This is a genomic window from Rhabdochromatium marinum (genome assembly GCF_016583795.1).
Lineage (GTDB): Bacteria > Pseudomonadota > Gammaproteobacteria > Chromatiales > Chromatiaceae > Rhabdochromatium > Rhabdochromatium marinum.
On record NZ_NRRS01000001.1, the window covers coordinates 1 to 56518 of the forward strand.

Consider the following 56518-nt stretch of genomic DNA (forward strand, 5'->3'; position numbering starts at 1 on the left):
GGTGCTCACGGCGCTGCATAATTTCGCCACCGACCAATCTGATGGCTCCACCCCGGCGGAACGCTTCTTTGGACAACCTCATCCGCCTTTGTTTGAGCAAGTGCTTGAACGCATGCCTTGGCCGGCTTGGCCGGCTCGACGACGACCTCGACCGGCAAAGCGCCCCTACCTGATGCCTGTGGCGGCTTAGCAACAATGGACCAAGGCATGATCAAGGCCTCACTGAAGACAGAATTAATTCAGATGAGTTTATCGGCTTCCTTGATCAGATTATTGAGCAGCATGATCGACCCATTTTCTTGATTGTTGATAGAGCGTCATTTCATCTATCAAGAAAAGTTCGAATCTTCGTTTGGCATCATCGTGAGCAAATTCGACTCTTTTATCTGCCTGCTTACAGCCCAGAATTAAACCCAGATGAGCATGTTTGGGAAGAGATTAAAGACAAACAGCTTGGCCGAAAGTCAATCAAAAATAAAAGTAATTTGAAAGAGCGTTTACATGCTGCTCTAGAAAATCTGAAGGCTAATGCAAATCGGATAATATCGTTTTTTCACCTACCTGAGACGCAATATGCTGCTGAATAATAATGTCTGGATATCATATTTAGTGGCTATATCATCTTCAGGCAAAGATGCTAATCCATGGTCTGGGTAAATTAGTTCAGCCCTTGAATCATGCCTCCCAAATTGACCTACGGCGTACTCAGTGACGCGCCACAAACTTGGTTCTTTGCAGCATGAACAGAACGATTCATAAAAAAAGCTACTGCGTTCTCGTGAATACAGCTCATCCCACTGCATGTGTGCATAAGTTCCACATAAAGGGCAGTAAAATGCCTCAAGTTTAAATTCTGGCGTGGTGAATTTCATAATTTCCCTTGATGCTTCGTGATGCTTAACGCCGTGCTCTTGGGCAAGCCTAAGCGTAGCGTAGGCTTGTCCCTAGCAGCACTTTGTTAGCTTACTTTGATGGCACTGGACCCTTCTTCTTGTTGATCCCCTTTGTCAATTTTCTGATCTTTTTTAGCTTTTCCACAAACATATTCTCAATTACGTGATCAAGTAGCTCAAAGGCATCTAGAACATTGTGTGCGTTGAGGGAGGACGTGTGACTCCCTGCGTTACCGAGCCATTTAACAGCTAGCATAGTTTCTGCCAATTGAGCATCTTTGGCTTTGAACAACTCGATTCTCCGGTGAAGAGAAAGAGCCTTTCGCTTCCCAGACGTGGTTATTTGAGTTTTTTTGACTTTTTTGTGAGTTAGAATTAACTCCAATGCGGTCCTAATTCGGTTTGCGCTAGCTGATAAATCCGTCCAAAACAATGAACTTGCTGATTTCAATTCTACTTTGACGTCATCAGGACACTCGTCCGCGATTGGTATGATCTGGATAGCAGGCTGGAAGTAGGTTGGTTGTAATGCACTCTCTAAGCACCAACCGTATTCATCATCATAAACTTCCACTACTTCTGTTTTTCCCACAGAGAAAACGTGCTCTCCACAGTGAATACACTGAAAAAGTGCCGAATAGTTCTCTTCTGTCCAATCCGGCTCCCAATCTTCATGCCCGTGATACGACAACGAACGTACTGTTTCTTTTATAAGAAGCGATTTCGGAACAAGCTTTAGCGACCCTTCGATGCAGCTTGGACACCGCCACGCGGGCAAAGAAGTTCTGCTAAAAGGGCCTGTATAACGATCTCTTTTCAATCTATATGCCTCGTTTGATGTTGAGCTAACCAGTAATTGTGTGGTTTCCGGATAACTTACCACGGGATATACGGGTTGACAAACCGGGCTTGAAAGGAGTCCTGCTGCGGTATATCCTGCAGATTTGCATGTTATCCCGCATTACGCCAGGACAATGCTTCAAACGCCCCCCCACATCGCAAGTCGTTTCGACGCTGCCCTGTCGGCGGCGGGCGTCGATCAGCACCACCAGCCACATTTCCGGCGGTGGCTCCGGTTCTACTTGGATTTTTGCCACAAGTACGGCAAGGATCCGGCGAATGCCGTCAGTCTCGACGCGTTTGAGGAGAAGCTGAAGTGTAAAGGGCAGGCGCCATGGATGAGGCGGCAGGCCGGCGAAGCGGTCGCCCTGTTCTGGTCGTTGCGCGAGGAGGGTGCGGCACGCGACCCCGCAGTCGCGACACCGGTTCCCAGCGGGTTCGTCAATGGCTCCGGTCCTGCGCCGGTCGGCCCAGGCCCGAATTCTGGCGTTCGGAGTAGCGCTCAGGCGCGTGCGGCAGCGCCCTCGATTGCGCCAAGCGTGCCATCAGCCGCCGGCCAAGCAAGCCTGCGGCGACAGGTTGCGGATCAGGATGCGCCGCCGCCGACGAGCCCGAAGCGCGGAGAACGCCCATCGGGGGCTGCCATATTGAATTGGCCGAACGTGTACAACGGCCTGGAAGAGGCGATCAAGGTCAGGCACTACTCTGCGAAGACCCTGAAGTCTTACCGAGCTTGGACGCGGAAGCTGCATGCGTACGTCCAGAACCGCGCGCCGGATACTCTGTCGACAGAAGACGTCAAGGCATTCCTGACCTTCCTTGCCGTGGAGAAGCAGGTCTCGCCATCGAGCCAGAACCAGGCGTTCAATGCGCTGTTGTTCCTGTTCCGCCATGTCTTGGGGAAGGATTTCGGCCAGGTCGAGGGCGTGGTTCGGGCCAAGCGCAAGCCGTACATCCCGGTGGTGTTGTCGCGGCAGGAAGTGGACCGGCTTATCGGTGCCTTGGGCTATCCCTATGATCTGGTAGCGAAGTTGCTCTACGGGTGTGGGTTGCGTCTGTTCGAGTGCCTGAAGCTGCGTGTGCAGGACGTTAATATGGACATGATGGTGCTGACCGTTTCATGACGGCAAAGGAAAAAAGGATCGCACGGTGCCGTTGCCACGGGTGCTGCGCACGGAGATTGAGCTGCAGTTCGAGCAGGTGGCGTGCGTCCACCGAGAGGACTTGGCTGCCGGGCAAGCGTCGGCAAGCTCGCTCGCAGCCCATTACCTGCTCCACCCTTGCAGCGGCCATCTGAGCTAGACTAGCGCGCTTATCCTTAGCCTGCCCGATTTTGCCTCTTGGAGAACCTCTGATGTCCGATAAAGCGCCCTGGATCACCTATCGCCCAGAGCTTAAAGTGCTCGACTGTACTGTGCGCGATGGGGGCCTGATCAACGCGCACCAGTTCAGTGATCAATTTGTCACCGCCGTTTATCAAGCCTGTCTCGCCGCTGGCGTGGACTACATGGAAATCGGCTACAAGAATTCCAAAAAGATCTTCCCCAAGGCGCAGTTTGGTGCCTGGCGCCATTGCGACGAGGAAGACATGCGCCGCGTGGTGGGCGACCATGACAGCGCGACCACTGGCATGAAGCTCGCCGCCATGGCCGATGCCGGCAAGAGCGACTGGAAAACCGAGCTGCTGCCCGCCCAGGACAGCGTGCTGGATGTGATTCGCATCGCCTTTTATGCCCATCAGGTCTCGGAAGCCACCGAGATGATCGCCCACGCGCATGAACTCGGCTATGAGACCACCGCCAACCTGATGGCGGTGTCGAATATCACTGAGTCGGAAATCGATACCGTGCTCGAAGCCATTGCCCCCACCCCGGCCTCGACCATGGTGATTGTTGACAGCTTTGGCTATCTGTATCGCGAGCAGATCGATCGGCTGTATCACAAATACGCAGCGGCCATGGCTGACAGCCACAAGGAGATCGGGATTCACGCCCACAATAACCTGCAACTGGCCTTCGCCAACACCATTGAGGCGATCATTCTCGGCTGCAATCGCGTTGATGCCACCATTTTCGGCATGGGGCGTGGTGCTGGCAATTGCCATACTGAGTTATTGCTGGGCTTTTTGCGCAACCCGAAGTTCAATGTGCGCCCGATCATTGAGGTGATCCAGCATCAGATTATCCCACTGCGCGAGACCATCGAGTGGGGGCCGCTGCTGCCGTACAACATTACCGGGCAGCTCAACCAGCATCCGCGCTCAGCCATTGAGTGGCGTGCCGGCCCCAGCGCGGATGATTTCCTGGCGTTTTATGACAAGGTGGTGGCCGATATCTGATCCATCAGCGATTGCTGATCGGGGTCATTGGTAGAACTGAATTGCGGGTCAAGCGTCAGTTTCGCAATACTGCAATGATGCCTACCAACATCATAAACTCAGCCATGGCTCTGGGATGAGGACTTCGTGATGCGCGTGTTCAACAGCATTCACTTCAATCATGTGCGCGGCGATCTGTTCGGCGGCGTCACCGCCGCCGTGGTCGCGCTGCCGATGGCGCTCGCCTTTGGCGTCGCCTCCGGCGCAGGCGCCGAGGCCGGCCTTTACGGGGCCGTGCTGGTTGGCCTCTTTGCCGCCCTGTTCGGCGGTACTCCAACGCTGATCTCGGAACCGACCGGCCCCATGACGGTGGTCATGACGGCTGTCATCACCAGCACTCTGGCCGCCAACCCGGACGGCGGCCTGGCGTTGGCCTTTACCACTGTCATGCTGGCCGGCCTGTTTCAAATTCTGTTCGGACTGCTCAAGCTCGGGCGCTATGTCACCATGATGCCCTATACGGTCATCTCGGGCTTCATGTCGGGCATCGGCTTTATTCTGATTATCCTGCAACTGCCGGTGCTGCTGGGTCATGCAACACCGAGCGGCGGAGTGCTCAGCTCTCTGCAAGCTCTGCCCGAACTGGCCGCCACCTTTAAGCCCGATGAAGTGCTGCTCGGCGGCGTTGCCCTGGCCATTTTGCTGCTGATGCCCAAGCGCTGGCGCCGCCTGCTGCCGCCGCAGTTACTCGCCCTGGTGGTTGGCACTCTGGTGGCGGTCTTTCTGATCGGCACCGGCGATTACCGGGAAATCGGCGCCATTCCCGCCGGTCTGCCATCACTGCATCTGCCAACCCTGACCCCCGAGCTATGGCAGCACATCTTCGTCGATGCGCTGGTACTGGCGATGCTCGGCTCCATCGACGCCCTGCTGACCTCGGTGATCGCTGACAGTCTGACCCGCACCCAGCATGACTCGGACAAAGAACTCATCGGCCAGGGCCTGGGCAATCTGGCCTCAGGACTGTTTGGCGGCCTGCCCGGCGCGGGTGCGACCATGGGAACCGTAGTCAACATCCAGACCGGTGCGCACTCCGCCCTGTCCGGACTGACCCGGGCAGTCATTCTGGCAGTCGTGGTGCTCTGGGCCAGCGGTCTGGTGTCAATCATTCCGCTGGCCGTGCTGGCTGGCATCGCCATCAAGGTGGGTCTGGATATCGTCGATTGGGGCTTTCTGCGCCGCGCACATCAAGTGTCACTGCGCGGGGCTCTGATTATGTATGGCGTCATCGCCCTGACCGTCTTTGTGGATCTGATCACCGCTGTTGGCATCGGACTCTTCGTTGCCAATATCCTCACCATTCGCCGCCTGGCGGATTTGCAATCCGAAGGCGTGCGACTGTTTGGCGGTGGGGCCAATGCGGCTGAAATGGATTGCCCCAAGGCGACGGCGGAAGAGAAAAAGATCATCGGCGATCCGGACAATGGCATCGCGTTGTTGTGCCTAAGCGGTCCACTGATCTTTGGTGCCGCCAAGGCCATCACTCGCCAGCAAACCGAGCTCGCCAATGCGCGCAGCCTGATTTTGGATCTGACCGATGTGCCACACATCGGCGTGACCAGCTCACTAGCCATTGAAGCCACAGTGAGTGATGCCGCCGCACATGGCTGCCGGGTGTATTTTGCCGGTGTTCAGCCCGCCACGCGCAAGCGGTTTGAGAATCTGGGCCTGCTGAAATTGGTGCCGGAGCAGAACTGGATCGCCGCACGTTCCGATGCACTCAAGACTGCGATTGCTGACCGCGCCGGGCAGCGCGCTCCGGAGGCCAACACCACCACCTGAGAGCGATCACAGATATCCGCTCGCAGGTATCCAATCAAAGCTATATGGGCACAAAAAAGCCGATGCGAACAATGGCTCGCATCGGCTTTTTTTAACCTCCCGATCAGCGTTCCGACTTGGGGTCTGACTCGGGAAGTGCTCGCTGTCTTTAAGCGGTCATGGCGCGCAAACGGGCATTAAGCCGGCTTTTGTGCCGGGCGGCCTTGTTGCCGTGAATCAGCCCCTTGTTGGCCGCGCGATCAATCACGGGCACAGCGGATTGATAGGCAGCGGTGGCCGCGTCCTTGTCGCCAGCTCCGATGGCTTTCAGAACCTTTTTTAATGCGGTGCGAAACTGGCTGCGCTGCGCGGCATTGCGCTGGCGATGCGTCTCGGCCTGACGGGCGCGTTTGCGGGCTTGAGCGGAATTAGCCAAAGGAGTCCTCTCTGCGATGGTTGCTAGGTTTTGCAATCAGGTTAGCCTAGCAATGCTAAGCTAAAGAGGTTTTTCTGTCAAATACTGCCGATGCCTCAGCCCGAACCATCCGCCTCTCTTGCCAAGCCAGTAGCCCGGATTGGCGGCGCCACCCTGGTGTCGCGCCTGCTGGGCTTTGCGCGTGATTTATTGATCGCGCGCATCTTTGGCGCCACTCAGGCCACCGATGCCTTTTTCGTCGCCTTCCGGATCCCCAATCTGATGCGGCGACTCTTTGCCGAGGGCGCCTTTGCCGCCACCCTGGTGCCGATACTGACGCATGTCAGCCACGAGGATCCACACCAGGCGCGCACCCGCGCCCTGATCGGAGACTTTGCCGGCTCACTGAGCGCCCTGTTGTTGCTGCTCAGCGCCCTGGGTCTGGTTGCCGCTCCCGTGCTGGTGCTACTGCTGGCGCCAGGTTTCAGCGCCGATGCGTCACAACAACAACTCAGCATCGCGCTGGTGCGCCTGACGCTGCCCTACCTGTGGTTTGTCGGACTCACAGCCCTGGCTGGAGCCGTGCTCAATACCTTCGAGCACTTTGCCATCCCCGCCATCACCCCAGCGCTGCTCAATCTATCCCTGATTGGCTGCATGCTGCTGCTTGCGCCGCACCTCGAACAGCCCATTTTTGCGCTCGCCTGGGGGGTTCTGCTCGGTGGTATCGCGCAGCTGGCGTTGCAGCTGATGGCGCTAGCGCGCATGCAGTTGCTGGTCATCCCGCGTGTCAACTGGCAGCATCCGGCCTGGCAGGGGTTTCTGCGCGCCCTGGGTCCGACCCTGATTGGCATGTCGGTGACTCAGATCAATCTGCTACTGGATACCCTGCTGGCCTCTCTGCTGATCACCGGCAGCATTTCCTGGCTCTACTATGCCGAGCGCCTGATGGATTTTCCGCTCGGCATTCTGGGTGCCGCACTGGGCACCGCCATTCTGCCGCGCCTGTCGCGCACCCATCGTTGCGGAGACACGCAGGATTTCACCACCACGCTTGACTGGGCGTTGCGCTGGGTACTGGTGCTGGGTCTGCCGGCGGCGGCCGGGCTGCTGGTGCTGGCCGAGCCGGTCATCACCACGCTGTTTTACTCGGATCAGTTTAATGCAGCCGATGTGCGCGCCGCGCGCAGTGCCCTGATGGCGTATGCACTGGGCCTGCCGGGGTTTCTGGCGTTCAAGATCATCGTACCCAGCTTTTTCAGCCGCGCCGACCGGCGCACACCGCTGCGCATTGGTTTGCTCACCATCGCACTCAATCTGCTGCTGGGCCTACTGCTGATGGGACCACTCGGCCAAGCCGGTCTGGCACTGGCCACCTCACTCGCCGCCAGCGGCGGGGCCATTCTGCTGCTGCGCGCTCTGCGACCTGCGCCTGGTGCCCACCAGCTCAAACCCGGCTGGCCTGCACTGCTGGCGCGCGTGCTGCTCAGCACCCTAATGATGGGCGCTGTGCTCGGCTGGCTGGGCGCGCATCCCTTCTTTGAGCCACTCTCAGCCTCGGGGGCCATTGCGCCTGATGCTGAGAATCGCGCATTCGCCGCACAAATCGCCCTGCTCAGCACGCTCATTCTCACTGGAGCCCTGAGCTACGGTGCCTTTTTTCTGACACTCGGCGGGCGCCTGAGGCAGTTATTCCCCTAACCCGGCCCCCTGATCAGTCAGCCGGAGGCAGACCTGCCTTGCCTTTGCCCACGACCCCGACTAAGCTTCAACAATAGTATTGAAGCACTTGGATTTTATGGTATTGCCATTTCAGCAACCTTGATATCCATTGTCCATCATCATGCGAAAACCACCTTCCAGCAACCAGTTAGGAACCACTGCCATGTTGTCGCATCAGCCAATACACCGTTTCCGTTTCTCACTTTTGATTCCACTGCTGATGCTGGTAGTCGGTCCTGCGCTGGCAGCCGACGGACTGAACAATGTCTTCTGGTTTCGCAGTGACAACACAAAGGGGAATTTCTATACCATCAGCCCGGAGGAAAGAAACCAGGTCTTTGAGTTTTATCGCGATAGCTGGAACTACCAGGGCGCAGTTTGGGCGGCTTATTCGGTGCCGCCGGATACCGATGCCAAGCCAGTCTATCGCTTCTATAGCGAGAACCCAACAGAGTATTTATTCACGATTAGCGAAAACCAGAAAAATCGCCTCATCGCCAATGGGCGCGGCTGGATCTACGATGGCATTGCCTGGTATGCCTATGATTACCCGCGCGCCGATACAGTGCCAATCTATCTGGTAAACCTGGGCCTCCGGAACGAGCGCATCTATACACTCGACAGCCCTGAATTGCGCGATGTGCTGGCACGTTCTCTGGCGAATACCGTGACAGGGATCGCTTGGTACGCCTATGTCCCGAATCCCTACATCGACCCCGTCCCCATGGCGCCGGTCACCGGGGGCTGCTTCGATCTGGGCTACCAGGGCAATGGCACGCCCTGGGTCTGTGTTGATGATTTTCAAATGGGTCGCTATGAAGTCACCCAGGCACTTTGGGAAGCCATCATGGGTGAAGATCCGGCACGTTGGTTCTACGCCTGCGACGACTGCCCAGTTGAGAATGTCACTTGGCACGAAGCCCAGGACTTTGTTGAACGACTCAACCAAGTCACCCACCGCGCTTACCGACTGCCGACCGAGGCCGAGTGGGAATACGCCTGCCGCAGCGGCGGACTTGCTCAGACCTACTGCGGCGGCGAGGATATCGACGCCCTGGCTTGGTATGCGGTCAATGCTGGCGGCTATCCGCACGAGGTCGGACGCAAGGCGCCGAATGGCCTGGGGCTTTACGACATGAGCGGAAATGTGGTGGAGTGGACCTGTTCGAACTTCCAGGCCGGTTACCTGGATGCAGCGGTGGAATGCGGCCTGTCGGTGAGTCAGGGCTATCGGGTGGTGCGCGGCGGCTCCTGGGATCAGGAAGCAGCCGCGAGCAGCTCGACCGCGCGACTCGGCCTGACACCGGCCACTCAGTCACCCAGCATCGGCTTGCGACTTGCCCACGACTAATTCTCCATGCGCCTGATCCGCGGTCTTCACAACTTGCGTGCCGGCGACCGCGGCTGTGTCGCGACCATTGGCAATTTTGACGGCGTGCATGCGGGGCATCGCGCGGTCTTCCGGCATCTGATCGAACAGGGGCGCCGACATCGGCTGCCGGCCACTGTGATTACCTTTGAGCCGCAGCCGCTGGAGTTTTTTTCCCCCCGGCAGGCGCCGGCGCGACTGACGCGGCTGCGCGAGAAGGCACGGATCATGGCCGAAGATGGCATTGAACAGCTGCTGGTGCTGCGCTTCGATCAGGCGCTCGCCGCGCTTGACCCCGAGGCCTTCGTCACTCGCCTACTGGTCGAGGGACTGGAGGTGCGCTATCTGCTGGTGGGCGATGATTTTCGTTTTGGCCGCCAGCGTGCCGGCGACTTCGAGCAACTGCGCCAACTTGGCGCGCGCTTCGCCTTTGACGTTGACAGTCTGGCAACCGTGCGCACTGACAATGAGCGCATCAGCAGCACCCGGGTGCGCGCGGCCCTGGCCGCCGGTGATCTGGACCAGGCGCGACAGCTGCTTGGGCGCCCCTATTGCCTGCACGGCCGGGTTGCGCATGGAGATCAGCGTGGCCGCACGCTCGGCTTCCCGACTGCGAATCTGCGCCTGCACCGCCATGCCACACCTATTAGCGGTGTCTATGCCGTACTGGTGCACGGTTTAACGCCGCAGCCGCTAACAGGCGTCGCCAACGTCGGCAACCGCCCGACGGTGGATGGCCTTGACAGCCGCCTGGAAGTGCATCTGTTCGATTTCGATCAGGACATCTATGGCGCACACATCCGGGTGGAATTTTGCGCCCGGTTGCGCGATGAACAAAAGTTTCCCTCGCTCGCCGCACTGTGCGAACAAATCAGCCGCGACAGCGTGGCGGCCCGAGCGGTGTTTGAGCCTCTTCACTCTTAAGGATAGCGACCCAGTGACTCAGTCTGATACCGACTATAAAAAAACCCTGAATCTTCCCAGCACCGGCTTTCCCATGAAGGCCAACCTGGCCCAGCGCGAGCCGGAGATACTCAAACGCTGGGAGCAGACTGATCTCTATGGACAGATCCGTGCCGCACGCGCCGGAGCCACGCCTTTCATTCTGCACGATGGCCCACCCTATGCCAACGGTACCATCCATATCGGCCATGCGGTGAACAAAATCCTCAAGGACATCATCGTCAAGTCGCGCACCCTGGATGGTTTTGATGCGCCCTATGTGCCAGGCTGGGACTGCCATGGCCTGCCGATTGAGTTACAGGTCGAGAAGAAAAAGGGCAAGCCAGGTCAGCGCATCAGTGCCGCGCAGTTTCGTGATGCCTGTCGGGACTATGCCACCAAACAGGTCGAGGGCCAACGCGAAGACTTCAAGCGCCTGGGCGTGCTCGGTGACTGGGCACATCCTTATCGCACCATGGACTATGCCTTCGAGGCCAACATCGTGCGCGCGCTCGGGCGCATCATCGACGCCGGCCATCTGCACAAGGGCGCCAAGCCGGTGCATTGGTGCATTGATTGCGGCTCGGCTTTGGCTGAGGCTGAGGTGGAATACGCCGAGAAGGAATCTATCGCCATCGACGTGCGCTTTCGGGTGCAGGAAGAAGACGCCCTGTTCGCGCGCTGCCACTCGGTGCCGGGCGGACATGGCGAGGGGCCGATGTCGGTGGTAATCTGGACCACCACCCCCTGGACACTACCAGCCAATCAGGCCGTGGCGCTGAACCCGGAACTCGAGTATGCGCTGGTGCAGGTCGAGGATGGCCCTGGCGGCACCCCTGGTGGGCATGAGCGACTGCTGATCGCCGATGGGCTGATCAAGGACACCATGGATCGCTGGGATATCCCGCATTATCGCGTCATCGCCTATGCGCGCGGCGACGCCTTCGAGGGACTCAAGCTCGCGCATCCTTTCTATGAACGCGAAGTGCCCATTATCCTTGGTGAGCATGTGACCCTTGATGCCGGCACCGGTGCTGTGCACACCGCACCCGGGCATGGCCTGGAGGACTATCTGGTCGGCAATCGCTACAAATTGCGCGTGGATAATCCGGTTGGCGGCGATGGTCGCTTCATTCCCGGCACGCCATTGCTGGCCGGCGAAAATGTCTTCGACGCCAATGCGCAAGTGGTCGAAATCCTCAAGGCGCGGGGCGCTCTGATGCGCGCGGCGCGTTTCAGTCACAGCTATCCGCATTGCTGGCGGCATAAGACGCCGGTGATCTTTCGCGCCACGCCGCAATGGTTCATCGGTATGGAGCAGCACGAGCTGCGCACAGCAGCGCTCCAGGCTATCGACGCGGTTAACTGGCTGCCGGACTGGGGCCAGTCGCGCATTGCCGGCATGGTCGCCAACCGACCGGACTGGTGCATCTCGCGTCAGCGCACCTGGGGTGTGCCGATTACGCTGCTCGTTCACAAGGAGACCAATGCCCTGCATCCGCGCACTCAGGCATTGATCGAGACGGTCGCCGCGCGCATTGAACAGAGCGGTATCAATGCCTGGTTTGAGCTACAACCGGCCGACCTACTGCCCGCTGAAGAGGCGGCAGACTATGTCAAGGTCACCGACACCCTGGATGTCTGGTTCGACTCCGGCGTTACCCATGCCTGCGTGCTCGAACCCCGCGCGGACTTGAGCGCCCCGGCCGATCTCTATCTGGAAGGCTCCGACCAGCATCGCGGCTGGTTTCAGTCCTCGCTGCTGACCTCTATCGCTATGAACGGTCGTGCGCCTTATAAGACAGTGCTGACGCACGGCTTTACGGTCGATCAGCAGGGGCGCAAGATGTCGAAGTCGCTCGGCAATGTGGTCAGCCCGCAGCAGGTGGTCAAGACCCTGGGCGCCGACATCATTCGCCTGTGGGTGGCGGCCACTGACTATCGCGGCGAAATAAGCGTCTCGGATGAAATCCTCAAGCGCACCGCCGATGCCTATCGGCGCATCCGCAACACCGCGCGCTTTCTGCTGGCCAATCTCAACGGCTTCGACCCAGCCACTGATCTGGTGGCGCCTGAGCGGATGATCGCGCTCGACCGCTGGGCGGTGTCACGTGCACTGGACTTGCAGCACGACATTGTCGCCGCTTATCAGGACTATCAGTTCCACCTGATCTACCACCGCATCCATAACTTCTGTGTGGTGGACATGGGCAGCTTTTATCTGGATGTCATCAAGGACCGCCAGTACACCACCCCGGCGGACAGCTTGGCGCGACGCTCCTGCCAGAGCGCCATGTATCACATCATCGAAGCCATGAGCCGCTGGCTGGCGCCCATTCTCAGCTTCACCGCCGATGAGATCTGGCAGCATCTGCCAGGCCAGCACGAGGCGAGTCTGTTCACCGCGCATTGGTACGAAGGGCTCTTTGCGCTCGATGCCAGTGATCCATTGGATGCGGCGGCCTGGAATCGGCTGCTTGAGTGCCGCGCAGCGGTCGGCAAGGCGCTGGAGGCCGCGCGCAACCAGGGGCAGATCGGCGCCGCGCTGGATGCCCAGGTCGAGCTGTATTGCGAACCCGAGCTGCTGGAGATTCTGAGCCGCTTGGGCGCTGAGCTGCGCTTTTTGTTCATTACCTCGGAGGCCCGCGCATTGCCGCTGACCGAGGCCCCGGAGGACAGCCACGCGCCCATGGACGGCCTGCGACTGCTGGTGCAGCCGAGTACGGATCCCAAATGCGTGCGTTGCTGGCATCATCGCCCCGATGTCGGCCAGCATGCCGAGCATCCACAGCTGTGCGGGCGCTGCGTTGAGAATCTGTCCGGAGCCGGCGAGACCCGGCACTTCGCCTGATGCGCTTCGGCTCCATGTTCAAACGCCTGCCCCCGCATGCCGCCTGGTTGTGGCTGTCGGCCCTGGTGATTCTGCTCGATCAGCTCAGCAAGTGGTTCGCCGGGCAGAATCTGCCTCTGCATGAACCAGTGGCACTCCTGCCGCTGCTGAACCTCACCCTGATGCACAACGAGGGCGCTGCCTTCAGCCTGCTCGCTGACGCCGGCGGCTGGCAGCGCTGGCTGTTCGCCAGCTTCGCGATCCTGGTCACCCTGGTGCTGAGCCTGTGGTTGCTGCGTCTTGAGTCAGGCGAGCACTTCACGGCGGCTGGCTTGGCGTTGTTAATCGGCGGAGCCATCGGCAATCTGATTGACCGACTCAGTACCGGGCGGGTGGTCGATTTTATTGATGTCTACTATGGTCAGTGGCATTGGCCCGCCTTCAACATCGCCGACAGCGCCATTACCCTGGGCGTTGCACTACTGCTGATTGAAACACTCAGGGCTGGGCGCCACGCCGCCTGACACCGGATGTCTTAACGCACCTGCCCGACCCAGGCCGATCACAGCCCACTCCCGATCAACCACCGAGTGCTTGCCATGAAAATAGCCATCCTGTCCCGCAATGCCAACCTCTACTCCACCCGCCGCATCCTTGAGGCTGCGCGCACTCGCGGCCACGAAGCACGGGTGATCGATGTATTGCGCTGTTATATGAATATCACCTCGCACGCACCTTCCATCCACTACAAGGGCGAATCTCTATCCGGCTTCGATGCCGTGATCCCCCGCATTGGTGCCTCGGTTACCTTCTACGGCACCGCCGTGCTGCGCCAGTTCGAGATGATGAACGTCTATCCGCTCAATGAATCCGTCGCCATCACCCGCGCACGCGATAAGCTGCGTTCCCTGCAGCTGCTGTCGCGCAAGGGCATTGGCCTGCCGGTGACCGGCTTCGCGCATGCCCCGGATGATGTGCAGGATTTGATCAAAATGGTTGGTGGCGCCCCCCTGGTCATCAAACTGCTGGAAGGCACCCAGGGCATCGGCGTGGTGCTGGCCGAAACTCAGCAGGCCGCCGAGAGTGTAATCGAGGCCTTCATGGGGCTGCGGGTCAATATTCTGGTACAGGAATACATTAAAGAATCACGCGGCACCGATATTCGCTGCTTCGTCATCGGCGACAAGGTAGTCGCCGCCATGAAGCGTCAGGCCAAGGAGGGCGAATTTCGCTCCAACCTGCATCGCGGTGGCAGCGCCAATTTGATTCGCATCACCCCCGAGGAACGCTCCACTGCCGTGCGCGCCGCACGCATCATCGGGTTGAACGTGGCCGGTGTGGATATTTTGCGCTCCAACCATGGCCCGCTGGTGATGGAGGTTAACTCATCTCCCGGCCTGGAAGGCATTGAGGCGGCAACTAACAAGGACATCGCCGGTATGATTATTGATTTTCTGGTCAAGGATGCCCTGGCTGGCACAACGCGCACCCGCGGCAAGGGCTGAATCCAAAGCGAACGTCAGCCGACCCCGGAGGGGTGCTCAGCCAGGTGCAAGCTCACGCAACTGATCAAGCAACACTTCGCTGACCTCGAAGGTGCTAATCGCCGCCTCGGCACCAGCCTCCAGCATGTCGTCAATCCAGGGCGGCTGGGGATGATCCAACAGCCCAATGACCCGAACCTGGCTCCAGCGGGCGCGAATCATGCGCGTGGCGGTGGGGCCATCGAGATCGGGCAGGCTGTAATCCATGACCACCACATCGGGTTGTACGCGCTGCACCAGTTCAATAACTTCAAATCCATCCCCAGCTTCCCCAATGACTTGCAGGTCGGGCTCATCGTTGAGCAGGGTTGCCAGCGCCTGGCGCATCAGGACATGAGCATCCGCGAGTAGAATGCGCCGCTTGGATGAAGCGGCAGCGAAAGCCGGGCGTTGTCCAGGCATGCCATGCGCCACCGCTGAGGCTGCATTTGGGCTTGGGCTGAGACTGGCACCTGGAGTCGCAACCGGAAACGGACTGGACGTATCATCGCCCTCAGCCAAGGGCACCCGTAACGCGATGCAAGTGCCTCGGCGGCCAGTGCCACTGGCCATGATCAGAGTGCCACCGAGCCAACTGAGGCGCTCGCAAATCGCCAGCAGGCCCAGACCCGCTTCAGTATCAAGAGGACCGAATCCACAGCCATCGTCGGTGAGCCGCAGCACGACCTGAGCCCCCTGGGCGTGGTGTTCAATCCCCAAGGTCAGAGTCACCCGCTGCGCCGATGCGTGCTTAACCACATTCACTAACAGCTCCCGGACCGACTCAAACAGCAGGATTCGGGTGTTCTCGCACGCGAAGCGCAGCTCCTGCTCAAGCTGCAAATCAATCGTCACGTCCTCGCGCGACTGTATGGACTGCACTAACCAGGCCAAGGCTGCACCAAAGCGCCCCTGATGCAGCAGCGGCGGCGTCAGCTCGGCGGTGAGTGTACGACCGGTAGTGATCGCCTGATCGATCAGGCTCCTGGCGCGCGCCACTGTCTCCCGCGCCAGACCTTCGAGCTCGGTGAGTGTCTCCAGTTGGAACTTGACCGCCACCATGTCCTGCTGCAAGTGATCATGCAGCTGCCGGCTAATGCGCAGGCGTGCCCGCTGCTCGGTCAGCGTCTGTTGCACGCTCAGGCGCGCGAGTTGCTCAGCGCGGGTGCGCAACGAATCGGCGCCCTGATGTCAGCGCCGCCAGTCGATCTCGAACTGGCAGGCCTCAGCCCCCTGGGCCTGACACTCAGTCTCGCGCACATGCGCGGCTGGACTCACTAGGGTTTGACACAGACGCTCAAAGGCGCCGGTATAGAAATCACACAGCGGCCGATCCGCCTGAGCATCGCGACACATGGGACAGTTCGCAATGGAGACCCGCACCGGGCGCCCCATGGTAAATCCATAGTGACCACTGCCCACGAAGGTCCAGGCATTTTTGGCCACTGCGCTCAGTAACATGCGGCATGCCGGACCCGGCGGCAGCCATTTCAGCAGGCGCTGCGCGGGTTTGGGAATCCGATGGGCGAGCAAATAATCTCCGGTCCGCTGCCCGGCATCGTGCGACACGGCGGCAGCGGCATCGGGCGCGAGTTCGGCACGCAACGCCTGCTGCAGAGCGATGACCTCAAGCTCCGGCACCATCTGCGAAGGCGCCGTTTGCAGATAATGCGACAACCCGGCCGTGGCAAAAACCCGCCCTGCAGTCTCAGCGCTCTGCAACGCTGCCAAAGCCTCGCCAACGCGTATGATGGCGTTGGGTCCGATGCGTGGGACATCCGCTTCAGATGTCTCCTGACCCGATGATGATGTAAAACTCACAATGACCTCGAAAAATGCCAGCGCGCCCGATCCCAGGCGAAGTAGGCCTCGTGCTCCGTGCACAGATGCCGCAGCAAGTAACGACCGGTCGGGGTAATGCGCAACCGACTGGCATCGACATCAACCAACCCATCACTGGCATAAGCGGCCAGACGCCGGTATTCCTCGTCGAAGCACCCTTCAGCCAGTTCCAGCGGCAACTCAAGATTGCAGATTAGATGACCGATAGCCTCACGGCGGCGCCGGTCAGTGGTGTTAAGCTGATAACCGCGGGCCACCGGGAGCTGCCCCTGTTCGATTTTAGCCTTCCAAGTGGCCAGATTCTGTTCGTTCTGCACGCAGCGCCCCTGCACCTCGCCAGCCGCACCAGTGCCAAGACCAATGATATTGTTGGTGCTCATAACAGTATAGCCTAGGCAGTTGCGTGTCAGGCGGCCCTCATCCTGCGCCATGGCCAGCTCATCGGTATCCAGCACGAAGGTATCCAGCCCGACCCACACATAGCCGGAAGCCATAAAGGTTTTCACCGCCTGCTCGAACAACCGCTGCCGCTGCATGTCATCGGGCAGCTGATGAATATCGATGGCATGCTGATGCGCCGCAAGACTGTTGCCGCGCGAATAGCCGAAACAGGCCACCCGATCCGGCGCCATCTCCACGACGGCATCCAGGGTGGCCTTAAAACTCTCGGCGGTTTGCTCTGGCAGTCCGTAGATGAGATCAAAGCCGATGGAATCGAAACCCACTTCACGCGCCATCCAGTAGACATCGCGCACCAGGTCGATGGACTGAATGCGTCCGATCGAACGCTGCACCCGAGGTTCCAGATCCTGCACGCCGAAGGTGATGCGTGTAAATCCCAGTGCACGCAGCAGCTCCAACTGCCCGGCGGAGGCGCGACGCGGGTCACATTCGATGGAGGCTTCGGTTTCCGGCAGAATGCGGAAACGGCTGTCAACCAGCTCGACCAGGCGGGTGAGCTGTGCGTCATTGAGGTAGTTGGGCGTGCCGCCAGCGACGTGCAATTGCAGCACATCCCGTCCCGTCGCCACGGCCGCAGCGACCATGTTGATTTCGCGCTCAAGCGCATCAAGGTAGCTGTCGATACGCTGACTATTGTGCGTCACCGTTGTATTGCAGCCGCAATACAGGCAACGTCCAGGGCAGAAGGGAATATGCAGATACAGGGCGAGGGTTGCGTCTGGATGCTGACCAATGCCGTTTAAGGCTTGGCGGTAATCCTCTTCGGTAAAGTTTTCCGACCAGACATCGGGCGCAGGAACCGGCATACCGGGGCGATCAAAACGGCTAAATCGCGTCAGCAAATCCGGCGAGATATCAACTGACATGATGCTTGTCATAGGCCTGCCACCCCGCCGTGATGCTGTGGCCGCCCCACAAAGGCTGGCGACCGCAGAAGACTCGGTGCCCGAGCATGAATGAAAAGCGATGCACCGGTCGGTCGTGCACTTTTCATGTCGCGCTGATTGGCTGCCAACGGGTTCTGAGCCTGAACCGGCAAGATATGCATACGGCGCCTCCCAAGCTTCTTCGCAAGTGAAAGGGTAAAATCCACCGCAGAATGAATTTGTTGGCAACATTCCAACGGCGATGCTATAGATATTAGCTTAAACCTGTCGCCACTGCTTTGCCAAATTGGAACCCGAGAATTTTACCGCCGAACACAAAACACCAGCTAACCGCCAGTTATCAATAATTGATCTCAACAATCCCGTCTAAGCACAGGTTCATGAACAGATGCCACTGAGGGTGGAGGCTTGGAATCTTTATTCACATCAGCGGTGCCATTGGGCTCAAAGACCCAATCCCACAAGGCCGCATCCGCCACCGGCAGCACTAGAAACCAATGTTCGAGAATCGCCAGCGCCAATAGACTGGCCGCCAGCACAGCAGCCTGCGCAGTAAAACTCTCGGGCGGAAAATCCAGTGCATGTTCGATCAGCAGTGCCATAACCACGGTTGCCGCAGTCACCGACACCGGAAACAGCAAATTCATCGGCCGTTTGGCCAGATAACTGGTCAAAAAGCGCAAATGCGCTGGCAGCCAGTCCTCGTTTAGATTCGGCACGCCAAAAAACAAATTAAGCTTGGCACTCCAGCGCATCCACCAGAGCACCGCAAAGGTCCAGGCTGCAGCCTGATTCTCTTGGCCCCAAGTCAGGGCAAATAACAGCAAGCCGATGGCAACAACCGCCAGCTCATGATAGAGACTGGTCTGAATCGCCAGCCAGAAGCGCCGTCGGCCACGGCTGCCGGGAGGACAGGGCGCCTTGCGCGGTCCGGTGATAGCACCCATGAAATAGGTCATTTCCAGCCAGCCCCAGATCAGCACACCGCTGGTAAAGCCAAGATAGGCACCCAGCATATCCACCCGCTCGGCGATCCCAACAACCGTGGTTACAGAGGCAAGCCCCACCAGGGAAGCACCAAACAGGCTCCAGCGATAAGTAGACGGCGGCAGGCGATCCAGGAACAGGATGACTCCCGTACTGAACCACCATAAAAAGAGTGCATAGAGAATTGCGAGCGCGAGGCTCAGCATCTGAGAAACGGCACTGAATTAATGTGTCGTGCCCGGCTGCGCTGGTACACTGGGTGCACTGGCGACCGGAACTGCGGCATCTTCCTGGGTCGCGTCCAGCAGCTCACGAAAGGCCGCTTGATTATCGACCCCGTAGGCGCGCAAGTCGTAGTGTTCGCCGGTAACCGGATCCTCCAGCAGTAGACGACCATCGACACGCAAAGACACGATATAGGGACGGTCAATGTCAGCTTCGCTGACCTTGCGATGATGCCCCAGACCACGCAGCACGCCAAAGATAAAGCCGTCATCGTTCGCATCCAGCGTGGCGATGCGCCCTCCATCGGCAATCACTTCAATGGTCTTAGGGTCGATTTCCCGAAAATAGAGTTCGCGATCAACCGCCACAGCAGCAAATTCAGTCTCGCTCTTGCCAATGCCCGTCAGACGCACGAAGGCGGCCAGAGCAATAGTGAAGCTGATCAGAATCGCCGCACCAATGAGCACGGGACGCGGAAAGGGGCGTCCCTCGAATGGGTCGCTCAAGCGTTATACCTCATGTTGCGCCGCCTGCTCAGGAGGCGGATGTCGTCGCCAGAGACTCGCCTGCGGGTGCGGCGGTACTGGAATCCTGATGACCCGACGCTTGATCAGCTGCCTGCTCCTTTTGGAGACTTGACTCCTCATCGGCAGCTGCTTTCAGCGCTTCGGCCAGCAACTCGGCAACCTGTTCAACCTCAGGCAGCGCACGCAGCATCGGCTGTACTTTGGAGAAGTGCCATGGCCTGACATTGGGCCACATAATCAGGTAACTGACCTTTTGCTTGGAGATCAGCGCCAGAGGAATATCGCCTGAACCGTCATCATAGACGCGCAGGCCGGCGCTTTCGATGCTTTTAAATGGCAGATTCACTGCCACCGGCACCACCATGCCAAAGCGAATCACCACCCGCCGGCTCGTGATGCTGTAAATCGTTGAACGTGCATAAAGCCAAGCGAGCAACGACAGAATCGAACCTGCCGCCAGCGCCAGAATTCCAAGCCAGAGGGCGGAGCCCACAGCCATTGCCAGACCTTCGCCTTCGGCCAGGATAAATCCCGCCCGCAGCAGAATCACCAAACCAAAATACAGCAAAACCAAGCGAACATGAAAAGCTCGCTTGGCCAGGGGCACCCACAGTGGGGCACCCTGCCAAAGCAGCTCCTCCCCCTCGGGGAGGAGCCCAGGCAAGCCGGGAATCGGCTCGACTTCGAACTCACTCACAGAAAGGGCTCCGCCCGATCCGGAGTGGCGTACAGGGTGCCGCCGCCATAGTAAGCGGTGACCTTGTCTTCTTCGGCCAGGCTGATCTGGTCATAGTTGGACAGGGTCGGGGCATCGTTGAAATGTCCGCCATTGATGGAGCGAACTTTCACTTCCTTCTTTTTGCCTTTCACCACACACATGTTAATCGGCACCAGCACTTTCTTCTTGTTGCTGGTTTCCAATTGCAGGTAGCGCACCTGAGGCTCAGCCCGATCAACCCAGATCTCGGTTACCTTGCCACCAACCGCGCCATCGGCACCGATCACGGTCATACCACGCGGATCAGGATCACGCTCCACGACATGGAAGTGCTTGGCGACACGCAGCGGAACGATGCGCGGCTCACCGGCATGGGTCAGATCCGGTTTGTTGGAACGCACGGCATAGGAGCCCGGGCCAACACCAGCCGTCATTGGGTTGCCAACCGGTTGGAAGGGAGCACCAGGGAAGTTCTCAACTGGTTCCAGCTTGTAGTCGTACTGCGGACGATCCGGGCTGGGCTTCACCACTTCACCACCATTGTGCGGCAGCGTGAAGGTCTTGGGCTTGGGCAGCGGCGGGAAACCCTCCATCATTTTGATTTTGCCGAACATGCGCTGGGATTCAACAGGATAGCCCTCACGCTTGTCCTCGCGACGGATGTAGTAAACAACACCAAAGAAAAAGAACCAGAACACCCACAGCGTCAGCTGCGCGACGTCTATATATTGTGTAATGTAACCAGATGGCATGCAGAGATCCTCCGTTAACAGAGTTGACTTAAGATAGCGACAGGATCACGCTCGTGTGCCGCACAAGCGAGCCAACCGCAATCAGGGTTGCGAACAGTAAAACGATGTCGAGATGAGAGACCAACGCCTCGCCCTCTCAGGGGCAGTCCGCTTTGACCGTTGCACGCCCTGCAGATGGCAGCGGTCAAAGTTCCGACGGCAAAGAGCCCACCGCCGAATTCGAGCAGCGCCGTTGCGGCGCGAAAAACCAAAGCCGGGCCGCACCGCACTAATCGGGCACCTTGGCAAACGGCCAGTCTCATGAGCGCGGCACCAGCTCCAAAGCTTGCGAGGTATAAAACCCGCGAATAATACGTTCCGAGCGGCCAATCCGCCAGCCGGCCAGACCCGCATCGGCCTCGATCAGGGTGCGCAGCTTCTGTTCAGCAATGGGCACGATCGCCGGGGACCGATCCCCGCGCGGGAAAAACTGTCCCACCGCATGCATCAAGGCCAGCGCCGGCGTACGGGGCGCAAAGGTAAAGAGCACCCCGGCGCGCGCCTGAGCGGCAAAGCCGCGAATCAACGCCAGCGCATCTTCGGGCTCGTAATGGATGATGGAGTCCATCGCCACAATGTAGTCAAATTCCCCACGCGCGGGGTCGAGCATGTCCCCCACCAGAAACTCAATGGCACTGGGATCAATGTCCGCTGGCAAACGCTCATGTGCCAGTTCAGTTAAGGTGGGCGACAGATCTACGGCCACCACCTGCGCGCCCCGGCGCGCGGCGGCGATGCTCAGCAGCCCGGTGCCACAACCGGCATCAAGCAACCGCCGGCCGCTGAGATCGCCCGGCATCCAGTCGAGCAGCGTCTGGCGCATAAGTTCACGCCCCTGGCGCACGGTCTCGCGCACGCGCCCCAGCGGGGCGTCAGAGGTCAGACGCTTCCAGGCCTCGGCAGCGGTGCGATCAAAATAGGTTTCGATCTGGCCTCGGCGTTGCTGATAAGTCGGGTTAGCCATTCAATCGAATCCTAAAAAGTCAAACAGATCGCGGTCTTTCATGGGGTTGACCTGGAGCGGTTCAACGCCATCCCAGAGTGCCTGCGCCAATCCCATGTACTGTGCCTTGGCCTGCTCCAGTTCGGGGGTTGAGTCCAGTTCAAACAGAGTGGATTTTTTCAGCCGGCTGCGGCGAATAATATCGAGGTTGCGCAAATGCGCCAGGGTCTTGAGTCCCACCGCCTGATTAAAGCGATCAATTTCGTCGGTCTGGTCACTGCGATTGGCAATCACCCCGGCAATGCGCACCTTGTAGTTCTTGGCTTTTGCCAGAATGGCCGAGGCAATGCGGTTCATGGCAAAAATTGAGTCGAAATCATTGGCGGTCACAATCACCGAACGATCCGCATGCTGCAAGGGCGCGGCGAAACCGCCACAGACCACGTCACCGAGCACATCGAACACCACTACATCGGTATCGTCGAACAGATGATGCTGCTTAAGCAACTTCACTGTCTGCCCCACCACATAGCCGCCACAGCCAGTGCCTGCCGGCGGACCACCGGCCTCAACACACATAACTCCATTATAGCCCTCAAAAACGAAGTCATCGAGGCGCAATTCTTCTGGATGAAAATTGACCGTCTCCAGCACATCGATCACGGTCGGCACCAAGGACTTGGTCAGGGTGAAGGTCGAGTCATGCTTGGGATCGCACCCGATTTGCACCACGCGTTTGCCCAGCTTGGAAAAGGCCACCGATAGGTTCGAGCTGGTCGTGCTCTTACCAATGCCGCCCTTGCCATAGACCGCGAATACCTTGGCCTTGCCAATCTTGAGGTCTGGATCCAGCTGCACCTGCACGCTGCCCTGACCATCGGGCGGACGCTGTGCCTGAGCGCCGGTTCCACTTCCGAAAATCCCTGCGGGAAGGCGATCAAGACTCACGCGGCCGCTACTCCTTCGGTAATGCCCTCCAGGCGATCCTCGAGTTCCTCGCCAGCACGACGCAGGGCTTCGAGAGTGCTGGCGTCGGGCGTCCAGTAGTTGCGCTCATGGGCTTCGAGCAGACGATTCGCCACTTTGGCCGAAGCCGTGGGATTCAGCGCCGCCAAACGCTCGCGCATTTCCTCATCAAGCACAAAGGTCTCGGTCATGCGCTGATAGACCCAGGGAGCCACCTGGCCGGTGGTGGCCGACCAGCCCATGGTGTTGGTGACATGGACTTCGATTTGGCGCACGCCCTCGTAGCCGTGCTTGAGCATGCCCTCGTACCATTTGGGATTGAGCATCCGAGTGCGGGTCTCCAGCGCCACCTGTTCGGCCAAGGTGCGCACCTGACCATCACCGCGGGTCTGATCGCCGATGTAAACCGGCACTTCCTCGCCCTTGGAACGCCCCACCGCGCGGCTGATGCCGCCGAGGGTGTCGAAATAATGATCCACTGTGGTCACGCCCAGCTCGACCGAGTCGAGGTTCTGATAGGCTAAATCCACTTTGCCCAGCACATTTTTCAGCAACTCGGCCTGGCGCACCGGTTTGCCGGCACGGCCATAAGCGAAGCATTTGCGCTGGGTATAGGTCTCAGCCAGCTCGTCTTCCTCATCCCAGCGACTGTTGTCGATCAGATGATTGACATTGGAACCATAGGCGCCATCGGCATTACTGAACACCCGCAGCGCGGCGGTTTCGATGTCGCAATCATGCTCCTGCTGATAGGCCAGCGCATGCTTGCGCACGAAGTTCTGCTCAATGGGCTCCTCGGCGGTGGCGGCCAGGAAGCTCGCCTCAGCCAGCAACTTGGTTTGCAGCGGCAGCAGATCGCGGAAGATACCCGACAGAGTCATCACCACGTCGATACGCGGGCGTCCAAGTTCTTCCAGCGGGGTCAGCTCAGCACCACACACCCGACCATAGCTGTCCAGCCGCGGCTTAGCACCGATCAGATGCAGCGCCTGGGCGATGGGGCCGCCCTCGGTTTTCAGGTTGTCAGTGCCCCAAAGCACCAGGGCGATGGACTCGGGCAGCGGATGCTCATCCTCGGTGTAGCGATCGAGTAGCTGCTGGGCGTGGCGTTGCCCTTCCTTGAACGCAAAGGTACTGGGAATCCGGAAGGGATCGAAGCCGTGCAAATTGCGCCCGGTGGGCAGAATCTCCGGCGTGCGCAGCAGATCTCCGCCCGGAGCCGGATTGACGAAACGCCCCGAAAGCGCGCGCAGGATGGCGGGAGTTTCATAGTCCTCGCTGAGCAACTTGTTGTAATTGGCCAGCTCCCCATAGCGCGCCAGTTGCTCCTCGTTGACTTCCAGCCCAGCTTTTTTCAGCGCCTGTTCAGGGCTGGCGCCCTCGGTGAGTGCCTCGACCACCTGACGATCCACCTCGCCTGCGATGGTCGATTCGGACACCGCCATCAGCAGATCAAGACGCTCCTGCCCATTGGGTGGCTCGCCAACCACATGCAGGCCATAAGGAATCAGGGTGTATTCCAGTTCCAGAATTTCATCGTGCAAGTGCTGGACTTTGCTTTCAGCCTCAGCCAGCGCCCATTGTGGCTCGGCATCGCACAGATCCAACTCCGCGCCCTGAGCCTGAATCAACTGCGCCAGATCGCGGCGTTCTTCCTCCGGAGCTTCCGGGGTCAGACCACGCCAATGCTCAATGGAGCCTTTCAGATCCACCAAACCGCGATAGAGACCGGCATTGGCAATCGGCGGGGTCAGGTAACTGATCAGAGTCGCGGCGGCCCGGCGCTTGGCGATGGTGCCTTCCGAGGGATTGTTGGAGGCATAGAGATAGAGATTGGGCAGATCGCCGATCAGACGATCCGGCCAGCAGGCGGCGCTTAAGCCAGCTTGTTTGCCGGGCATGAACTCCAGCGCGCCATGGGTACCAAAATGCAGCACCGCATGGGCGGCAAAGTCTTCTTTCAGATAGCGATAGAAGGCTGAGAAGGCATGCGTGGGCGCGAACCCCTTGTCGAACAGCAACCGCATCGGGTCGCCTTCGTAGCCGAAGCTCGGCTGAATGCCGACGAAGACATTACCGAAGTGCTCGCCCAACACAAAGATTGAAGCGCCATCGCTTTGCTGCTTACCAGGCGCCGGGCCCCACTGGCTTTCAATTTCAGCCAGATAGCGCTCGCGGCGCACATGATCATCGCTGGCAATGCGCGCCGCGACATTGGCATGGGCGCCATGCACGGCGGCATTGCCATAAATGACCCGCTCGCGCAGGTCATCGGCATCCTTGGGCAGCTCAACCGTGTAACCGTCAGCCTTGAGCGCTTGCAGCGTGCGGAACAGCGACTCGAACACCGCCAGATAGGCGGCAGTACCGGTGTTGCCGGCATTGGGCGGGAAATTAAACAGCACGGCGGCGATCTTGCGATCCTTGGCCGGTGTCTGGCGCAGTTTAATCAGCCGTGCCACACGGGCGGCCAGGGTATCGGCGCGTTCGGGCTGGGGCTGCATATCACGCGCGCGATCCTCCGAGGCTTCCGCCGAACGACCACCGAAGACCATGGGGCCCGTGGAGCCATCCAGCTCAGGAATGGCAACCATCATGGTGGCCTCGACCGGCATCAGGCCGCGATCGGAAGCCTGCCATTGTTCGAGCGTCTGGAACTCGACCGGATGCGCGGCCAGATAGGGCACATCCAGACGCGCCAGCAGCTCCTGAGCAGCGGCGGAATCGTTATAGGCCGGGCCGCCGACCAGGGAGAAGCCGGTCAGTGACACCACAGCATCAACGCAGGGCTTGCCCTTGGCAAAAAAGAATTGCTCGATGGCCGCGCGGGCATCCAGGCCGCTGGCAAAGGCCGGTATGACGCGCAGGCCGCGTGCTTCCAGCGCCTTGATCACGCCATCATAGTGGCCAGTATTGCCGGCCAGCACATAGGAGCGCATCACCAACAGGCCCACCTGGCCTTTGATTTCAGCACTCTTGGGGAGTTTGGCCGGCAGTTTGGAGATCTTGTCACTCACGCGCCCACGAATGCGTGGATGATAGAGGCCGACTTCTGGATACTCGGTGGGCGCCGATGTTTTGAGTTTGCCACGCAGGGCCGCGCGCGGGCCGGCGGCATAACGATCCACCAGTTGTCGCACCATGTTGGCGACATTCTCATCCGATCCCGCCAGCCAGTATTGCAGCACCAGAAAATAGGCGCGTACATCCTGGGCGGTGCCGGGGATGAAACGCAGAATTTTGGGAATCCGGCGCAACATGGCCATCTGTTTGGCGCCGTCGCTGGCATTGCTGGACGACTGGCCTTCTTCCTGCTCCGCCTGCCGTGAGCTGCCGCGCAAGCGCTTCAGCAATGACATCACGCCACCCTGATTGGCGCTCATATCGAACTTGCCCATGCGGGTCAGCTTGGTGACCTCACCGGCCGACATGCAACCAACCAGGGCATCGCAATGCTCGCGCCGCGCTTCCAGGGCTGGCAATACGGCCTTAATATGCTCGTCCATGAATAGCATGGTTCCCAGCACAATATCGCCCCGAGCAATGTCCTGGTGGCAACGCTCCAGCGCCTCTGGATCGTCATTCCACTCCGCCGCCGCGTGCAGCGTCAGGCGCAAGCCTGGGATCTCATCCTTTAGCATCGCCTGGGCTCGCTCGGCAGCACCGGCGAGGTGGCTATCCAGGGTAACGATTACAACATTGACTGGCGTCGGCGCTGACCGACCCGCTGTCTCTGAACTCGAAGCCAAAGTCTTTTTTGCCATTTCGATTGATTCGATCTCGCTTGTCCGCCGCGCAACGGCGAATGTGTCACTGTCGCAACCAACCGGGGCATGCGCCTGGCAGGTCCGACCGCCCCGACTGAAGCTAATACCAACGGAAACCGACATCTTAAGCCCGCGCGTCCATCCGCACAAATGCCAAAGACTGGCCGGGCGTGGGTCCCAGGCGCCCCAAGCGACTGCGGTTGCACTGATGCGGGGCTTCTACGGCTGATTGTATAAAATTTAGTCGCGAGTGACCGATATGTCAATATTTCTTTACGTTAAGCTAGGTTGACACCCGACGGAAGCAGATTTCTGCACATGGCCGCCGCGCACCAGTCTTCAGCCTCACAAACCGACAGGTTGCAGACTTCACCCTATACGTATTAAGTATAAGTACGCATGAGCCGGTTAGACTGAAGCACTCGCACGCTGCCCTCACGCGAAGCCTGAGCCACGCCTCACCCGCAGGCGGGGCTTGACCGACGGGCGGAGCCGGCCATCACTCCCATCACGGCTGCGGGAACAAAAAAGATCACGCTACCAACAAGCCAGCAGCAGCAAAAAATTTAATATCTACATCAACAACTTGACCGAGTATTTTCGTCTTCTCCGCCGCCAGCACACAGGTCCCAGGTCAAGCAGACGAAAAAAAACTGTACATCGGTGTTGACATTTAATCCTGTCAGGCTAAACTGACACCCATGGATCGAGCAGGGTTAACGGATTAATCGGATTTTTGAAGCCCAGCACTGCTATTAGGCCTTCGCCTCTTACCGGCTCTCGCCTTCAGCACCACTGGGCAAAGCGCTCATCGCAGCAATGAATGCTGTGGTGAATACCGCCGCCCCACGAAAGCGGCAAGTCTTTAACCCCTAAAGGGAGAGTCTACTAATGGCAGAATCCAAGAGTTTGTCCGGCCTCACGCCAGATCAAGCAAAAGAATTCCACGAGCAGTTCAAAATCACCTACACCGCATTCGTCGGTCTGGCTGCAGTTGCTCACATTCTGGTTATCGGCGGTCAGCCCTGGTTCTAAAAACCGCTTGACTTTGCAGCGCATTCGCTCACAAGGTTCGCGCTAAAGTTTCGGTTTTAACGGAGATCAAACATGTTCCAAGACGTTCTGAACTACAAGCCTTACGAGCAAGACTATCGCACTTGGCTGGTCATCAATCCTTCAACTTGGTTGATGCCGATGCTGCTGGCTCTGCTGGTTCTTGCTATCGCTGTTCACGCAGCCGTCTTCAGCATCGTGCCAGAAGGCATGCTGTTCGTAAATGACGCTGCTCCAGCTGTTGCCGCTCCAGCTCCTGCTGAAGCTCCAGCTCCTGCTGCTGAATAATCAGACAGTTATATTGGCTGAATGCGATCAGCTAAGCTGGTCGCCTTCGGCTCCCAATCAAAAACCTCATCTGGAGGCTTAGAGAATGTCAGGTCTTACCCCCGATCAAGCAAAAGAATTCCACGAGCAATTCAAAGTCACCTACACCGCGTTTGTCGGTCTGGCTGCTGTTGCTCACATCCTGGTCATCGCTGGCAAGCCTTGGTTCTAATTGAACCTGAATTTGCTTCAAAAGCCGATCCACTAGGCTGTCGAATCACCTAATTTAAAAAGAGGACCATATCATGGCCGAAATCGCAAGACCACAAAACCCGCAAGACGACTGGAAAGTATGGATGGTTGTTAATCCTTCCACTTGGCTGATGCCCATGTTCCTGTCTCTGCTGGTTCTCGCCATTGCTGTTCACGCTGCAGTGTTCGCAATTGCTCCGGCTGGCATGCTGTTCGTCAACTAAGACGCAACAGAGATGCAGCGCTAAACCATCGCCCTACGGGTCGCTGGTTTAGCGCCAAGCAAAAGGCTCCGCAAGGAGCTTTTTTTATGCCTGATATTATGTCTCCGCCCCTGGTACTCGGCTGGCGCGAATGGGCCGGATTGCCCGCACTGGGTCTGCCGCTGCTTAAGGCCAAACTGGATACCGGTGCACGCACCTCAGCGCTGCACGCCTTCGACCTGGATACCGAGACGGATGCCAACGACCAGCTGTGGGTGCGTTTTGCGGTGCATCCCATACAACAACAGCCAGAGATTGTGGTGCAATGCCGGGCACCAGTCATTGATCAGCGCCAGGTTTCGGATTCCGGCGGCCACCGTGAACAGCGCTATGTCATCACCACGCCCCTGCATCTTGGCACTTCTTCCTGGCCCATCGAGCTGACCCTGACTAACCGCGACAGTATGCGCTTTCGCATGCTGATCGGGCGCACGGCCCTGGCCGGGCGCGCACTAGTCGATTCCGGCCTGTCCTATGCCCTGGGTCAACCCAGCCATGCCAGTGCAAGCTATCCGTCCCCAACACCCTCATGGAGTTCCTGAGCACAATGCTGTTGATCCCTGCCATTGACCTGAAAGACGGTCGCTGCGTGCGACTGCGTCAGGGCCGCATGGACGATGAAACCCGTTTCTCCGACGACCCGGTCGCCATGGCCAGCCGCTGGCTGAAAGCCGGGGCGCGACGCCTGCACCTGGTCGATCTCAACGGCGCCTTTGCCGGCACTCCGATCAATGGTGAAGCCATCCGCGCCATTGCCACCGCTTATCCTGAGTTACCCATTCAGGTCGGCGGCGGCATTCGCGATCTCGACACCATCGACGCCTACCTGAAGGTCGGCGTGCAATGGTGCATCATTGGCACCCAGGCAGTGATTGAGCCGGAATTCGTCGCTCGCGCCTGCGCAGCCTTCCCGGGACATATTTTAGTCGGGTTGGACGCCAAGGACGGTCAGGTGGCCATTCGCGGCTGGGCTGAAACCACCGAGCATCGCGTGGCCGACCTGGCCCAGCGCTTTGCCACCGCTGGCATCGAGGGCGTCATCTATACCGACATTGGTCGCGACGGCATGCTCACCGGCCCCAACATCGCCGCCACCCGACAGCTGGCCGAGGCCATTGCGGTGCCCGTCATCGCCTCTGGTGGTATCACCAGCCTGGAAGACGTGCGCGCCCTGGCCGAGATTGCGCCGTGCGGTATCAGCGGCGCCATCACCGGTCGCGCCATCTATGAGGGCACCCTGGATTTCGCCGAGGGCCAGCGCCTGGCCGACACCCTGACCGCCGCCTGAACCTCGCTCCATCAGCCAAAACAGCTAACAAATCAACAAGCCAACAGCAGTCCATCATGAGCGATATTCTCGACCGCCTGGCCGCCGTGCTGGAAGCCCGCAAGCAGGCCGAGCCGCAATCCTCCTATGTGGCCGGACTCTATGCCAAAGGCCTGGACGCCATCCTGAAAAAAATCGGCGAGGAAGCCACCGAAACCGTCATGGCCGCCAAAGATGGCGATCCGCAGCATCTGGTCGCCGAGGTTGCCGACCTCTGGTTTCATTCCCTGATCCTGTTAGCCGACCAGGGCTTGCACCCGCAAGCCGTGCTGGCTGAACTCGACCGGCGTTTCGGCCTCTCGGGCCTTGAGGAAAAAGCCGCGCGCCAACCGCCCGGCTAACCCGCGCCAGCCAGCGAATCCAGCATCACCGGGCGCGATTGCGGTATCATCCGCAGTCGCATCAACCAAGTTAGCAACGCTCGCCCCGAATCGGGCGCATGGGAGGTTTTCAATGGGAATGGGTGGCATCAGTATTTGGCAACTCCTGATTATTTTGGTCATCGTGCTGTTAATTTTCGGCACCAAGCGGCTTAAACATATCGGCGCAGATCTCGGCGGCGCCATCAAAGGCTTCCGCTCCGCCATGGGTGATTCCAACCGCTCACAAGGCGACGAGGAGCAGGCCACCGAACAGCTCTCGGCCCGCAGCGAGCCTTCAAGCGCATCATCCAGCGCCAACAAAGCGGCCATGAAAGAACCAGCTCAGGAGTCGGCCAAGACGACTGATCCTGCCGGCTGACACAAACTCCGAAGCATATCGCTACGGTCCGTCGGAGCCGCAAACACAACCTTATTTTCTCTTTCCCCGGGACTTGCCTCATGTTCGATGTCGGCGCGCTTGAGCTGGTGGTCATTGCTGTCGTGGCCCTGCTGGTGGTGGGGCCAGAACGCCTGCCGCGCCTGGCGCGCACGGCTGGACGCTGGGTTGGCCGCGCACGTCGCGCCCTGCTGTCGGTAAAAGACGAAATCGACCGCGAAATCAAGGCCGAAGAATTGCGCGAAATTCTGCGCCGTCAGAACGAGCGCAAACCGCTGGATCAGATTATCGAAGAGCAGGCCGGTGCCAATCCGCCACCAAAAACCACCACTGACTCCAAATGAGGAAGCCCCACGGATGAGCGCACCCCAGCCGAGTCCACCGCTCGGAGCCGAGGACGGCGGAATCGAACAGCCCTTTATTGACCATCTGATCGAACTGCGCGACCGCCTGTTGCGCATGATCGTGGCCATTGCCATCGCCTTCCTTGGGCTCTTTCCCTTCGCCAACTCACTCTACACCTGGGTCGCCAATCCCATTCGCGCCCAGTTGCCGGAAGGCGCAACCATGATCGCGACCCAGGTCGCCTCGCCCTTCCTGACGCCGTTTAAGCTCGCGCTGGTGGCGGCGGTCTTTATCGCCATGCCCTACATCCTGTATCAGCTGTGGGCCTTCATTGCGCCGGGGCTCTATCGGCACGAAAAGCGCCTGGCGCTACCGCTGCTGGCTTCCAGCATCGTGCTGTTTTATCTCGGCATGACCTTCGCTTACTTCGTGGTGTTTCCGCTAGTCTTCGGCTTCTTCACCTCGGTCACGCCCGAGGGCGTGCAGCAGATGCCGGATATTGCTTTCTATCTGGAATTTATTCTCAAGCTGTTCTTTGCCTTCGGCTTGGCGTTTGAAATCCCTATTGCCACCATCCTGCTGGTAGCGGCTGGCATCACCACACCAGCCAATCTGGCGAACAAGCGGCCCTATGTGATTGTCGGCGTTTTTATCGCCGGCATGCTGCTGACGCCGCCCGATGTCATCTCCCAAACGCTGCTGGCCATTCCGATGTGGCTGCTCTATGAACTCGGCATTCTGTTCTCACGCTTCTTCCAGAAGGGTGCCGCACAGTCCCAACCAACCGACGATCCGCCACCGCCAGATCAGCCCAAGCCGTCAAATCCTCCCCAGCCCCCAGCCCCCGGCTCCGACCCGGCGCTGATAGGCCAGGACATTGACACCAGCGACTTCAATGACCCCGAGCGCTTCCGTCCGCTCACCGATGAGGAAATGGAAGCCGAACTCGATGCCATCGAAGCCGAGGAATTGCTTGAGCAGTCAAGCGACCGCGCCAGCGCCGCCGAGCCTCCGGCACCGGCTCACTCCAGTGCTGCCGCCTGGCTGCAACAAGCCAACCTGCGCCGCGCCGAAGGCAATCTGACCGCCGCTCGCCATCTGCTCTATCGCGTCCTGGAGGAAGGCAACGCCGATCAGCGCCGCGTGGCACGCAATATCCTCAGCGATCTCGATACCTGAGATCTCTCCCGCTTTGATCATTCCCCTGTTTTGATCTAACCGATCAAAGCAATCACCCCCTGTCATGCAGAGCCGTTCCGGCCGGGCCGCCTCAAGGCGGTCAGGCGGCGGCGTGCGCGCGCTCGTTGTTCAGTGCCAACGCGGCCCACGCGCGCCAATTCTGCCGCGAATCCGCCACTCGATCCCACAGCGACACGCGCACTGCACAGTTTTTGCTGTCTGTGACGCCGCCGTTTATCTGCCTTTATGTGATCGCTATCTGAATCAGTTGACTGCGGATATTGTGACTAACCCGCAGCTGGCATCCGCTCAAGGACTCCAGCGTCCCAATTGTGCGCCCAACCCCGGTCGGAAAAGGCCGTAAAACCTTGCTTTTACGCCATTCATACCGGCTGATGGCTGATAGCAACCGCGCTCTGAACACCGTTGCCGCGCGTGCCAGCAGCGGATTAAACGCCCAGCGCCAGCATTCAAATCGTTAGCGATGCAAAAAAACCTTGACCTGACAGATTGGCAGTGTACGATAGCGCCCATGGACCTTTGTAGGGAAAATCCCTACAAACGTCCACTAAAACAATTGTTCTACCTCAACTGGGAGCTATCCATGAACGAAGAAAGCATCAACCTGACCAAAAAAATCGGACAACGCCTGCGCGCCGCCCGCAACGCCCATGGCTACAGCTTGGCTGAACTGGCCGCTCGCACCAACTCGCTGTCCAAGTCACGCATCAGCAACTACGAGCAAGGCATCCGCCGTATGGGTCTCGAAGAAGCCGCCGAGCTGTCCAACGCGCTCGATGGCCTGACGCCGACCTACCTGATGTGCCTTGATGACAAGTCCCCGCTGACCAAAACCGAGTGGAAGATGATCGACGCCTTCCGCGCCAGCGACGAGCGTGGCAAAGACACCATCCTGCGCGTCTGTGAAGTGCAGCGCGACTACTCGGTTCCCGCGATGCGCAGTCGCCTGGAAATGTCGGACTAAGCGCAGCACCTGCCCGACGCCCACCGTCACCGGCGAGCGCCCGCCCGCCGGTCTCGCGTTCCGGCCTTAAGTTGTCACCATGCGCCAAATGCCCCATCCGCAGCGCCCCAAGCTCAGCCTGCTCCTGCTGCTCGCCGCCTTCATGCTTCCCGGCTGCACGACGCTGGAAATCTCCCCGCATTTCGCCTCCAGCCAGGAGTTTCCCGTCCCGACCGACCTGACGCCGAATGTCGACTTCTGGCACAAGGTCTATGCCCGCTGGAGCCGCAGCCAGGTGGCCGTGCATGATGACCGTTATCTAGGTGTGATCTACCAGGTGGCCGAACTGCCTGGCCCGATCAAGGCCTCCTATACAGCACAACAACGTGATTTTCTCGCCACCCTGCAGCACAGTTGGCGCACCCGCCTCACGCGCCTGTCGCGCAAACTGGCCGCCGACTCCCCACTGACCGGCGAGGAACGCGCGCTGAAAAACAAGCTCTATGCCGCTGGCGGCGCTAATGCCTTGATCGATCCAGCCGAGCGGGTGCGCACCCAGCGCGGCCTGCGCGAACGTTTCCGCCGCGGACTCGAAATCAGCGGCCAATACGATCAGCGCTTTCGGGACATCTTTCGCCGCCACGGCGTCCCCGAGGATCTGGCCTACCTGCCGCATGTGGAATCGTCCTTTCAGGGCCATGCCCGCTCCAGCGTTGGCGCGGCCGGCATGTGGCAGTTCATGCCCGCCACCGGACGGCACTACATGGTGGTCAACGCGCGCATCGACGAACGGCTCGATCCCATCATTGCCGCCGACGCCGCCGCACGTTACCTGGCCGATGCTCACCGCCAGCTCTCCAGTTGGCCCCTGGCGATTACCTCCTACAATCATGGCGTGGCGGGCATGAACAAAGCCCGGGCGCTGCATGGCGATGACATCGCCAGCATCGTGATGCGCTACGACGGACGCGCTTTTGGTTTTGCGTCGCGGAATTTTTATGCGGAATTTATCGCTGCCCGGCATGTGGCACGGCATGCGCACCAATATTTTCCCGAGGGCATCAGCTACGAATCCCCCAAAGCGCAGCGACAGGTGCATCTCAAGCAGCGCCGCAGCATCCGGGACATCGCGATGCAATATCAGGTGCCCGAGCATGAGCTGATCCGCCTGAATCCCGCCTGGCGCAACCCCATTCGCGAGGGCCGCACCCCGGTCCCGGCCGGCAGCCCGATCTGGCTGCCCGGCCCCCAGGTGCCCGCGCCGCGCGATCACCAGCCCGATCTCAATTTTCCCCTGTTTGGAGCGCGCCTTGAGCGCATGACTGCGGAGACCTGATGACAATCAAATCTGACCGCTGGATTCGCCGCATGGCGCGCGAGACCGGCATGATTGAGCCCTTTGAACCTGACCAGGTGCGCGAGTCGCCGCAGGGCGCGCGCGCCATCTCCTACGGAACCTCAAGCTACGGCTACGATATTCGCTGCGCTGATGAGTTTAAGATCTTCACCAACATCAATTCAGCCATCGTCGATCCCAAAAACTTCGACGCTTCCAGCTTCGTCGATCTACGCTCCGATGTTTGCATGATTCCGCCCAACTCCTTTGCCCTGGCGCGCACCGTCGAATACTTTCGCATCCCGCGCAATGTCCTCACGCTCTGCCTGGGCAAAAGCACCTATGCGCGCTGCGGCATCATCGTGAATGTGACCCCGCTGGAGCCGGAGTGGGAGGGCCATGTCACCCTTGAGTTCTCCAACACCACCCCGCTGCCGGCTAAAATCTACGCTAACGAGGGCGTGGCGCAGATTTTGTTTTTTGAGTCCGACGAAGGCTGCGAACGCTCCTACCGCGACCGCAACGGCAAATATCAGGGGCAGCGCGGCGTGACGCTACCCCGCCCCTGAGATCACCGTCATGAGCACAGGACAGGCGCCGGCGCTCGACACAGAACCTCCATCAGCGCCCGCGTCCCTCTCTTCTCAGGCAACCGGACCACAAGCCGCACGATCCCCTTACAATTACCGTCCGCAGCACCAACGGATCGCCTTCTGGCTGCTGACAACGCTCATCGCACTTTTGTCGCTGTGGCGACTCTACGACCTGCCGCATTTGCTCATTTGGCATGATGAGGTCTTCACCCTAGTGCGGGTGCTTGGCTTCAGCCAGCCGGACATCCAGCAGATGCTGTTCAGCGCCCAGTTGCTCTCGCCCGAGCAACTCCTCGCCTTGCAGCACGGCCCCGCCGCCCCTCTCGGCGCGACCTGGGTCGCTTTGATCCGGCATCCAGAGCACGCGCCACTCTATTACCTGATCGCACGCCTAGCGCTAGCGCTGCCGCTCGACCCGGTTACCGCAGTGCGCGGCGTAGCAGCGCTCTTTGCCCTGTTCCTGCCGGCAGCAGCCTTTTGGCTGATGCAGGAACTCTTCGGCCAGGCGACCCACAGCCGCCCCGCCCAACCCTGGAAGCAGCCGCTGACCTGGCCCGTCCCCTGGATGGCGGCTCTGTTGATTGCCGCCTCCCCTCTGCACCTCCTGTACGCCCAGGAAGCGCGTCAATACGGACTTTGGACGCTGCTCAGTATCGCCTCAAGCGCCGCCTTTCTGCGCGCCTGGCGCACAGATCAGTTGCGCGTTTGGATCGGCTATGGCGTCCTAATAACACTCGGGCTCTACGCGCATCTGCTGTTTCTGCTAATGTTGCCCGTTCATGCGCTCTACGCCTTGATTACGAGCGGCCCCCCCTGGCGCTGGCGCCTTGTCTTCGACCAACGCATGCGGCGCCTGACCGCGACCCTGGGCTTGGCCCTTCTGTTGTTCTCTCCCTGGCTGCTGGTCATCGCCTTGCAAACCGAGCAGCTTGAGCAATACACTCAATGGATGGAACGCCCGCTCTCGACGGCGGCGCTGGGCAGCGCTTGGCTCCGGCATATCACGCGGTTTTTTGTTGATCTCAGCCCGGAATTCAGCGGCTGGGGCGCCTGGGTGCTGATGCCGGTCATTTGGGGATTGGGCCTGTTTGCACATCGGGCGCCACGTCCGTCATTTTGGATGCTGCCATTGCTGACGCTTGCCTATTTCGCCGTCGTACTGGGGCCGGATCTGCTGCTTGGCGGCAGCCGATCAGAGCATCCGCGCTATGTCCTGCCGGCGGCCGTCGCGGTGCAGCTCATGGTCGCCTGGGGACTCGCAACCACCGCCAGCGGTCCTCCGGGCCTGCAGCGCACACTGGCGCATCTGTCGCTGGTGATGTTGGTAATCGCCGGCCTGCTGTCCGAGGTGCTGATTCAACGCGCCGACAGCTGGTGGACCAAGAACTTCAGCGCCGCCAATCAGCGGATCGCGGAAACGGTGAATGCATCACCACGGGCGCTGGTCGTCGCCAGCCCCCACGGAGTCAGCACCGGAGAACTCCTGTCACTTGCCTATCATCTCGCGCCCGGGGTGCGTCTCTGGAGCGAACCGCCGCAAGGCGCAGCACCCCTCGGCAGTGGAACCCCGAACGCGATACCCGACGGATTCGTGGATTATTTCGCGCTGACACCCTCCGCCAGTCTGAGACAGGCGCTCGCCCCGCGCCGACTCGAACCGCTTGAAGGAAGCTGGCAATGGTTCCGTGCCCGGCCGCCGAACAGCCATGAATAAAATGTTGTCTGCAACTTCTGTTCTGATGAGCGCAATCCCTTGAGACGTTTCATTAGCCTGCTAATCCCGATCCTGATGGCCGCCCTCACCGTCGGCCTCTGGGCACTGTTGAATCAGCCATCGCCCGAGCCACCCTGGCCTGCGCGCATTCAGGGGTTTTCGTTCTCGCCGCTCCAGGCTGATCAGGATCCCGCTGCGAAACGCTTTCCAAGCGTCGCGCAAATTGATGCCGATCTGGCGCTACTTGAAGGACGCGCGCACGCGGTGCGCACCTACACAGTGGAAGACACCCTCGGTGAAATCCCGCGACTCGCACTCGAACACGATCTGAATGTCACGCTCGGGGCCTGGATCGGTCCTTTTCCCAACGCCAACCAACGCGAACTTGAGCGCCTGATCGGCGTGCTGCGCCAGGGCCACAGAAACATCGTGCGCGTGATGATCGGCAACGAGAGTCTGCTGCGCAAAGATGTCTCGCTCCCCACCCTGATCGATCATCTCGATCGCATCCAGGCGCTCACGGAGCTGCCGGTCAGCACCTCTGAGCCGTGGCATGTATGGCTGAAATACCCGCGCCTGGTCGAGCATGTGGATTTCATCAGCATCCACCTGCTGCCCTACTGGGAAGGTCTGCCGATTGACCAAGCCGTCGACTTTGCACTCAACCGCTACAAAGAAGTGCAGGCCGCTTATCCGGGCAAGCCCATCATCATCGGTGAGGTCGGCTGGCCCAGCAACGGTCGGCGCAATCGCGGCGCCGAGGCCTCGCAAGCCAATCAGACCCGCTTCCTACGCCGCTTTCTCTCCGCAGCGGAGAAAGCCGGTTATGTCTACTATGTGATTGAGGCTTTTGATCAGCCCTGGAAGGCCAAGATCGAAGGCGCCGCTGGCACCTACTGGGGGGTCTATAACGCCGAACGCGAGCCCAAATTCAACTTTACGCAGCCGGTGGTGCGCATTCCGCAATGGCAGGAACTGGCCGCACTCTCAGTCGGCATAGCTGTTTTGCTGTTGTTGTTTCTGTATCGCGACAGCGCCAGCCTGTCCTCATCGGGCAAAGGGTTTCTGGCGCTGATCACCTACGCCATTTCAACCGCCGCAGTGTGGATCATCTACGAGTACACTCGCCAATACATGACGCCCGCCACCACGGCGATTGGCGTGCTGCTGCTCATCGGCGGGATCGGGGTCATTGTGCTGCTGGTCGCCGAGGCGCACGAATGGGCCGAGGCGCTGTGGCTGCGACAGTGGCGGCGGCCTTTCCCGAAGCACAGCCCGCCCGATCAAGACCTGCCCGTGGTATCCATCCATGTGCCAGCCTACAACGAGCCACCGGAATTGCTGATCGAAACCCTGGACGCCCTGGCGGCACTGGATTATCCGCACTTCGAGGTGCTGGTGATCGACAACAACACCAAGGATCCGTCCGTTTGGCAGCCGGTGCAAGCGCATTGCGAACGTCTTGGTGCGCAGTTTCGCTTTTTTCATGTCGATCCGTTGGCTGGCTTCAAGGCCGGCGCGCTCAATTTCGCCTTGCGTGAAACCGTGCCCGAGGCCGAGGTGATCGCCGTAATCGACGCCGATTATGTTGTGCGCCCCAATTGGTTGCGCGATCTGGTGCCGGCCTTCGTCGATCCACAACTGGGCATCGTGCAAGCGCCGCAGGACTATCGCGATGGCGACCAGAATGCCTTCAAAGCCATGTGTCTGGCCGAATATCGCGGCTTTTTCCATATTGGCATGGTCACCCGCAACGAGCGCAACGCCATCATCCAGCATGGCACCATGACCATGATCCGCCGCACGACCCTGGAGGCCGTGGGTGGCTGGGGCGAATGGTGCATCACCGAGGATGCCGAACTCGGCCTGCGGCTGTTCGAACAGGGCTACAAGGCGCTTTACATTCCCTGCACCTATGGGCGCGGACTGATTCCGGATAGCTTTGCCGATTTCCGCAAGCAGCGTTTTCGCTGGGCTTATGGCGCGGTGCGCATTCTCGCCCGACACTGGCACGAACTGCTCGGTCTGCGTCGCACCGAACTCTCCGCCGGGCAGCGCTATCACTTCATTGCTGGCTGGCTGCCCTGGTTTGCTGACGGGTTCAACCTGCTGTTCAACTTCGCGGCCCTCGGTTGGACCCTCGCCATGACCTTCTACCCGGATCAGGTCACTCCACCCTATATGACTGTGGCGCTGATTCCGCTGGTGCTCTTTGCATTCAAAATCTTGAAGAGCTTTTTCCTCTATCGGCGCCGCGTCACCGCCACCTGGCGACAGAGTATCGCCGCCGGCCTGGCCGGCCTGGCGCTCTCACACACCATTGCCCGCGCCTTTCTGGCCGGCATCGCCTCAGGCAAGCTGCCCTTTCTGCGCACGCCGAAACTGGCACAGTCCCCGGCGCTGATTCGCGCTTTTCTGGATGCGCGCGAAGAAACCCTCTTTGCCGTGGCGCTGTGCTTCGGCGCTTTCTGCGTCTTGCAGCGCGAAGACGCCTACATGCTGGATGTCAAAATCTGGGTCAGTGTGCTGCTGGTGCAGGCCATTCCTTACCTGGCCGCCCTGCTGGTCTCTCTGATCAGTGCCTCACGCCGACTGCCGGCGACACTGATCGGCACCATGGCGGACATGGCCGATACGCTCTAAGCGGCCTTGGAAGCCCCGCGTCGATACGCCCAAAGCAGCAGAACAGCGCCGGCGAGCAGCATCGGCAGACTCAGCAACTGCCCCATGGTCAGCCAGCCGAAGGCTAGATAGCCGATGTGCGCATCCGGCTGCCGCACCCATTCGACGCCAAAGCGAAACAGGCCGTACAGCAGCAGGAAGAGCCCGGAAACAGCCATGGTCGGGCGCGGACGACTGGAAAACAGCCACAGCAGGATAAAGAGCAGCAACCCTTCCAGCGCCGCTTCATAGAGCTGCGACGCATGCACCGGCAGCGACCAGAGTGTCCCCGGCGCCAACCCCAGGCAGTGCTCGGGAAAGCGCGCGCAGGGCAGACGCATCCCCCAGGGCAGCGCGGTGACATGCCCCCACAACTCGCCATTGATGAAGTTACCGATGCGACCGGCCAGCAGTCCCAGGGGCACCAGCGGGGCCAGAAAATCGCCCACCTCAAAGAAGCGCAGCCGGTACTTGCGTGCAAAGAGCCCGATGGCCAGCAGCACCCCAATCAGCCCGCCATGGAAGGACATGCCGCCCTGCCACACCTTGAGCAGGTTGAGTGGATTGTCGAGAATTTGCGCCTGACCGTAAAACAGCATGTAGCCCAGGCGTCCGCCGGCGATGACACCAATCACACCGTAGAAAATCAGATCATCGACCATCTCCGCCGTCCAACCCACGGCATAGTGGCTGTGAGCCGCGCGCCAGCGCCCCAGCCACCAGGCCAGCGCGAACCCCACCAGGTACATCAATCCATACCAGTGAACGCGCAACGGGCCCAATGCCAGGGCAACAGGATCAATCTCAGGATAGGTAAGCATAGCGGCAGAAGTCTAGCACAGCCCCTGCGGTCTCCCCACAAATCCCCCGGCCGAATTCTTGTGCTCAGCACGCACCTGCGCTAGGCTCCGCCCTCGCCTGACGCAATGGCAGAATCCAACGACAGATGAACCCCAGCCACCCGAACGCGCTGCCCCCCAGTCCTCACCCTGGCCGACAATGGCCGCACTGGCGCATGGATGTTTTTGTGCTGTTACTCACCCTGATCGGCTCGGGTGGCTGTGCCACCAAGCCGCCACCCCAGCCGGATTTTGCCGATCAGGTGGTGGTGCGCAAAGAGGCGCGTACCTTGCAGTTGCTCAACAATGGACGCGTGTTTCGCGAATATCGCATCAATCTCGGTGATGCACCGCGCGGCCACAAAATCCAGGAAGGCGATGAACGCACACCCGAGGGTGACTATTGGCTCGACTGGCGCAATCCAAACAGCCGCTTTTACAAATCCATTCATGTATCCTATCCCAATCAGGCGGATCAGGATTTTGCCCGCATGATCGGCGTCAGCCCCGGTGGGATGATCATGATTCATGGTCGCCCCAACTGGCTCACCCCCGGGCCGCTGATGAAGGACTACGATGAGCTTGACTGGACCGACGGCTGCATCGCTGTCAGCAACGAGGCCATGGATGAGATCTGGCGCAAGGTGCGCGACAACACTCCCATTAGCATTCTGCCCTAGCCGTGCCCAGCCATGATTAACCAAGAGCGCAGCGGCCATATCGTCCGCGCCTATGACCAGGAACTCGCCCGACTGTGCAACCTGGTTCTCGAAATGAAAACCCGGGTGCTTGACCAGACGCGCGAGGCCCTCACCGCCCTGCTGCAACCCGATCCCAATGCTGCCCGCACCGTGCTGCATCGTGAACCAGGCATCGACACCCTGAGCATGGAAGCCGATGAAGAAATTTTCATCGTAATCGCCAAACGCCAGCCCACGGCGATTGATCTGCGCCAGGTGCTGGCCATCTCCAAGGTGGTCACTGACCTGGAGCGTGCCGGCGATCATGCCGCCAGCATGGCCTACAGTGCCATCCGTCTACATGAGATCACCCGCGAACCGCCACCACCCGCGCTGACGCAAGCGCTTGAGCACTTGTTCGACACCGGTCGTCAGATGCTTGAACAGGCGGTCGCGGCGCTGAGCGAGGCGGATCTGGAACAGGCCATTGCGGTCTTCGAGCGCGAAGCCGACTTCCACCAACAAGTCCTGGATACCCGTGACGCCATCCTCGACTCAACCTATGCCCAAAGTCCCCGGGCCTTGGCCGAATTGCTCGCGATTCCGCATGCCCTCAAGCGACTGGGCAATCATGGCGCCAACATTGCCGAACAGGCGGTTTATGTGTGTCAAGGCGACGATGTGCGCTATCGCAACCGCGAATTACTGATTGATGCCCTGCGGCAAGCGACCCAAGCATGACCGTTCTGGTGTCATTTAATATCAACGGCATCCGTGCCCGCCCGCATCAGCTTGAGGCCATCCGCGCGCGCCTGGATCCGGACATCATTGGCGTGCAAGAGTCCAAGGTCGCCGATGAGCAATTTCCACACGAGATGATCGCTGCACTCGGCTATCAGAGCGCCTGCCATGGCCAGAAAGGCCACTATGGCGTCGCGCTGCTTAGCAAGGACAAGCCCGCAGCCTTGCACAACGGCTTTCCGAACGACGCCGCCGATGCCCAGCGTCGCGCCATCACCGGTGCCTTCACCCTGAGCGATGGCAGTACCCTGCATGTTATTAACGGCTACTTTCCACAGGGCGAAAATCGTTCGCATCCGGTAAAATTCCCCGGCAAGCAGCGCTTTTACGCCGATCTGCTCGACTATCTGCAACGCGACTTCAGCCCCGATCAACCCTTGGTCATCATGGGGGACATGAACATCGCGCCGCTGGATTGCGATATTGGCATTGGCGCCGACAACGCCAAACGCTGGCTGCGCAGCGGCAAATGCAGCTTTCTGCCCGAGGAACGCGAGTGGTTCGCAGCCCTGACCGCTTGGGGCCTGCACGACAGCTTTCGCCTCCTGTACCCCGAGGTTGAAGACCGCTTTAGCTGGTTCGACTACCGCTCCCGCGCCTTCGAGCGCGACCCCAAACGCGGCCTGCGCATTGATCTGATGCTGATTAGCGACCCGCTGCGCGAGCGCCTGCGCGGCGCCGGCATCGACTACGACATCCGCGCGCTCGACAAACCCTCTGATCACTGCCCGGTGTGGATCGAACTCGACTAACCGGTTCGCCCGGCTCAACCGTTCTGGTCACGGGCGCGACCGGCTTTGTTGGCTGCACGCTCTGCCCACTCCTGACCGAGCGTGGTCTGCACGTCATCGCCGGACGGCGCACCCCGGGACCGCTGCCGCCGGGCGCAGCCGCAGCACGCCAGCTTGGTGAGCTCGCACAGCCACCGTCGGCCGCAGCACTCGCCAAGGCGCTCACGGGCGTCGACAGCGTGGTTCATCTCGCCGGGCGTGCCCATGTGATGCGTGACCATGCCATTGATCCGGAGCAGGTGTTTTTTGCCACCAACGCCCAAGCGACCGAACACTTGGCCCTCGCCGCCGCTCGCGCAAGCGTGCGCCGGCTGATATTTATCAGCAGCATCAAAGTCAATGGGGAAAGCACGGACGGGCGTGCGGCCTTTCGCGCGAGCGACCCACCGGCACCGCAAGACGCTTACGGTCGCTCCAAGCTTGCCGCTGAGCAGACCTTGCGGCGCATCAGTGCCGATACCGGACTAGAGGTCGTCATCATCCGCCCGCCCTTGCTGCACGGCCCAGGCGTCAAGGGCAACCTGCCACGACTCCTGCGCCTGATCGACCTCGGGCTGCCGCTTCCCTTCGCCGCCATCGACAATCGGCGCAGCCTGCTGGCAAACACCAATCTGTGCGACTTGATCGCGCATTGCCTGCACCATCCCGCCGCCGCTGGCGAAACCTTTCTCGCCGCCGACACCGAAGCGCTATCAACCCCGGACCTCATCCGCCTGCTGGCTGCCGGCCTGCACAAATCCGCGCGACTGGTCCCGCTCCCGCCAGCCATGCTGCATGGCATGGCCACGCTCACGGGCCAGCAGGCTGCCATCCAACGGCTCACGGGGTCGCTGCTGATTGACAGCCGAGCAACTGATCAGCGACTTGGCTGGACTCCGGGTATGACAAGCGAAATCAGCCTGCATCAAACCGCAGCGGCCTGGGCCAGTTCGCTGAAAAAATCTTGATGCCGCTCTGCCAATCCGAGTTTCAGGCTCAGGGGATCGGCTGGAATGACGCGGTTTCGACGGGTTTTACCGTCACCAGCACCTCAATATATTCAGCGCGAATCCCTTGGCTGAGGTCATCCATTTTCACCATCTGAGTGTAAAGACCACAGGCATCGAAGATGTGGCGACCGATATCATAGCCCCAGTCCACCGTCACCAGGGATCTGCCATCCCCCACCGGATTGCCGTGATATTCCGCCGGGAGCACATGCACGACCTCGCCCTTGTCGACCCGCGCCCGAACCACCGATGGGCGGTCTTTGTTGACTATTGGCACAGTGCAGATATGCATGCCGCCAGGTTTCAACGTCCGGGCGATTTCACAAAAGGCCTGTGATGGTGAAAACAGGTGCTCAAGCACATCCTGGGTGACATGCAAATCAATCGAATCGTCTGCAAAAGAAAGGGCTTCGAGGTTCTCGCAGCGGATACCATCGACACTGTCCCCTGTTTCGACATTTGGAAAGTACTGGGAAGGGATGTATCTCGTGCATTCCTGACGTAAACGCACACTGGCGCCGCGATTGCCGGGTGAGGATTCATGGATCACGGCCTGACGCCATTGCGGAAAAAAAGCATCAATCACCGCCATCAGCGCGCGTTCGCGCGGAATACTGCCGCAGCGGCTGCACAGAAAATGGTCACGAAACCAAGCATTGTTGGCGATAAACTCAACGTCCTGATCACAGGTTGGACAATGACCGGATACTTGCAGAACAGGCGCTTGTGGTTGCGATTGTGTCATTCAACCCGCCGCACGCCATTGCTGGATCAGGATGGAAAGCCCGATCAGGAAGGTCGCCGCCGCCAGTATCTGCACAATCATCGGATCCACCAAAGCGCCCGGTCCCAGCAGCAACAGCAGGGTCGCACAGAGAATCAGCACCGCGCCGCTCATGGTTCCGACCAAGGTGCGCCGCTCACGCAATTCACGGCGCAGACGCACCTGCTCCTCACGTAGCGCGCGTGCATCCTGCTGCGCGCTTTCCATATTCTCAAGCACTCGGTAGGCCAGCATCGGCAAGTCCGGCAGATGCTCGGCGAAGGGGCCGAAGTTGGCGCGGGTGCGACGCAACAGCGCGCGCGGGCCGATGCGATCCTTCATCCAGCGTTCCATGAACGGCTTGGCGGTGGTCCAGAGATCCAGCTCCGGATACAGCTGCCGGCCCAAGCCCTCAATGTTCAGCAGGGTTTTTTCCAGCAGCACCAACTGCGGCTGAATCTCCATATTGAAGCGGCGCGCGGTCTGAAACAGTCGCACCAGAAAATGCCCAAAGGAAATTTCCGCCAGGGGTTTTTCAAAAATCGGCTCGCTAACAGTGCGAATGGCAGCCTCAAATTCATCGACCCGGGTGCCGCGCGGCACCCAGCCGGATTCGACATGCAGCTCGGCGACACGGCGATAGTTGCGTTCAAAGAAGGCGAGCAGATTCTCGGCCAGATAACGCTGGTCCTCTTCGGTCAGGCTGCCAACAATGCCAAAGTCCACCGAGATATAGCGCCCGCTGGACTCAACAAAAATGTTCCCCGGATGCATATCGGCATGAAAAAAATTATCCCGGAACACCTGGGTGAAAAAAATCTCCACCCCGCGCTCACCAAGCAGCCGCATGCTGATGCCCTGCGCCTTGAGCGTGGCGACATCACTGACCGGGGTGCCGAAAATGCGCTCCATCACCATGACTGTGGGGCGTGTCCAGTCCCAATACACATCAGGAATGTACAGCGCCGAGCTATGCAACCAGTTGCGCCGCAACTGCGAGGCATTGGCCGCCTCGCGCTGCAAATCCAGCTCGCCATAGATGGTTTTCTCGTACTCGGCCACCACCTCAATCGGGCGCAGGCGCCGGGCTTCCCGAGAGTAGCGATGCGCCAATCGCGCGATGCTGTACATCAGCGCAATATCGCGCTCAATGATGCGGTCAATGCCGGGGCGCAGTACCTTAACGATGACCGAACGCCCGTCCTTGAGCCGCCCGGTATGCACCTGGGCGATGGACGCTGAGGCCAGCGGCAGATCGGCAAAATCATCCAGCACCTGATCAATCGGGCAACCCCAGGCCTTTTCGATCAGCGCACGGGCTTGTTCACTTGGAAAGGGTGGCACCCGGTCCTGCAAGCGCGCCAGCTCTTCGGCCCAATCATCCGGCAGCAGATCGCGGCGGGTGGACAGCAACTGGCCAAACTTAATAAAGATGGGGCCCAGATCTTCCAGCGCAGCGCGCACCCGGGCCGGATAGGGCGGCAGCGGTTGCTGCCGCCGGCGCCACCAGTACCAGGGTGACAGCCACAGCAAAAAGCGTAGCGGGCGGAATAAATGGGTGGCAAAGATTAGCTCATCGAGACCATGGCGCAACAGAACCAGGTTGATGTGAATCAGCCGCAACGTCTGGCTGATGGGGACGATCATGTGCCGGCCGTCGGTGCGGGTCGCACCGGGGCGAGCCGCTCAATGCGGGCCGCCAGACGCTCGACATCATCGCGCAGAATATCGACTCCGGTCAGGAACTGACGCAACTCCTGATCACTCGGCAACAGGCGACCTTCTTCTTGCAGAAATTCGCGTACATTCTGCGTCAGGGTCTCACCGCCGCGTTCAGCCCAGGCCTTGGTGGAGCGCGCCTGCTGGCAGATGTGTCGCGCCACGCTGTCTCCAAACAGGCGTGCCAGCGGTTCTTCCCAGTCAATGTCAAGGTTGCGAAACACATCGCCGATGCGCTGCGCCACCTGATTGTCACCGATCATCTCGACGGAACCGGCGAAAATTTCATCCTCGCGGTGATCCGTCAGGGACAACCGCAGTAAGGCAGCCGGAGTGCCGCGCACCGTACAATCCGGTTCGGCATCATAGATGGAATAGAGTCCCAGGCTGTGATGGCCCGGCACCACGAACAACCGGGTACCGAACCCCTCAAGCTCGATCAACAGCACCTGACCCTGCACATCAGACAGTCGCTCAGCGCCCTCGGGGTCGAGTGCCAGGAAGCGATTCACGCTCTCCTGCAACGACAGCAGCACGGCGTCTGGAATTGGAATACCGCTGCTTTCAGCCTCGGTCGCGGTCATAGCTTGCACCCCCGATGGATGGCGACGATGCCGCCAGTCAGGTTGAAGTATTCACAGCGCTCAAATCCGGCCTGCTCCATCATATCGCGCAGACTGTCCTGATCCGGATGCATGCGAATGGACTCGGCCAGATACTTGTAGCTGTCGGCATCCTGCGCCACCAGGCGCCCGAGCATCGGCAGCATGGAGAAGGAGTAGAGATCATAGGCTTTGCGCAAGGGCGCCTGGGTTGGATGGGAGAACTCCAGCACCAGTCCGCGCCCGCCGGGCTTGAGAATGCGCTGCATCTCCGCCAGCGCCCAGTCCTTGTGGGTGACGTTACGCAGACCAAAGCCAATGGTGACGCAATCGAAGCTGTTGGAGGCAAAGGGCAGCGCCTCCGCATTGGCCAGCGCGTAGTGGAGGTGGCCCATGAGGCCAGCATCGTCCAGGCGCTCACGCCCGCGCTCCAGCATGGCGGCGTTGATATCCGACATCACCACCAGACCACTGGGGCCGACGATCTCGGCAAAGCGCGCACTCAGATCCCCGGTACCGGCGGCCAGATCCAGCACCCGCTGCCCACGGCGCACGCCAGCCAGTTCAATCAGCCGCCGCTTCCACAGCCGATGGATGCCCAGCGACATCAGGTCGTTCATCAGGTCGTATCGGTCGGCGACCGAATCGAAAACCGCACGCACGCGCTCCTGCTTCTCACGCACGGGTACTTGCTGATAGCCAAAATGGGTTTGATCTTGATCCGACATCGGGCGCTACACTCTGCTGCTAGTCAAACGCGGATTTTACATGAATTCAGGACGGCAGTACCTTGCGCTTTTGACCGGCTTTTTCCAGTTCAGCCAGGTAGTCGGACCACAGCCCTTCCTGATTGTTGCCCAGGTTATACAGATATTCCCAGGAATAGATGCCAGTGTTGTGCTCATCATCAAAGTGCAGGCACACGGCGTAGTTGCCAACCGGCTCAATTTTGTCGATTCCGACCTCTTCCTTGCCCAGCTGCAACACGCGCTGCCCGGGGCCATGCCCCATGACCTCGGCCGAGGGCGAGTAGACCCGCAGCAGCTCGACCGGCAAGGTGAAGTGAGCGCCGTCATCAAAGCTGATCTCCAGCACCCGCGAGGCGCGGTGCAGATTCAATTCCGTCGGTGTTGGCATAGTGAACGCGAGACTCCGTGGTTGTGATCCATTAGGGTAACCCGGTCTAAAGTGGGTAAGCGCGCGCGGAACTCAAGCCGCCGCCTCGCGCTGCTTGCGCCGGCGCTGCAACCACACCTCAAGTCCCTGCGCGTTCAACTCCCGATCCACTACCAACCATTCGCTGATTTGATCGGGCGCCATGCGCACTCCATGCGCCTGCGCAGCCGCGACCAGGGTATCGGTCACGGCGCACTTCAGGCGAGCCAGACGCCCTGCTTCCGGCTGGTCTTCCTCGCGCAACGCCACCTCGGCCAGGGCATCAATGCTGCCCCGCAGCTGACCGACCAGCGCGGCCGGATCCTCGACCCGACCGAAGTGGGTAAGATAAGCACAAAGCGGTTTGGCCTCCAGCAGCCGGTCGAGACTGGCCTGCCAGGCCGGCGGATCAAAAGCCACGGGTGTGGTTGGGGCAAGCAGCCAGGGACCGGCCGAGGTGCAAAATTCCGGGTAAGCGATGCCAAAGGTATCGCCAGTGAACCAACCCCGGGTGCGCTCATCAAATAGGCAGCCGTGGTGATTGGCATGTCCCGGCGTGTCGATAAAGCGCAGCACCCGACCGCCAATGTCGATACGATGCTCATCCTCAGCAATCTCGACCCGGGACTCGGGGATGGGCGTCAGGTCGCCAAAATGACGCTCGAACTCTGCGGCGCCATAGACCGCCGTCGCCCCGGCCGTCAGCTTCGACGGATCGATCAGATGCTGCGCGCCCTTGGGATGCACAATCAAGCGTGCATTGGGGCAAACCGCCATCAAAGCACCCGCCGCCCCGGCATGATCAAGATGCACATGGGTGGGAATCACCGCCTCGACATGCTCGGGTGTCAGTCCCTGCTGCTCAACAGCCGCAAGCAATCGCGGCAAGGCACGGGCAACGCCGGTATCGACAAAGGCCAGCCGATCGCCGCCGCGTATCAGATAACTGGCCGCCAGTTGCGGCCGATACAGGCCGGTGTCGATGCACTCGACGCCCTCGGCCAGGGTTTGGGTGGTTTGCGTAGTCATGGCTGCCTCTCTTGACGATTGCCTTTATTCCAGTGTACCAAAGCTTCTCTTCATTCCCTGACAAATGCTATGAACACCCCTTCAACCCCCTTCGCCTCAGCTGACCGCACCACCTTCCGGGTGCTGGCCGCCATCAGCTTCGCGCACTTCCTCAACGACACCATGCAGTCGCTGATGCTGGCCATCTATCCGCTGTTCAAATCCGGGTTGCAGCTGAATTTTGGCCAGATTGGGCTGATTACCCTGACCTTTCAGTGTACCGCTTCCATTCTGCAACCGCTGGTCGGTTACTACACCGACCGCCATCCCCAGCCCTTCTCGCTGGCCTTTGGCATGGGCTGCACGCTGAGCGGTCTGCTGCTGCTGTCGCAGGCTGCGAGCTTTCCAATGGTCCTGCTGGCCGCCGCGCTGGTGGGTTCGGGGTCGTCGATTTTTCATCCCGAATCCTCGCGCGTGGCGCGCCTGGCTTCGGGGGGACGCCACGGGCTGGCGCAGTCGATCTTTCAAGTCGGGGGCAATGCCGGCACGGCGGTTGGTCCCCTGCTGGCGGCTTGGATCGTACTGCCCCATGGCCAGGGCAGTATCGCGTTGTTTTCGCTGGTTGCTCTGCTGGCCATGCTGGTACTCACCGGGGTGGGGTTCTGGTATCGCCACCAACACCGCAACCCCAAGCGCTCGGCTCCGGTCAAGCCTCACGGCTTGCCGAAACGGCGCGTCATGCAAACGCTTGCCGTGCTGCTGGCGCTGATGTTTTCCAAGTTCTTCTACCTGACCAGCATCAGCAGCTATCTAATCTTTTACCTGATGCACCAGTACGACATTGACACCCGCACGGCGCAGTATCATCTGTTTTTCTTCCTGTTCGCGGTCGCGGCCGGCACCCTGCTAGGCGGGCCGTTGGGGGATCGCATCGGACGCCAGCGGGTAATCTGGATTTCGATTCTTGGTGTTGCCCCCTTTACCCTGGCGCTGCCCTATGTGGGGCTGGGTACCTCGGTGGGATTGACCCTGATCATCGGCTTCCTGCTGGCCTCAGCCTTTCCAGCCATCGTGGTCTATGCCCAGGAACTCATCCCTGGACGCATCGGTACTATCTCGGGGCTGTTTTTCGGGCTCGCCTTTGGACTGGCCGGCATTGGTGCCGCCGTGCTCGGCCAGCTTGCCGACCTCTGGGGCATTGTGCAGGTCTACCAGCTGTGTGCTTTCCTGCCACTGATCGGTCTGCTGGCCGTCTTTTTGCCGGATCTGCGCCGCACACCGGATCAGGACGCAACGGACTCAGTTGCCGCACGGGCGTGAGTGAGTGAATGCCGTCCTTGGCAGAGAAGTGCGCAAGCATGACAGCGCGCCAATTTTGTTGCATCCTGCATCGCTTTACATGAGTCCCCTAAAACCACTTCCAACCCATGAAACCCTTTGCTTTGCTGCATGCGTCCCCGACACCGATTCGCAGTCGGCTGTTTCGTGACCTGCTGGCCGTGATCGTACTGACCATCGGTGTGCTGATTGGCGCGAACCTGCTGTTGATTGAGGACTTCAAGCACGACATGGCTGAAACGCGCATCAACAATGCCAAGGCCCTGGTGCGCGACGAGGTCCAGGCGTTGCTCCAGCCGGTGCAACAGCAGTTGCTGATCATCCGCGACCGCCTGCGCAACGCCGCCGCAGCTCCGCCTCAGACGCGGGCAGCGGCTGAGCGCATGAACGCAAAGCTGATGCCATCACTGATCCACATCCCGCAAATCGCTGGTTTGGCTTTCGCCGATGGTCAGGGCCGCGAGTATTTCCTGCGACGCGCTGACTCCGGCTGGCTGACGCGCCTGCGCGGCCCGGGGGATGCGGCCGAATTCACCCTGCTCCACTGGGCACAACTCGATGAGCCGGGCAACAGTGAAACCGCCCGACTGGACTACGATCCACGCCTACGTCCCTGGTTCAAGGAAGCGCGCCAGACACTCGCCCAACGTCCCGAACAGTCTCCCGACCAGCCTCGCGATCAGCACGACACCTTTTCCTGGACCCCGCCCTATCGCTTCGACTCCCTGAACAAGCCGGGCATTACAGTCTCCAGCGCTTGGTACGTTGGGGAGGCGCTACGGGTGCTGGCGCTGGATGTTACCCTGGCGCACATTCTGGAGATGATCGACCAACTCCCGCTGGAGTCTGGCAGCGGTTTCCTGTTCGACGGCCAAGGGGGGCTCTACAGTGATCGGCACGCACCGAATCAATCATCCGGCGTGCAGCCGTTTTACTCGGCCGAAACCCAACAGGGGGGACCGCTGCACTTCAACGCCATCGCCGCTTGGCGTGCCGCCGGACGCCCGGATGATCGTCTGGTGCGCTTCAGCAGCGGCGGACGTGACTGGTGGGGCGGCTTTCTGCCACTAACCGGCGATGCCGAAGACGCCTGGGTCGGGGTGGCACTGCCAACCTCGGCCACCCTTGGCATTCTGCAAAGCCGCTGGTTTCTGCTCGCACTAACCGCGCTGGGCATCCTCACTCTGGGCATCGGCCTGGCCGCGCTGTTGGTGCGGAAATACAGTCATCAATTGCGCGAGCTGCCCAAGCGCAGCCTGGATACGCGCCACCCGGAGGCCGATATCCAAGCCCTGATCAGCCGGGGCGAAAGCACGCATCTGGAATTCAAATCCACCCTGCGGATGAATCTGCACACCGGCAAGGCCGGCAAGGAAATCGAATTGGCCTGGCTCAAGGGGGTAGTCGCCTTTTTAAATACTGAGGGCGGTATTTTGCTGATCGGCGTCGCCGATGACGGCGAGGTTCTGGGTCTGGATGCCGACGGCTTTGCCAATGACGACAAATTCCAGCTGCACTTCAAGAATCTGATCAACAGCCACCTGGGCGCTGAATATTCCCGCTTTTTACAGCTCGAAATTTATCGCATCGAGGACAAAAGCATCGCTGTGGTGGAATGCGAGCCGGCGGAGGCACCAAGCTTCCTGCGCCACAAGGGCACGGAATCCTTTTTAATCCGCAACGGTCCGTCGAATATTGAACTGCCGATCAGCAAGGCACTGACCTATATCGCCGCGCGCTTTTAAGTCCCTGCAGGCAGCACGGCACGCTGGGCCTGCTTAATAGCCTTGAGGCGCGCCTGGCGCACGCCTTCGCGAATGCGTGCCGGGTTGCTGACGCGAGCGATAGCTCCGCTGTCCACGGAGACACAGGCTTGGGCTAGGTACTGCCAGATCGCCCGCTGCGGGTAGTCGCGCTCCGCAAAGCCCTGGCGTCCACGAAAATCCGCCTCGCAGGCGATCAGCAGTTGCTCGAAGCGCTGCGGACGGCGCAACAGATCGGCACCTTCAAAAACACCCAAGATGGTGCTGGCGCGCAGCTCATCGACCTTATGCACCTTGCCATGATACCGAGCCACCAAGCGGGCGAGTTCCGCGAAACGCTTGGGCACCGGCAGCCGCGTACACAGGTCAGCGATCAGCTCGACACCACGGTCTTCGTGGCCGTGGTGACTGGGCAGCACCTCCATCGGGGTATTACCCTTGCCCAGATCGTGACACAGGGCCGCGAAGCACACCTCGGGCTCTCCGGACAGCCGGGCGGCCTGATCGAGCACCAGCATCACATGCACGCCAGTGTCGATCTCCGGGTGCCATTGCGCCGGCTGCGGTACCCCCCACAGACGCTCAAGCTCCGGCAGCAGCACTTGCAGAGCGCCACAGGCACGCAAGGTTTCAAAAAATCGTGATGGGCGGGCCTCGCCCAGGGCACGGCTCAGTTCTTGCCACACGCGATCCGGCACCAGAGCATCGACCTCCCCAGCCGCCACCATGGCACGCATCAGTTCCAGCGTCTCAGGCGCGACGCGAAATCCCAGGGCATCAAAACGCGCGGCAAAGCGCGCCAGTCGCAGAATGCGCACCGGGTCTTCAGCAAAGGCCGGGGAGACATGGCGCAGCAGACGCGCATCGAGATCAGCCAACCCGCCGAAGGGATCGACAATGTGCCCCTCGGCATCCTCAGCCAGCGCATTGATAGTCAGATCGCGGCGCGCCAGATCCTCTTCCAGCGTGACCTGCGGGTCGGCATGCACCACAAAGCCGTGATACCCTGGCGCACTTTTGCGCTCGGTGCGTGCCAGCGCATATTCCTCTTTGGTGTCCGGGTGCAGAAACACCGGGAAATCCTTGCCCACCTGAGTGAATCCCAGCGCAAGCATCTGCTCGACACTGCTGCCGACCACCACAAAGTCGCGCTCGCGCACCTTGAGCCCCAATCGCCGGTCGCGCACGGCGCCGCCGACAAGATAGGTTTGCGCCCCCGGAAGTCGCATCAGGCGCGCTCCAACACCATCATATAGTTTACCCCCATATAGGGCGTGAAGTGGAAACCGCGATTGAAGGGATTCACCCGCATGCCGGTGCGATTGAGCACACGAAACTGCGGCCCCAGCGCCCGGATGATCTCTTTGGGTTTAACCAGTTTGCGAAAATGGTGCGTGCCCTTGGGCAGCCAACGCAACACCCACTCGGCGCCAATGATGGCGATCAGCCAGGCCGCCAGGGTGCGGTTGATCGTCGCCACCACCATCACCCCACCTGGTCGCACCAGGCGCGCGCACTGGGTGAGAAATTCCGGCAACTGCTCAACATGCTCGACCACCTCCATGTTCAGCACCACGTCGAACTGCACCCGATCGGCCGCCAGCGCCTCCACCGAGGTCAGGCGATAGTCGATCTCCAGTTCGCTCCACTCGGCATGCAGTCGCGACACATGGATATTTTTCTCCGCAATATCAATTCCCTGCACGCGGGCACCCAAGCGCGCGACCGCCTCACTGAGAATGCCACCACCGCAGCCAATATCGAGGATTTTCAGGCCGGTGAAGGGTTGCTCGCTCTCGGGTGTGCGCCCTAGGGCGGCACTGACATGGCGGCGCACATAGTCAGCCCGAAACTGATTAAGCCGATGCAGAGGCCAGAAGGGTCCCTGTTCGTCCCACCAGCGATGGGCCAGGTTCTCGAAATACGCAACTTCGCGCGGGTCAATACTGGGGGCTTGCAGCGGTTGATTTTGATTCGACATAGTCATTTTAATGGCAAAGGTTAGGAGTCAATGTTTCCACTCAGTTAGTCAGTTAAGGAGAGAATTTGCTGCATCACCGACGGAGCGTCCCATTCCAACTCACCCTGGACACGAAAACGCAACTGTCCCTCGGGATCCACCACATAGGTCGTCGGCAAACCGCGCAGCGGCCAGGTCTGCGTCACCTGAGCGCCAGGATCGAGCAACAGCGGAAAACTCACCCCTACCGCGCGGGCAAACTCAGCGACCGTCGCGGCGTCTTCATCGACATTGATTGCGACGAATTGCACGCCCTGATCGCGCAAGTGCTGCCAGGCGCGCTCCATGGACGGCATCTCAGCACGACAGGGCGGACACCAGGTGGCCCAAAAATTGACCACCACCACTTTGCCACGCAGATCCTCCAGCACCACGCGAGTCTCAGCAGGCGTTTGCAGATCGAACCCCGGCGCCGGCGCCACACTTGGCATGGGATCAAGCCGCTCATCCTCAGCCAGCACCGCTGTCGCCACACCAAAGCACACCACCATTTCAAGCCCAAGCAGCCACAACGGGCAAGAAGTGCTGAACCGCTTCGATAGTTTCCAAGCCATAATCGTGAATTGCTCCAAATAACGACTGAGTCTGAGGTATTCTCACAAGAAAATGATGCCAAACAGAGCATTGTGTGGCAATTTCGGCGGAAAAATGCGCCTGCATGGCGTTGAAATGGGTTCGCGACCAGTCGCCAACCAGAGGCTCCTATGCATGCACTGAAGATTCTACACCGCCTGGACGTGGAACCGACTTGCGCTACCGCATCGAACAGGCTGATCGTCTACCAGATAACCGCCATGCTGGACGCCATAGCTGTTATCGCGGCAATACTTGAACGAAAGCGCTTCCGAGCAGTTACCGAGGCCAAAGCTCAAATTCGCGTTCCTTCGCGCTCCAGCCGCCGCATCCCATTCTTCAAATAACGATCCACACAGGTACTCATGATGGCGGCGGAATTCAGTAGCAGGCCCATGCGGATCCTGGTGGCGCCCGATTCCTTTAAAGGAAGCATGAGCGCGACTGTCTTTTGTGATATCGCCCGGCAAGTGTTCAGCCGCTGCCTGTCCGGTTGCGAAGTGCCTGGTTGCGAGATGCTGGGTCTACCGATGGCAGATGGTGGCGAGGGGACCGCCGAGGCGCTGGTGAGAGGCACCGGCGGCGAACTACGTGCGCTCACTGTGACTGGCCCCATGAGAACCCCGGTCGCAGCCAGTTATGGTCTGCTCGGCGACGGTCGGACTGCGGTGGTGGAGATGGCGCAGGCTTCGGGACTGCCGTTGGTGCCGTCGCAGCAGCGTGACCCGCTACAAGCGACTTCCTATGGCACCGGCGAACTGATCGTCGAGGCGCTGCGCCAGGGCGCCGGGCACATCATCCTGGCACTGGGCGGATCGGCAACCAATGATGGCGGCATGGGAGCGCTACAGGCGTTGGGTGTGCGCTTCCTGGATCACACCGGCGCTCCGGTGGCGCCAATCGCCGAGGCGCTGATGCAGATCCGGTCGGTGGTTGTTGACGATCTTCAGGCCAGACTGGGCTCAACCCGTTTGACTATCGCGTCGGACGTGACCAACCCCCTGCTTGGTAAGCGCGGCGCAACCGCAGTCTATGGCCCGCAGAAAGGGGCTGACGCCAGGACCCGACGACACTTGGAACAGGGTTTGGCGCATTTTGCCGATCTCACTGACCAGACGACCAGCACCGATTATCGTGACCAGCCTGGCTCGGGAGCGGCTGGCGGCATGGGATACGGGTTCTTGAGTTATCTTGGCGCCACGCTGCGCAGTGGTTTTGCTGTCGTTGCTGAAACCTACGGCTTGGAGCAGCGGCTGCAAGAAAACCATTGGGATCTGCTGATCACTGGCGAGGGGCAGGTTGATGTCCAAAGCGTGCAGGGCAAGCTGGTCGGACGCTTGGCCGCGCTGGGGCAGGCACACCAGATCCCCGTTCTGGTCTTAACCGGCTCAATCCGTGGTGACCTGGATGAGCTATACCGCTGTGGCGTGACCAGCGTGTCCAGTATCGTTGAAGGACCCATGTCGCTGAAGCAGGCGATGGAACAAGCCCCACTGCTGTTGCGGCGGCGCCTGACCGACCTGTGCCGATTGTGGAGAATTAGGCGCTTAAGCGATCCCGTCAGCCGGGCTATGTAGCGCCCGTCGCGGCTTGCTGTGCTGTGAAGATTAGGTGGGTAGCATGGGGCAGAGGCCGAAGCATCCAACCCACGACCCACTCACCCAAATCTCTATAGGCGTTTGCGAATGGTCTCGATGGAATCTGGTAATCCCAGGTTCTCTTTCACCAATCCGGCCAACTCGCGTTTGCTGGCTTTTCTCGTTCGTGTCGCTTGAATTTTTTCGCCTTCAACCCGCCATCGTTCCTTTTCGGTGGCGCGCTCCTCGGATTTTTCTCGATTCCGATGGGTGAACTTCTTGCGTTTCTTGTGCTCCGCACGCTCAAGGGATAAATCCGACGCGATACCGGGCTCGATCTCTGCGACCGTGGTCTCGGAAAGGTGTGAACATTGACGCTCGGCAAGGTCTTGCATGGCCT

Annotated in this window: 56 protein-coding genes (1 of these 56 cut by a window edge); 33 read left to right on the forward strand and 23 right to left on the reverse strand. The window is 59.9% G+C overall.

What is annotated here, in order from left to right:
- Positions 1 to 190 (forward strand): DUF6399 domain-containing protein (locus CKO36_RS19370; protein ID WP_242469280.1); only part of this gene is annotated, 190 nt, incomplete at its 5' end.
- Positions 177 to 587, forward strand: coding sequence for a transposase (locus CKO36_RS00005; protein WP_200279175.1), 411 nt, complete (start codon positions 177 to 179; stop codon positions 585 to 587). The genes CKO36_RS19370 and CKO36_RS00005, both read left to right, overlap by 14 nt.
- 376 nt (positions 588 to 963) lie before the next feature.
- Here the strand turns inward: CKO36_RS00005 and CKO36_RS00010 are convergent, their stop codons facing one another.
- Positions 964 to 1713 (reverse strand): DUF4145 domain-containing protein, encoded by a 750-nt coding sequence (locus tag CKO36_RS00010; RefSeq protein WP_200278896.1) that lies wholly within the window; start codon positions 1711 to 1713, stop codon positions 964 to 966.
- Between the two features lie 154 nt (positions 1714 to 1867).
- On the opposite strand from CKO36_RS00010, the gene CKO36_RS00015 reads away from it, so the two are divergent.
- The 3 genes from CKO36_RS00015 (at position 1868) to CKO36_RS00025 (ending at position 5892) form a co-directional block, all read left to right on the forward strand.
- A complete protein-coding gene (locus tag CKO36_RS00015; RefSeq protein WP_200278898.1) occupies positions 1868 to 2857 on the forward strand; it encodes a tyrosine-type recombinase/integrase in 990 nt (329 codons plus the stop codon).
- A gap of 230 nt (positions 2858 to 3087) precedes the next feature.
- A complete protein-coding gene (locus tag CKO36_RS00020; protein ID WP_200278900.1) occupies positions 3088 to 4071 on the forward strand; it encodes an aldolase catalytic domain-containing protein in 984 nt (327 codons plus the stop codon).
- A gap of 129 nt (positions 4072 to 4200) precedes the next feature.
- Positions 4201 to 5892 carry a SulP family inorganic anion transporter gene (locus tag CKO36_RS00025; protein ID WP_200278902.1) on the forward strand — a complete coding sequence of 564 codons (1692 nt, stop codon included), beginning with the start codon at positions 4201 to 4203 and terminating at the stop codon, positions 5890 to 5892.
- Positions 5893 to 6040: 148 nt separating this feature from the next.
- On the opposite strand, the gene rpsT is transcribed toward CKO36_RS00025, so the two are convergent.
- Positions 6041 to 6307, reverse strand: coding sequence for a 30S ribosomal protein S20 (gene rpsT / locus CKO36_RS00030; RefSeq protein WP_200278904.1), 267 nt, complete (start codon positions 6305 to 6307; stop codon positions 6041 to 6043).
- 90 nt (positions 6308 to 6397) lie between these two features.
- On the opposite strand from rpsT, the gene murJ reads away from it, so the two are divergent.
- From murJ to rimK, 6 genes are all read left to right on the forward strand, one after another.
- Positions 6398 to 7987, forward strand: coding sequence for a murein biosynthesis integral membrane protein MurJ (gene murJ, locus CKO36_RS00035; RefSeq protein WP_200278906.1), 1590 nt, complete (start codon positions 6398 to 6400; stop codon positions 7985 to 7987).
- Positions 7988 to 8171: 184 nt separating this feature from the next.
- Positions 8172 to 9359 carry an SUMF1/EgtB/PvdO family nonheme iron enzyme gene (locus CKO36_RS00040; protein ID WP_200278908.1) on the forward strand — a complete coding sequence of 396 codons (1188 nt, stop codon included), beginning with the start codon at positions 8172 to 8174 and terminating at the stop codon, positions 9357 to 9359.
- Between the two features lie 6 nt (positions 9360 to 9365).
- Positions 9366 to 10301, forward strand: coding sequence for a bifunctional riboflavin kinase/FAD synthetase (gene ribF, locus CKO36_RS00045; RefSeq protein ID WP_200278910.1), 936 nt, complete (start codon positions 9366 to 9368; stop codon positions 10299 to 10301).
- Between the two features lie 73 nt (positions 10302 to 10374).
- Positions 10375 to 13170, forward strand: coding sequence for an isoleucine--tRNA ligase (gene ileS / locus CKO36_RS00050; RefSeq protein ID WP_242469290.1), 2796 nt, complete (start codon positions 10375 to 10377; stop codon positions 13168 to 13170).
- Complete coding sequence (gene lspA / locus CKO36_RS00055; RefSeq protein ID WP_200278914.1) at positions 13170 to 13673, forward strand: signal peptidase II; 504 nt, start codon at positions 13170 to 13172, stop codon at positions 13671 to 13673. The genes ileS and lspA overlap by 1 nt, the downstream gene beginning before the upstream one ends.
- Before the next feature lie 75 nt (positions 13674 to 13748).
- Positions 13749 to 14654 (forward strand): 30S ribosomal protein S6--L-glutamate ligase, encoded by a 906-nt coding sequence (rimK, locus tag CKO36_RS00060; RefSeq protein ID WP_200278916.1) that lies wholly within the window; start codon positions 13749 to 13751, stop codon positions 14652 to 14654.
- Between the two features lie 36 nt (positions 14655 to 14690).
- Here the strand turns inward: rimK and CKO36_RS00065 are convergent, their stop codons facing one another.
- The 10 genes from CKO36_RS00065 to CKO36_RS00110 all read right to left on the reverse strand — a co-directional run bounded on the left by CKO36_RS00065 (position 14691) and on the right by CKO36_RS00110 (position 26784).
- Positions 14691 to 15845, reverse strand: a complete 1155-nt coding sequence (locus tag CKO36_RS00065; protein WP_200278918.1) for an ATP-binding response regulator — start codon at positions 15843 to 15845, stop codon at positions 14691 to 14693.
- Between the two features lie 18 nt (positions 15846 to 15863).
- The gene (bchJ, locus tag CKO36_RS00070) at positions 15864 to 16493 is read right to left on the reverse strand and encodes a bacteriochlorophyll 4-vinyl reductase (protein ID WP_200278920.1); all 630 of its coding nucleotides are present in this window, start codon (positions 16491 to 16493) and stop codon (positions 15864 to 15866) included.
- Positions 16490 to 17842 (reverse strand): oxygen-independent coproporphyrinogen III oxidase, encoded by a 1353-nt coding sequence (hemN, locus tag CKO36_RS00075; RefSeq protein ID WP_242469281.1) that lies wholly within the window; start codon positions 17840 to 17842, stop codon positions 16490 to 16492. Before hemN ends, bchJ begins: the two co-directional genes overlap by 4 nt.
- Before the next feature lie 374 nt (positions 17843 to 18216).
- Complete coding sequence (gene puhE, locus CKO36_RS00080; protein WP_200278924.1) at positions 18217 to 19056, reverse strand: putative photosynthetic complex assembly protein PuhE; 840 nt, start codon at positions 19054 to 19056, stop codon at positions 18217 to 18219.
- An 18-nt stretch (positions 19057 to 19074) separates the two neighbouring features.
- Entirely contained in the window at positions 19075 to 19581 is a 507-nt protein-coding gene (puhC, locus tag CKO36_RS00085) for a photosynthetic complex assembly protein PuhC (protein ID WP_200278925.1), read from the reverse strand.
- Positions 19582 to 19609: 28 nt separating this feature from the next.
- A complete protein-coding gene (gene puhB, locus CKO36_RS00090) occupies positions 19610 to 20299 on the reverse strand; it encodes a photosynthetic complex putative assembly protein PuhB (RefSeq protein WP_200278926.1) in 690 nt (229 codons plus the stop codon).
- A complete protein-coding gene (gene puhA / locus CKO36_RS00095; RefSeq protein ID WP_200278927.1) occupies positions 20296 to 21072 on the reverse strand; it encodes a photosynthetic reaction center subunit H in 777 nt (258 codons plus the stop codon). The genes puhB and puhA overlap by 4 nt, the downstream gene beginning before the upstream one ends.
- Positions 21073 to 21370: 298 nt before the next feature.
- Positions 21371 to 22075, reverse strand: coding sequence for a magnesium protoporphyrin IX methyltransferase (gene bchM, locus CKO36_RS00100; protein WP_200278928.1), 705 nt, complete (start codon positions 22073 to 22075; stop codon positions 21371 to 21373).
- Positions 22076 to 22975: a ferredoxin:protochlorophyllide reductase (ATP-dependent) iron-sulfur ATP-binding protein gene (gene bchL, locus CKO36_RS00105; RefSeq protein ID WP_200279179.1), complete on the reverse strand. Its 900-nt coding sequence runs from the start codon at positions 22973 to 22975 to the stop codon at positions 22076 to 22078.
- Between the two features lie 23 nt (positions 22976 to 22998).
- Entirely contained in the window at positions 22999 to 26784 is a 3786-nt protein-coding gene (locus CKO36_RS00110) for a magnesium chelatase subunit H (RefSeq protein ID WP_200278929.1), read from the reverse strand.
- 894 nt (positions 26785 to 27678) lie between these two features.
- On the opposite strand from CKO36_RS00110, the gene pufB (CKO36_RS00115) reads away from it, so the two are divergent.
- From pufB (CKO36_RS00115) to CKO36_RS00185, 15 genes are all read left to right on the forward strand, one after another.
- On the forward strand, positions 27679 to 27822 hold the full coding sequence (gene pufB, locus CKO36_RS00115; protein ID WP_200278930.1) for a light-harvesting antenna LH1, beta subunit: 144 nt from the start codon (positions 27679 to 27681) through the stop codon (positions 27820 to 27822).
- A 72-nt stretch (positions 27823 to 27894) separates the two neighbouring features.
- Positions 27895 to 28128: a light-harvesting antenna LH1, alpha subunit gene (pufA, locus tag CKO36_RS00120; protein ID WP_200278931.1), complete on the forward strand. Its 234-nt coding sequence runs from the start codon at positions 27895 to 27897 to the stop codon at positions 28126 to 28128.
- 85 nt (positions 28129 to 28213) lie between these two features.
- On the forward strand, positions 28214 to 28339 hold the full coding sequence (pufB, locus tag CKO36_RS00125; RefSeq protein ID WP_200278932.1) for a light-harvesting antenna LH1, beta subunit: 126 nt from the start codon (positions 28214 to 28216) through the stop codon (positions 28337 to 28339).
- A gap of 73 nt (positions 28340 to 28412) precedes the next feature.
- Positions 28413 to 28583, forward strand: a complete 171-nt coding sequence (pufA, locus tag CKO36_RS00130; RefSeq protein ID WP_200278934.1) for a light-harvesting antenna LH1, alpha subunit — start codon at positions 28413 to 28415, stop codon at positions 28581 to 28583.
- Between the two features lie 86 nt (positions 28584 to 28669).
- Positions 28670 to 29164, forward strand: a complete 495-nt coding sequence (locus CKO36_RS00135) for an ATP-dependent zinc protease family protein (RefSeq protein WP_200278936.1) — start codon at positions 28670 to 28672, stop codon at positions 29162 to 29164.
- A gap of 5 nt (positions 29165 to 29169) precedes the next feature.
- Positions 29170 to 29910: a 1-(5-phosphoribosyl)-5-[(5-phosphoribosylamino)methylideneamino]imidazole-4-carboxamide isomerase gene (hisA, locus tag CKO36_RS00140; protein WP_200278938.1), complete on the forward strand. Its 741-nt coding sequence runs from the start codon at positions 29170 to 29172 to the stop codon at positions 29908 to 29910.
- Positions 29911 to 29966: 56 nt separating this feature from the next.
- Positions 29967 to 30290 carry a phosphoribosyl-ATP diphosphatase gene (locus CKO36_RS00145; protein WP_200278940.1) on the forward strand — a complete coding sequence of 108 codons (324 nt, stop codon included), beginning with the start codon at positions 29967 to 29969 and terminating at the stop codon, positions 30288 to 30290.
- 112 nt (positions 30291 to 30402) lie between these two features.
- Complete coding sequence (tatA, locus tag CKO36_RS00150) at positions 30403 to 30690, forward strand: twin-arginine translocase TatA/TatE family subunit (protein ID WP_200278941.1); 288 nt, start codon at positions 30403 to 30405, stop codon at positions 30688 to 30690.
- Positions 30691 to 30770: 80 nt separating this feature from the next.
- Positions 30771 to 31052 carry a Sec-independent protein translocase protein TatB gene (tatB, locus tag CKO36_RS00155; RefSeq protein ID WP_200278943.1) on the forward strand — a complete coding sequence of 94 codons (282 nt, stop codon included), beginning with the start codon at positions 30771 to 30773 and terminating at the stop codon, positions 31050 to 31052.
- A 13-nt stretch (positions 31053 to 31065) separates the two neighbouring features.
- Positions 31066 to 32232: a twin-arginine translocase subunit TatC gene (tatC, locus tag CKO36_RS00160; RefSeq protein WP_200278945.1), complete on the forward strand. Its 1167-nt coding sequence runs from the start codon at positions 31066 to 31068 to the stop codon at positions 32230 to 32232.
- 604 nt (positions 32233 to 32836) lie between these two features.
- Positions 32837 to 33217: a helix-turn-helix domain-containing protein gene (locus tag CKO36_RS00165; RefSeq protein ID WP_200278947.1), complete on the forward strand. Its 381-nt coding sequence runs from the start codon at positions 32837 to 32839 to the stop codon at positions 33215 to 33217.
- A gap of 79 nt (positions 33218 to 33296) precedes the next feature.
- Positions 33297 to 34532 carry a lytic transglycosylase domain-containing protein gene (locus CKO36_RS00170; protein WP_200278950.1) on the forward strand — a complete coding sequence of 412 codons (1236 nt, stop codon included), beginning with the start codon at positions 33297 to 33299 and terminating at the stop codon, positions 34530 to 34532.
- A complete protein-coding gene (gene dcd / locus CKO36_RS00175) occupies positions 34532 to 35101 on the forward strand; it encodes a dCTP deaminase (RefSeq protein ID WP_200278952.1) in 570 nt (189 codons plus the stop codon). Before CKO36_RS00170 ends, dcd begins: the two co-directional genes overlap by 1 nt.
- 10 nt (positions 35102 to 35111) lie before the next feature.
- Entirely contained in the window at positions 35112 to 36839 is a 1728-nt protein-coding gene (locus CKO36_RS00180) for a glycosyltransferase family 39 protein (protein ID WP_200278954.1), read from the forward strand.
- 39 nt (positions 36840 to 36878) lie between these two features.
- Positions 36879 to 39482: a glycosyltransferase gene (locus tag CKO36_RS00185; RefSeq protein WP_275957795.1), complete on the forward strand. Its 2604-nt coding sequence runs from the start codon at positions 36879 to 36881 to the stop codon at positions 39480 to 39482.
- Here the strand turns inward: CKO36_RS00185 and lgt are convergent.
- A complete protein-coding gene (gene lgt, locus CKO36_RS00190) occupies positions 39479 to 40321 on the reverse strand; it encodes a prolipoprotein diacylglyceryl transferase (protein ID WP_200278956.1) in 843 nt (280 codons plus the stop codon). The genes CKO36_RS00185 and lgt overlap by 4 nt on opposite strands.
- 194 nt (positions 40322 to 40515) lie before the next feature.
- Between lgt and CKO36_RS00195 the strand changes: the two genes are divergently transcribed.
- The 4 genes from CKO36_RS00195 to CKO36_RS00210 are packed head-to-tail and all read left to right on the forward strand — an operon-like array spanning position 40516 to position 43558.
- The gene (locus CKO36_RS00195) at positions 40516 to 41019 is read left to right on the forward strand and encodes a L,D-transpeptidase family protein (protein ID WP_242469282.1); all 504 of its coding nucleotides are present in this window, start codon (positions 40516 to 40518) and stop codon (positions 41017 to 41019) included.
- A gap of 12 nt (positions 41020 to 41031) precedes the next feature.
- A complete protein-coding gene (gene phoU / locus CKO36_RS00200) occupies positions 41032 to 41760 on the forward strand; it encodes a phosphate signaling complex protein PhoU (RefSeq protein ID WP_200278960.1) in 729 nt (242 codons plus the stop codon).
- Positions 41757 to 42572, forward strand: coding sequence for an exodeoxyribonuclease III (xthA, locus tag CKO36_RS00205; protein WP_200278962.1), 816 nt, complete (start codon positions 41757 to 41759; stop codon positions 42570 to 42572). The genes phoU and xthA overlap by 4 nt, the downstream gene beginning before the upstream one ends.
- The gene (locus tag CKO36_RS00210; RefSeq protein ID WP_200278964.1) at positions 42554 to 43558 is read left to right on the forward strand and encodes an NAD-dependent epimerase/dehydratase family protein; all 1005 of its coding nucleotides are present in this window, start codon (positions 42554 to 42556) and stop codon (positions 43556 to 43558) included. The genes xthA and CKO36_RS00210 overlap by 19 nt, the downstream gene beginning before the upstream one ends.
- Before the next feature lie 28 nt (positions 43559 to 43586).
- On the opposite strand, the gene CKO36_RS00215 is transcribed toward CKO36_RS00210, so the two are convergent.
- The 6 genes from CKO36_RS00215 to CKO36_RS00240 all read right to left on the reverse strand — a co-directional run bounded on the left by CKO36_RS00215 (position 43587) and on the right by CKO36_RS00240 (position 48868).
- A complete protein-coding gene (locus tag CKO36_RS00215) occupies positions 43587 to 44192 on the reverse strand; it encodes a methyltransferase domain-containing protein (protein WP_200278966.1) in 606 nt (201 codons plus the stop codon).
- Positions 44193 to 44345: 153 nt separating this feature from the next.
- Complete coding sequence (gene ubiB / locus CKO36_RS00220) at positions 44346 to 46010, reverse strand: ubiquinone biosynthesis regulatory protein kinase UbiB (protein WP_200278968.1); 1665 nt, start codon at positions 46008 to 46010, stop codon at positions 44346 to 44348.
- Positions 46007 to 46666 (reverse strand): ubiquinone biosynthesis accessory factor UbiJ, encoded by a 660-nt coding sequence (locus CKO36_RS00225; protein WP_200278970.1) that lies wholly within the window; start codon positions 46664 to 46666, stop codon positions 46007 to 46009. Before CKO36_RS00225 ends, ubiB begins: the two co-directional genes overlap by 4 nt.
- On the reverse strand, positions 46663 to 47412 hold the full coding sequence (gene ubiE, locus CKO36_RS00230) for a bifunctional demethylmenaquinone methyltransferase/2-methoxy-6-polyprenyl-1,4-benzoquinol methylase UbiE (protein WP_200278971.1): 750 nt from the start codon (positions 47410 to 47412) through the stop codon (positions 46663 to 46665). Before ubiE ends, CKO36_RS00225 begins: the two co-directional genes overlap by 4 nt.
- A gap of 46 nt (positions 47413 to 47458) precedes the next feature.
- A complete protein-coding gene (locus CKO36_RS00235; RefSeq protein WP_200278973.1) occupies positions 47459 to 47821 on the reverse strand; it encodes a gamma-butyrobetaine hydroxylase family protein in 363 nt (120 codons plus the stop codon).
- A gap of 72 nt (positions 47822 to 47893) precedes the next feature.
- Positions 47894 to 48868, reverse strand: coding sequence for an MBL fold metallo-hydrolase (locus CKO36_RS00240; protein ID WP_200278975.1), 975 nt, complete (start codon positions 48866 to 48868; stop codon positions 47894 to 47896).
- Between the two features lie 69 nt (positions 48869 to 48937).
- Here CKO36_RS00240 and CKO36_RS00245 point away from each other — a divergent pair, with 69 nt between their 5' ends.
- Positions 48938 to 50167 (forward strand): MFS transporter, encoded by a 1230-nt coding sequence (locus CKO36_RS00245; RefSeq protein ID WP_200278977.1) that lies wholly within the window; start codon positions 48938 to 48940, stop codon positions 50165 to 50167.
- Positions 50168 to 50274: 107 nt separating this feature from the next.
- Complete coding sequence (locus tag CKO36_RS00250; RefSeq protein ID WP_200278978.1) at positions 50275 to 51930, forward strand: RNA-binding domain-containing protein; 1656 nt, start codon at positions 50275 to 50277, stop codon at positions 51928 to 51930.
- Here CKO36_RS00250 and CKO36_RS00255 read toward each other — a convergent pair.
- From CKO36_RS00255 to CKO36_RS00265, 3 genes are read right to left on the reverse strand one after another with little or no spacing between them, the layout of a single operon-like run.
- Positions 51927 to 53177, reverse strand: a complete 1251-nt coding sequence (locus tag CKO36_RS00255; protein WP_200278979.1) for a multifunctional CCA addition/repair protein — start codon at positions 53175 to 53177, stop codon at positions 51927 to 51929. The two genes, CKO36_RS00250 and CKO36_RS00255, sit on opposite strands and share 4 nt — an antisense overlap.
- On the reverse strand, positions 53177 to 53929 hold the full coding sequence (gene ubiG, locus CKO36_RS00260; RefSeq protein WP_200278980.1) for a bifunctional 2-polyprenyl-6-hydroxyphenol methylase/3-demethylubiquinol 3-O-methyltransferase UbiG: 753 nt from the start codon (positions 53927 to 53929) through the stop codon (positions 53177 to 53179). The genes CKO36_RS00255 and ubiG overlap by 1 nt, the downstream gene beginning before the upstream one ends.
- 44 nt (positions 53930 to 53973) lie before the next feature.
- A complete protein-coding gene (locus CKO36_RS00265) occupies positions 53974 to 54522 on the reverse strand; it encodes a TlpA family protein disulfide reductase (protein ID WP_200278981.1) in 549 nt (182 codons plus the stop codon).
- A gap of 414 nt (positions 54523 to 54936) precedes the next feature.
- Between CKO36_RS00265 and CKO36_RS00270 the strand changes: the two genes are divergently transcribed.
- Positions 54937 to 56118 carry a glycerate kinase gene (locus CKO36_RS00270; protein ID WP_275957796.1) on the forward strand — a complete coding sequence of 394 codons (1182 nt, stop codon included), beginning with the start codon at positions 54937 to 54939 and terminating at the stop codon, positions 56116 to 56118.
- 92 nt (positions 56119 to 56210) lie between these two features.
- Here CKO36_RS00270 and CKO36_RS00275 read toward each other — a convergent pair whose 3' ends face one another.
- Positions 56211 to 56518: the final stretch of a hypothetical protein gene (locus CKO36_RS00275; RefSeq protein ID WP_200278983.1), read on the reverse strand. 433 nt of this gene lie beyond the right edge of the window; only the last 308 of its 741 coding nucleotides appear in the window; its start codon lies beyond the right edge, outside the window — the gene reads right to left on this strand; it ends in the stop codon at positions 56211 to 56213.

What these genes read in the sequence shown, in the direction of transcription:
- CKO36_RS00015 (WP_200278898.1), top strand. Translation starts at nt 1,868, where the DNA reads ATGCTTCAAACGCCCCCCCACATCGCAAGTCGTTTCGACGCTGCCCTG.
- CKO36_RS00020 (WP_200278900.1), top strand. Translation starts at nt 3,088, where the DNA reads ATGTCCGATAAAGCGCCCTGGATCACCTATCGCCCAGAGCTTAAAGTG.
- CKO36_RS00025 (WP_200278902.1), top strand. Translation starts at nt 4,201, where the DNA reads ATGCGCGTGTTCAACAGCATTCACTTCAATCATGTGCGCGGCGATCTG.
- murJ (WP_200278906.1), top strand. Translation starts at nt 6,398, where the DNA reads ATGCCTCAGCCCGAACCATCCGCCTCTCTTGCCAAGCCAGTAGCCCGG.
- CKO36_RS00040 (WP_200278908.1), top strand. Translation starts at nt 8,172, where the DNA reads ATGTTGTCGCATCAGCCAATACACCGTTTCCGTTTCTCACTTTTGATT.
- ribF (WP_200278910.1), top strand. Translation starts at nt 9,366, where the DNA reads ATGCGCCTGATCCGCGGTCTTCACAACTTGCGTGCCGGCGACCGCGGC.
- ileS (WP_242469290.1), top strand. Translation starts at nt 10,375, where the DNA reads ATGAAGGCCAACCTGGCCCAGCGCGAGCCGGAGATACTCAAACGCTGG.
- lspA (WP_200278914.1), top strand. Translation starts at nt 13,170, where the DNA reads ATGCGCTTCGGCTCCATGTTCAAACGCCTGCCCCCGCATGCCGCCTGG.
- rimK (WP_200278916.1), top strand. Translation starts at nt 13,749, where the DNA reads ATGAAAATAGCCATCCTGTCCCGCAATGCCAACCTCTACTCCACCCGC.
- hemN (WP_242469281.1), bottom strand. Translation starts at nt 17,842, where the DNA reads ATGTCAGTTGATATCTCGCCGGATTTGCTGACGCGATTTAGCCGTTTT.
- puhE (WP_200278924.1), bottom strand. Translation starts at nt 19,056, where the DNA reads ATGCTGAGCCTCGCGCTCGCAATTCTCTATGCACTCTTTTTATGGTGG.
- puhA (WP_200278927.1), bottom strand. Translation starts at nt 21,072, where the DNA reads ATGCCATCTGGTTACATTACACAATATATAGACGTCGCGCAGCTGACG.
- bchM (WP_200278928.1), bottom strand. Translation starts at nt 22,075, where the DNA reads ATGGCTAACCCGACTTATCAGCAACGCCGAGGCCAGATCGAAACCTAT.
- CKO36_RS00110 (WP_200278929.1), bottom strand. Translation starts at nt 26,784, where the DNA reads ATGGCAAAAAAGACTTTGGCTTCGAGTTCAGAGACAGCGGGTCGGTCA.
- pufB (WP_200278930.1), top strand. Translation starts at nt 27,679, where the DNA reads ATGGCAGAATCCAAGAGTTTGTCCGGCCTCACGCCAGATCAAGCAAAA.
- pufA (WP_200278931.1), top strand. Translation starts at nt 27,895, where the DNA reads ATGTTCCAAGACGTTCTGAACTACAAGCCTTACGAGCAAGACTATCGC.
- pufB (WP_200278932.1), top strand. Translation starts at nt 28,214, where the DNA reads ATGTCAGGTCTTACCCCCGATCAAGCAAAAGAATTCCACGAGCAATTC.
- pufA (WP_200278934.1), top strand. Translation starts at nt 28,413, where the DNA reads ATGGCCGAAATCGCAAGACCACAAAACCCGCAAGACGACTGGAAAGTA.
- CKO36_RS00135 (WP_200278936.1), top strand. Translation starts at nt 28,670, where the DNA reads ATGCCTGATATTATGTCTCCGCCCCTGGTACTCGGCTGGCGCGAATGG.
- hisA (WP_200278938.1), top strand. Translation starts at nt 29,170, where the DNA reads ATGCTGTTGATCCCTGCCATTGACCTGAAAGACGGTCGCTGCGTGCGA.
- CKO36_RS00145 (WP_200278940.1), top strand. Translation starts at nt 29,967, where the DNA reads ATGAGCGATATTCTCGACCGCCTGGCCGCCGTGCTGGAAGCCCGCAAG.
- tatA (WP_200278941.1), top strand. Translation starts at nt 30,403, where the DNA reads ATGGGAATGGGTGGCATCAGTATTTGGCAACTCCTGATTATTTTGGTC.
- tatB (WP_200278943.1), top strand. Translation starts at nt 30,771, where the DNA reads ATGTTCGATGTCGGCGCGCTTGAGCTGGTGGTCATTGCTGTCGTGGCC.
- tatC (WP_200278945.1), top strand. Translation starts at nt 31,066, where the DNA reads ATGAGCGCACCCCAGCCGAGTCCACCGCTCGGAGCCGAGGACGGCGGA.
- CKO36_RS00165 (WP_200278947.1), top strand. Translation starts at nt 32,837, where the DNA reads ATGAACGAAGAAAGCATCAACCTGACCAAAAAAATCGGACAACGCCTG.
- CKO36_RS00170 (WP_200278950.1), top strand. Translation starts at nt 33,297, where the DNA reads ATGCGCCAAATGCCCCATCCGCAGCGCCCCAAGCTCAGCCTGCTCCTG.
- dcd (WP_200278952.1), top strand. Translation starts at nt 34,532, where the DNA reads ATGACAATCAAATCTGACCGCTGGATTCGCCGCATGGCGCGCGAGACC.
- CKO36_RS00180 (WP_200278954.1), top strand. Translation starts at nt 35,112, where the DNA reads ATGAGCACAGGACAGGCGCCGGCGCTCGACACAGAACCTCCATCAGCG.
- lgt (WP_200278956.1), bottom strand. Translation starts at nt 40,321, where the DNA reads ATGCTTACCTATCCTGAGATTGATCCTGTTGCCCTGGCATTGGGCCCG.
- CKO36_RS00195 (WP_242469282.1), top strand. Translation starts at nt 40,516, where the DNA reads ATGGATGTTTTTGTGCTGTTACTCACCCTGATCGGCTCGGGTGGCTGT.
- phoU (WP_200278960.1), top strand. Translation starts at nt 41,032, where the DNA reads ATGATTAACCAAGAGCGCAGCGGCCATATCGTCCGCGCCTATGACCAG.
- xthA (WP_200278962.1), top strand. Translation starts at nt 41,757, where the DNA reads ATGACCGTTCTGGTGTCATTTAATATCAACGGCATCCGTGCCCGCCCG.
- CKO36_RS00215 (WP_200278966.1), bottom strand. Translation starts at nt 44,192, where the DNA reads ATGGCGGTGATTGATGCTTTTTTTCCGCAATGGCGTCAGGCCGTGATC.
- ubiB (WP_200278968.1), bottom strand. Translation starts at nt 46,010, where the DNA reads ATGATCGTCCCCATCAGCCAGACGTTGCGGCTGATTCACATCAACCTG.
- CKO36_RS00225 (WP_200278970.1), bottom strand. Translation starts at nt 46,666, where the DNA reads ATGACCGCGACCGAGGCTGAAAGCAGCGGTATTCCAATTCCAGACGCC.
- ubiE (WP_200278971.1), bottom strand. Translation starts at nt 47,412, where the DNA reads ATGTCGGATCAAGATCAAACCCATTTTGGCTATCAGCAAGTACCCGTG.
- CKO36_RS00235 (WP_200278973.1), bottom strand. Translation starts at nt 47,821, where the DNA reads ATGCCAACACCGACGGAATTGAATCTGCACCGCGCCTCGCGGGTGCTG.
- CKO36_RS00240 (WP_200278975.1), bottom strand. Translation starts at nt 48,868, where the DNA reads ATGACTACGCAAACCACCCAAACCCTGGCCGAGGGCGTCGAGTGCATC.
- CKO36_RS00245 (WP_200278977.1), top strand. Translation starts at nt 48,938, where the DNA reads ATGAACACCCCTTCAACCCCCTTCGCCTCAGCTGACCGCACCACCTTC.
- CKO36_RS00250 (WP_200278978.1), top strand. Translation starts at nt 50,275, where the DNA reads ATGAAACCCTTTGCTTTGCTGCATGCGTCCCCGACACCGATTCGCAGT.
- CKO36_RS00255 (WP_200278979.1), bottom strand. Translation starts at nt 53,177, where the DNA reads ATGCGACTTCCGGGGGCGCAAACCTATCTTGTCGGCGGCGCCGTGCGC.
- ubiG (WP_200278980.1), bottom strand. Translation starts at nt 53,929, where the DNA reads ATGTCGAATCAAAATCAACCGCTGCAAGCCCCCAGTATTGACCCGCGC.
- CKO36_RS00265 (WP_200278981.1), bottom strand. Translation starts at nt 54,522, where the DNA reads ATGGCTTGGAAACTATCGAAGCGGTTCAGCACTTCTTGCCCGTTGTGG.
- CKO36_RS00270 (WP_275957796.1), top strand. Translation starts at nt 54,937, where the DNA reads ATGCGGATCCTGGTGGCGCCCGATTCCTTTAAAGGAAGCATGAGCGCG.